This is a genomic window from Spirosoma sp. 48-14 (assembly GCF_001898575.1).
In the GTDB taxonomy this organism is placed as follows: domain Bacteria; phylum Bacteroidota; class Bacteroidia; order Cytophagales; family Spirosomataceae; genus Spirosoma.
This window is the reverse complement of record NZ_MKUD01000081.1, coordinates 93,606-151,276: the sequence shown is the minus strand read 5'-3', so window position 1 is coordinate 151,276 and position 57,671 is coordinate 93,606. Positions and strand designations below refer to the sequence as shown.

Here is a 57,671-nt window from a genome sequence, read left to right as displayed (position 1 = left end):
TACAATCCGCGCAGAGCGTAGGCTTCGGCTACAATTTCGGTTCGACGTTGGACGTCCATCTGAATCGTAGGCACTTTCTCGATGATCCAGTTGGCATTTTCGATGCCCTTATAGCTAAACCGCCAGACGCCCTGCGGTCCTTCCGTTTCATGACGCCCTGAATTACGCTGAGCGGTAAAATAGGGGTCGTAGGTAAACAGCGTAATCGTATTTCGCCCAACTACCGGACGCGGATACGCCTGGTCGGCGGCAAAATCGGAGGCTGCCACCAGCGGAAAACCGTAGAGATTGATGAGCGAGCCCGCAGCCGACGCGATACCAGCTTCGGCATCCGATGCGGTCTTATAGAAGTTTGTCGTAAAAATGGACGAATACACCGACTCATCCAGTTTGCTGCACGAAACCGTCAGGCCCGACAACGCCATCAGCAGCAGGAGTGTTTTTTTCATGGGAGACAAAAGAGTGAAAGAGTGAAAGAGTGAAAGAGTGAAAGGGTGAATGAGTGATAGAAGTAGTGTGAAAGCGTCAGCCATTCGCTCTTTCGCTCATTCACTCTTTCGCTCTTTAAAAAGTGACCTGTAGCCCGCCCAGATACGACCGGGCAATGGGATATGTACCGTTATCGATAAACTGCGTGGTGGCATTGCCGAAGTTGTTGACCTCAGGGTCGAAACCACTGTATTTAGTGATCGTGAGTGCATTATTCGCGCTGACATACACCCGTATCTGGCTGATGCCTTTGATCTTGGGAAGGGTATACCCCAGTGAGATATTCTTCAGCCGCACGAACGACGCATCCTCTACATACCGATCCGATAGGGGTAACCGCCCACCCTGAAAACCACTCGCGTATTCGTTGCTTGGATTGGAGGGCGACCAGCGATTGACGAGCCCCGCCAGTACGTTTTGCTGACCGAGTGCCGTTTCGAATGTATAGCGGAACAGGTTCATAAGCTTGTTACCCTGTACGCCCTGCACGAACAGATTCAGATCGAAACCGCGATAACGAAGCGATGATGAGAAACCAAAAATGTATTTCGGCTGAGCATTGCCAACAATGGCCTGATCGGCGGCTGTAATGGTCCCATCGCCGTTGAGATCTTTGAGCTTATGACCGCCGATGCGTCCGTCGTAACCTGATAAAATTGTCTCGCCAGTCTGGCTGATGCCATCGAATACATAGGTCCGGTAAAGCCCCATCGGATAACCGACTTTGAGCAGAGCAAAGGCCGAGCGAGGTAACTCATCGATAACGCCGTCGAGGGCCAGTACTTCGTTTTTATTGAAGGTAATGTTGGCCGATGCATCCCATTGAAGTCCCCGGCCACCTCCTGGGAGAATTCGCCCGTTGACGGCCAGTTCCAGCCCCTTATTTTGGATCGAACCGAAATTACCCGTCAATGCCGTATAACCCGACGACATAGGCAGTACTTTCTGGAACAGCAGGTTGTCGGTTCGTTTGTTGTAGTAGTCGGCTACCAGCGACAGGCGGTTGCGGAACAGGCTGATGTCTAACCCAATATCGACCTGCGTAGAGCGCTCCCACTTCAGGTCCGGGTTCGGAATGGCGCTTGGATTGATGCCCGTAACCGGAACGTGGTTGTAATTATAGTTTAGCCCTGATGCACTTACCGTTGCCAGCGATTGGTAGGGGTCAATGGCCCCTGCATTTCCGGTGATGCCCCAGCTTCCGCGCAGTTTCAGGTCAGAAACCACCGAAACCGACTTCATAAACGGCTCTTCGATAATCCGCCAGGCACCCGCTACCGCCGGGAAAAATCCATACTTATTGTTCTCACCAAACTTGCTCGATCCATCGGCGCGGGCGGTCAGATCCAGAAAATATCTGTCTTTATACCCGTAGTTGATGCGTCCCAGGTATGAGTCGAGCCGGGATTTGCTCTTGTCGCTGCTGATGCGCTGATTTACGGCCAGTCCAACCGAATTATTCTCGGTAACGTCGTTCGGGAAATTCGATGCTGTTTGCGTATAGCTCTGATTAACATTGGCCTGCGTAGCCAGTACCGCCGTGGCCGTAATGGAATGGTGCTCGGCAATCCGGGTGCGGTAGGTAAAGATGCTTTCGTGCAGTAGTGTACGGCTATAGCCGCTTACATTGCTGGCATTCCCTCCGCCCGATGCCAGCTGCGACTGACTCAGTAGCGACAGGGGGGAGTAGTATTCGGATAAGCTATTACCCAGATCGGCGTTGAAACTAGGCCGGTACGTAAACCCTTTGAACAGCGTAAAGTCGACGTATACATTGGCCAGAATCCGTTGGGTCGTTTGCCGGTTGATGGGCGTAATAAAGTTCAGCGGATTGGTTACCTCCTGATATTGCCCGTTCATCTGATCCTGAAACGGAAATACACTGCCATCGGGTCGGTAGGGCGTCAGCGTGGGAGGAGCCGCTACCGCAGCGCCCAGCACCCCAGCCCGGCTGCTGGTAACATCGGAACTGGTACCGCCTACACTTACTCCTTTATTGACCGAATAGCCGTAGTATAAACTGGTGCCTACCTTCACCCGGTCGCTTAGCCGATGGTCGATGTTGGAGCGAAACGAGTAGCGGGTAAAATTGGAGTTTTTGATGATACCGTCCTGGTTGAAATAGTTCAGCGAGAGCGCCAGTTGCGTTTTTTGATTACCGCCCGATACCGAAAGCTGATGACTTTGCATAGCCGCTTTTCGGAAGATCAGGTCCTGCCAGTTGGTGCCCTGTCCCAGCGTAGACGGGTCAGCATAAATTGCCCGCTTGTAGACTTCATTCTCGAGTTGCGCAAACTGCTGGGCGTTCAGAACATCGAGTGTTTTATTTACCTGTTGTACGCCACCGTAGCCATCATAGCTAACCCGCGTAGCCCCGTCTTTTCCTCGCTTGGTCGTAATCAGCACCACACCATTGGCGGCCCGTGCCCCATAGATGGCGGTCGATGAAGCATCTTTCAGAACTTCAATCGATTCAATGTCATTTGGATTGATTTGCGAAAGTGGACTAACATCCGTGATACCACCGCTATTGGAAATCTGAATGCCGTCGATGACGTATAGCGGTTCCGAACTGCCGTTGATCGAGTTCGTCCCCCGAATCCGGACACTGACATTACCCCCTGGTGCGCCCGAATTCTGCGTGATCTGGACGCCCGCCACGCGTGCCTGTAGTCCCTGCGCTACGTTGGCTATGGGCGTTTGCAGCAGATCGGCAGCTTTTACCGAGGCAATAGCGCCCGTGGTTTCGATCTTTCGTTGCGTACCGTAGCCTACCACAACCACTTCCTCAAGGGCTTTCGTATCGGGGGCCAGTTGGATATTGATGGTACTTCGGCCTCCAACGGCCACTTCCTGACCCAGGTAGCCAACAAAGCTGACGACCAATACCGCGCCTTTGACCGGAACTGCCAGTTGGAACGTACCTTTGCCATCCGTAACGGTTCCGCGCTGGGTTCCTTTGAGAATGACGCTAACGCCCGGTAGGGTGCTGCCTTTTTCGTCGGTAATAGTGCCCGAAACAGTTCGGTCATCTGTTGGGCTGGAAGGTGGGGTTGGCTGCGCCAGCAGGGGCGAAAACCATCCCCAAAAAACAACGCAGTAGAGTAAAAGTTTTTGTCGCATAATATTCAGATATTTATAGTTTTTATGCCAATCGTTCCGCCAAGTCGGCGAGGTGAAATGCGAGTATGCAAAGGTAATTTTGTACTTTGCTGGGAACGTTAGTGAAGCATGACCATTTCGATGATCGAAATTATGGACAATGTAACCGATTGACTGATAGTTAATTGACGCATATGATTACGGAGAATGGACAACATGGTAAGACCGAAGCCTTCTATTTGATAGAGGTTTGTTGTCAGCGGGTTAGCGAAGCGTTTGGCAAACCAGATCGGGAGAACTGGACGAATAGCGATTACATTAACCTGAGCCAGGTGCTTTTCCGAAAAACCCGTGTGCGAATAAGTCCCAATACGCTGAAACGAATCTTTGGTAAGATCAAGACTGACGCTCGCTATTATCCCCAAAAAGCGACCCGCGATGCACTGGCTATTTACCTGGGCCATCCCGACTGGGAGCATTTTGTACAGATACAGGAATGGGCCGAACGCCAGATCGAGCCCAAACCAGTTGTAAACGAGCCGAACCAACTGCCCGATCTTCCAAAACAGGCGATCATAAGCAGACGCCCGCCAGCAGCCCAAAAGTGGCTTTGGCTAGTGCTGGTAGCTATAGCTTTACTAGCTGTGGTGATTTTTCTGATCCAGCCAGTCACCGAGCCTCTTGGTACTGTCTCGTTTATCTGTCGGAATCCACTGGGCGAGAATCCTCATTCGGCTGTTTTTGAACTCCGGCGTCAGAAGTCTGATAAAGACGAATTGTTTACGATTTTATATGGCGATGGGAAACGAGAGACGACGAATGCTATTGATAGCGTGTACACACATTATTACGAACGACCAGGGCGCTATTTTGCCGTCCTGCAGCACGATGGTGTGAACGTTGATTCGGCAACGGTATATGTACAGACGAAAGGATGGACTGCCACGGCGAACATGATGCACGATACGAGTCGGGTTTATCCCATCAATCTGAACGATCTATTGGTTACGAAACGGCTTAGTGTGAGTGCTCAGGATGCGGCTCATGCCGGTATCGACACCAACCGGACATTTTTTGTGGAGTTCATCAACAGCCAGCCTACTGACATTGATGGTGATAACTTCGAGCTGACCACGCGTGTGACTACATCGCAGGATCGGGCGGGTGTACGCTGCTCACAGGTAGGTCTGATCGTTTGGGGGGAGTCGTCGCAGCACCTGTTCGATGTCATAAAGCCTGGTTGTGTTCACTGGGCTGCCCTACAAACATCCGATGTGCAAAAAAATGGACATCGCGATGACCTAAGCTTTCTGGGTGCTGATCTTCGCCTGGGTGGAACGCTGAAACTGAAAGTAGCTGATCGAAAAGCACAGATATTTATCAATGCCCGGAAAGTATATGAGACCGTTTATACAAAACCGATGCACCAAATCTATGGGATTAAAATTCGGTTTTCTGGTATTGGTATGGTTCAATCCTTTTTGTTAAAGGATCTGCGAACCAATAAACTGTTTAATGGGAATTTTGGAGGATTAATGAGCCATTTTCCGTCTGAAAAAGAAAAAACCTCCAACCGTATAGAGTAAAATAGCAGCTGTTTCCAATACCGCTTCGGCGTAGTCGTTTGTGTATACGCCCGTCCGATAATCCTGTATCCAATCTATAAGGGCAGCGCAGTATACGAATAAGCCTAGGAGGGTTAGTGTAATGATACCCAGAAGAAGTAAGGTTTGTGGCTGTCGCATAAGTTAGTCAGGGGCGATTTTTTGTACTCCCGGCTGGATGAAGTACCCAGTCAGAAAAAGTGACACCACGGGAGTGTGGCAATTTTTCTGCCAAAACCGAAATCTAGCCTTCTACTCAGTCTGTAGACTAGTATCTTTTACCAAAAAATACCTCAACAACATCTATTAGTAATATATATATGCTAATAAATTCAATTGTTTAATCCGTTGTCTGAAAATCAATTAGAATGTTGTGGGGTGCAAACTCTACACTAGTGAGGGAGAATTAATACAGATTTCCCCAGCCTGTAGAGAAAAAGACCGGGCCAATTCTATTCAATAAATAGATTATTTAAAAACAATTAGCACAAACATACAGTTAGCTCCAATTACCCGATTCAAAAACAGGAATTAAGCTAGTAGCCGTGTGTCGTTGCCTGATTCATTGATAGAAAACGCTCAATTAGCTATTTTTTTGCTCTCAATATTGACTATACTACAACCTTATTAAGGGGGATACGTTATAGATTATGTAAGTTACTGAATTTGAATTTTCATAAACTATATGTCTACCAATAATATTCATCTTTTCCGGCAGCGAGATCCGGATGAACGGCCACCTGTACGCTTGACGATTACGGCTTATGCCGTTTTGTTCACTGCCTTTTTGGGTCTGTTTGTTTTGAAGTTGAGCGGCTTTGTGGATTGGTCGTGGTGGTGGATTAGTAGTCCACTTTGGCTTGGTCCCATTGGACAATCGGCTTGGATAGTACGTGATCGATTCCGGTCTGGACGATTCAGCGGAACTGTATCCCGCCGGTAAAAGATTCGATACGTTGTTTGAAGTTAGCTTCTTCGTTTAGTTACAACCAGTAGGGTCGGCTTGTATCCTGAAAATGATAGGCCTGACAACGTGGAGAGTTTCGGGCTAAGCTAGGCAGGGGATCTTTAAAAAATATAATCAAGCGCTTTCGAGGTAAACCCCGCGGTATGGGTGGATTATAGTTATTCTCTCTGTCTTTAGGTCGAGATATATGGCTTTTTGTGTCGACTGGTAACGTTCCCGGTAACGATTGCGTAGAAAAAGTCAATTGTATACTTGGAAAAGTAAAGGATTAACGGAAATTTAATAAGCAGAAGTTGAAGCTTCGTGGTGTCTCGGGAATCGTCATTTCGCTAAAAAGTACAATTTGTTTCAGGTTCGTTTCCGGTTGCCAGAGGCTTACGAATGACAAATCCGTACGTTTCTATACTCGTTTAATCCAGGTACACTTGTGAACTACAAATCATTGCCGGACGAAATACTGCTGGTTTATCTGCGGACAGGCGATGAGCTGGCTTTTCGGGCCATTTATCAGCGTTACTGGAAAAAACTGTATAGCATTGCCCTGCGAAAAGTTGAATCCGTAGAAATTGTGGAAGAAATCGTTCAGGATATATTCCTCAAACTATGGGAGCGCCGTGACAACCTGCGAGTCGAACATTTAGAAGCCTATCTGTTCACGGCCGTTCGCTATGCGATCATCAACCACATCAAGGCGACCATTATCCATGAAAAATATGCGGATTATATCGTCGATTTGTCTTCCGAAGCTGTCAATACTACCGATGAACAACTCAAACTAAACGAGTTGATGAGTGTGGTTGAGAGACAGTTGAACGATCTGCCCGATAAGACCCAGCAAATTTTCAGGCTTAACCGTCTGGAGCATCATTCCATCAAAGAAATCTCTTCCCGGCTGAAAGTGCCCGAACGAACCGTTGAGTACCATCTTAGCCAGGCCATTAAAACGCTGCGCGTTTACTTGCGGGATTATCTTCCCGCTCTGGCCTATGTATATCTTTCCTGGTCGACAATCCATTAGCCCATCGTTGACCAGTATTTCGCTCGCTCTCCTGTGAGGATTCCTTCTGTTCTGCAGTAGTGATTCCAGAAAAAAGCCGTAGTTTGCCTGATGGGTCGTTCCATGAACGATTTTTTGGGCAATAGAGAGGTACGATTCGGCATTCTGCCAGTATTATACGGTAAGACCTTCGTGAATGGACACTGTCTCGAACGTAAATTGTCGTTGATGCTTTTCAAAGACACGTCTTTGGCGGCTACTCCTTTTATCGTTTTGGGGCATGTCGGTTAGGCCAGTTTTTGTTTTTGAGCCACAAACGGAGTGTTGCCTTATCAAGGGTTATCCAAATTAAAATTCATACGTATTTATGTCTTGCAGTCTGAATGGTAAAGAATTAGCCATGTATGACGTCATTATCATCGGCTCTGGCGCTGGCGGGGGCATGGCGGCTTACCAACTCACCAAAGCAGGTGCCAATGTCTGTTTGCTGGAAGCAGGCGGCTATTTTGACCCGGCTGATCCGAAGTACATCACGCAGCTAAAATGGCCCTACGAATCCCCACGCAGAGGAGCGAGTACAGTTCGGGCGTTCGGTGATTTCGACGCTGCCTGGGGCGGCTGGCAAATTGATGGGGAGCCTTATTCTGCCGAAACGGGTACCGAATTCCACTGGTTTCGCTCCCAGATGCTGGGCGGACGAACCAATCACTGGGGCCGTATCTCCCTGCGTTTTGGCCCCGACGATTTTCGGCGCTACAGCCTTTCCGGTATTGGCGCCGACTGGCCGATTGGCTATGATGACATGAAACCCTACTACGATCGGGTCGATAAGCTTATTGGGGTGTTTGGTACCAATGTTGGATTGCCTAATGAGCCTGATGGCTTTTTTCTGCCACCACCCAAGCCCCGTCTGCACGAAATGCTGATTACCAAGGCAGCTAGAAGTATCGGTGTGCCCGTATTTCCGTCCCGATTGGCCGTACTGACCAAGCCCATCAATCAGGAACGGGGAACCTGCTTTTATTGTGCCCAGTGTGGCCGAGCCTGTTCGGCCTATGCCGATTTTTCATCGTCGTCGGCACTGGTTATTCCGGCGTTGAAAACGGGTAAGCTTACCCTCATCAACAATGCGATGGCCCGCGAGGTATTGACCGATCCACAGAGTGGCCTGTGCACAGGGGTATCGTACGTCGATAAGAACAGTTTGCAGGAACGAACTGTAAAAGGGAAAATGGTGATACTGGCGGCCAGCACCTGCCAGTCAGCCCGGCTTCTGCTAAATTCAAAATCGTCCCGCTTTCAGCGTGGACTGGCCAATGGATCGGGTGTAGTCGGTAAGTATCTGAACGATTCAACGGGGGCTTCCATGTCTGGTTTCATACCTGCCCTAATGAACCGCAAACGGTATAATGAAGATGGAGCCCAGAGCTGCCATATTTATACACCCTGGTGGCTCGATAACAAAAAGCTGGATTTCCCACGCGGGTACCACATCGAATACGGGGGCGGTATGCGTATGCCCGATGCTGGTTTCATGGGTGGTATTGAAGCCTATAATGGGCGTATGGCCGACGCCAGTGGTAAGAAGAAAGAAGCCGGTGGGTATGGAGCTAGTTTAAAGGAGGATTATCTTCGGTACTACGGCGCATTTGTTTCGATGGCGGGCCGGGGCGAACCTGTACCGATGGAAAGTAACTATTGCGAAATTGACCCAAATCGGGTGGATCAGTACGGTATTCCTACCTTGCGGTTTAATTACAAATGGTCGGATTATGAAATAAAACAGGCCCGGCATATGCAGCAAACCTTCGATGAAATTCTTCATGCGATGGGTGGACAGCGGGTTAGTCCTGCCCCCGGTGCCGACCGAAATTATGGGCTGGAAGCTCCGGGCCGCATTATTCATGAAGCAGGTACCATTCGGATGGGGAACGACCCAAAAACGTCTGCGCTTAACGCATTTCAGCAGGCCCATGAAGTCAAAAATCTGTTTGTGGTCGATGCCGCTGCGTTCCCTTCACAGGGCGATAAGAACCTGACCTGGACCATTCTGGCCTCATCCATGCGTACTTCGGACTATATCATCGACCAAATCAAAAAGAAAGCCCTATGAACCGCCGGGACATTCTAAAATCGCTTCCACTGACTACCCTGAGTTTTTCGGCTGCCACCCCAGAGGCTTCCCCAACGGTTCCTGTACCAAAGGCAGCTATTACGGAGTTCAAAAACGGAAAATCCCCCGAAGAGCAACGCCGGGACAATGCCCTGCAAGCCGCCAAATTCCTGACGGCCCACGAACTGGCTACCGTTACCTTGCTGTGCGACATCATTCTGCCGGCCGATGCCCGGTCGCCGAGTGCATCACAGGTAGGTGTACCCCAGTTTATTGAGTTTATGCTCAAAGATCAGCCCGATATGCAGACCCCGGTTCGGGGAGGACTGAGCTGGCTGGATCACGAATGCCGCCAGCGTTTTGGGAAGGCGTTTACGGATTGTACGGTGCCCCAGCGCATTGCTGTAGTGGACGATATTGCCTATCCGGCTAAAGCTAAACCCGAACATATGCATGGCGTAGCGTTCTTTTCGCGTATGCGCAACCTGACGGCCGCTGGGTACTTCACCAGCAAGGCCGGTATTGCCTACCTCGGCTATATGGGAAATACCCCCCACCAGTGGGCAGGCCCTCCTAAGGAGGTACTAGACCAGTTTGGCCTAAGCTTCGATTCCGATGTACACTATGCGGATATGGGTTGATGCCTGAAAACTAGCGAGAAACATTGCATGCTTCACCATCTGATACTCGGCTGGCTGGCTCTTTTAGGGCTCCTGCTGTCGGGAAAACAACAACCCATGCCCATTGAAACGCAACTGACTTTCGATGCCAAAGGTCATACGCTGAATAATAACCAGGTTTTTTCGCCAGACGACCGCTGGATGGTGTACGATACGCGTAATGTCGATACGGGTTTAGGGCAAACCAGCTCGATTGAACTATTCGATGTGCGCACAGGAAAAACCAGCCTGTTGTATCGAACGACCAACCAGACTGAATACGGCCCCGGAGCGGGCGCGGTTACGTTTTCGCCTACGGAAGCAAAGGTTTTGTTCCTGCATGGGCTCCGAAACGCTGATGCCCGCTATCCATATGCGATGAGTCGGCGAACCGGGGTGCTGGTCGATGTCAACCAGCCTCAGAAGCCCCACTTTCTGGATGGTCGATGCCTTAGCCCTCCGTTTGTGCCGGGGGCTTTGCGTGGTGGCACACATGCCCATCAGTGGAGTGATGACGGACAGCGCATCAGCTTTACGTATAACGATGAAGTCATGGAGCGGCTTTCCCAAACGAACCCAGCCGTAAAAGACCTTCGGACGGTAGGGGTTTTAAGTCCCGCTCATCCCGTAAAGGTTCATGATTCGAACGATGCGGATTGCTTTGATGGGGAGTGGTTTGCTACCATTATTACGCAGGTGACCGAGCAGCCTACGTTGGGTTCTGACGAGATTGAGCGAGCGTTCGATGAAACCTGGATTGGCCATACTGGATACCGTAAAGCCGATGGTAGCTGGCAAAAGCGAGCCATTGCATTTCAGGGTAATGTTCGGAATAAGGTCAATCAACTCGTTACGGAAGTGTTTGTGGCCGATTTGCCGGAGGACCTGACCGGAGCGAAACCCGGCCTGCCACTGGAGGGTACGACAACTACCCGCCCTAATCCACCCGCAGGTGTCACCCAGCGCCGGATCACATTTACGGAACACGGTGTTGAAGGACCCCGGCATTGGTTACGGAGCTTACCAGACGGCTCACTCATTGGGTTCCTGGCTAAAGACGCTGCAGGAGTAATCCAGATCTTTGGTGTTTCGCCCAATGGCGGTCCGATTCGGCAACTGACGCACCAGCCGTTTTCGATACAGACGACGTTCAACTTCAGCCCCGATGGGAAGCAGGTTGCCTATACAGCTGATAACAGCATTTTCGTGACCGATCTGGCCAATGGCAACCACCGTCGTCTTACCCCCCGGTCAGCAGACGACCAACGCCCGATCAATGCGGTAGTCTGGTCCAACAAAGGGGATAAAATCGTTTACAACCGATACGTGCCGACCGACGCTGGACGGTACATACAATTGTTTCAGCTAACGGGATTCTGATAAAGTAGATGTCGTAGCTGGCACTAACGTTTAAGTCAACAGGAGTAGCCTAATGGATTTTCATTAGGCTATTTTTTTGTCGTTGCCAGGGATCACCCAAAATCGCTTTGTAGACTACGGTAACTAAGTTACGCCTGAGCACATAGGTCGTGGCACATACCAACCAAGATCCTACACTTACGCCAACCCTCTTATTCACTGACGATTTACGACTAGAACTATTGATTAAGACAATAGCATTATATCAATAATTATAGCCCTGAATGTCAATAATGATTGTATCTTTTGAATAAATAACTGGATCGATTGCGGTTGGCTACCTCTTTCCTTGACTCTAGAAAGGAAACCATTGCTACAGGGCCATGAGCCGAAAATCGTTCGGGCAACTTTTACAGAAGTATTTGCGGGGAGAATGCACACCCGAAGAGAAAGCCTTTGTGGAACACTGGTATGGTTCGCTGGAAACCGAAACGGGCGAGTCGGGGCAGGACCTGGACTGGGTAGAGCTGGAAAATCGGCTCTGGAGCCAGATGCAGCGTAAACTGCATGATGACGAGACCGCCGACGAGGCCCGTATCGTTGCCATGCCTGCAACCCGCTATCGGTGGGTGGGTGTTGCAGCCGCTGTGTTACTCCTGGCTGGCTGGTTCTTCAGCCGACAGACATTCCAGAAACTGGAGTCGAATACGGCGCAAACAACGTCAGTTGGTACCAATTGGCTGGAGCGGACCAACACCACATCGAAATCAATGCTGGTTCGCCTGGATGATGGGAGCAAGGTTCATTTAGCTGCCCGGAGTTCCATACGATTTCCCAAAACATTTGCAGCAGATCATCGAACGGTTTACCTGACTGGCGACGCTTTTTTCGACATTCAGAAGATGCCGTCGCGCCCGTTCTTCGTGCATACGGGCAGTATCGTCACGAAAGTACTCGGAACCAGCTTTTTTATCCGCACACAGGCCATTACCAGACAGGTTCGTGTGGAGGTAATAACGGGTCGGGTGGCGGTATACGAAGAAAAATCGCCGAAGAAGAAAGATGATAACGGCGTTGTGCTTACTCCAAATCAGGCCGCCACCTTTTTTGCCGAAGCACAACATTTCGTGACGGGGCTGGTCGAGAAACCGGTATTGATTCAGAAACCGACTGTTGAAGCCAAACAACTGTCGTTTCAGTTTGATGATACGCCTTTATCGGAGGTGCTGGGTCGGCTGCAACAGGCCTATGGGATTGCCATTGAGGTCGAAAATGAACAGCAGAACAACTGCCCACTCACTGCCGATTTAACCAACCAGCCTTTATACACTCAGTTGGATATTATCTGTGCCGCTCTAAAGTCCAGCTACAAAGTGCAGGGAACTACAATCCTGATCAGCGGCAAAGGGTGCGAATAAATGAGTAATGTATAATGTAAAATGAACAATGGATAATGGATAATGCCGAATGGGGAATACAGAATGGGTAATGGCCTGATTACCGGAAGAACACTATTCATTACCCATTGTCCATTATTCATTAAATCGAACGGGCCTATGTAACAACCCTTCTTCTGACTTAAAAAGTGACGCTGGCCATGCGGCTAACATAGGCCAGCGTCGATGTTTCTCCTGAACGGGCAGACCGCGAATCATGCCCCGTACACAGGAGGTCGTTGTCAAATTTCCATTTAACAAACCCTTTAAAGGTATGAAAAAAAGAGTACCCTTACCAACAGGCTGCTCAACCGGCCTACGTGCTCATTCATTTTTGAGGCTTATGAAACTATCGCTTACTCAGCTTTTCCTGATGGTTGCCTGCACGAGTTTTTCGCTGGCGTTCGATGGGAAAGCGCAGGAGTTGATGACTCGGCCCGTTACGCTCAATGTTGAAGGGCAACGGCTGCGGACGGTGTTAAGCCAGATCGAACGCCAGACCTCCGCCCGGTTTGTGTACAGCTCTAAAACCGTCAATCCCAACCAGCCGGTGACCATCTCGGTAAAAGACAGATCATTGACCGAAACCCTTTCCGAATTGCTCAAACCGCTCAAACTGACGTATCGGCTTGTAGGTGGGCAGATCGTGCTGGATACGGAAAATGAAGCTCAAACGCAGGTCAGCAATCCGACTGTTGCCCCGATGGAACAGGCCGTGGCCGGAACAGTTACGGACGAAAAAAATGCACCGCTACCGGGCGTTAGTGTGGTGGTGAAAGGTTCGACCCGTGGCGCTACAACGGATGCAACCGGGAAATACCGCATCACGGTGCCCGACGGCAACGGCACTACCTTAACATTTTCGTTTGTAGGTTATCAGAGCCAGGATGTTGTGGTGGGGAATCAGACAACCATCAATGTGTCGATGGTGCCTGACGTTAGCTCACTCGATGAGGTGGTGGTTATTGGCTACGGTGCCGTTCGGAAAAAAGACCTGACGGGCTCTGTGGTTCAGCTCAAAAGTGAACAGTTGAAAGAAGTGCCGACAGCCAATGTACTGGAAGCGGCTCAGGGTAAGATTGCCGGAGCCGACATTACCCGCAACAGTGGTCAGGCGGGGGCTGGCGTCAGCATCCGAATTCGGGGGAACCGGTCGATTGGTGGCAATAACGCACCCCTGATCATTGTCGATGGGATTCAGTACAGCAACCTGGAAGATATCAATGCTAATGATATTGAAACGATGGATGTGCTGAAAGATGCGTCTTCGATTGCCATCTACGGATCGCGGGGCGCTAACGGGGTCATTCTGATCACGACCAAAAAAGGAAAGCTGGGGAAACCCGATATCTCGTTCAATGCCTATTCGGGCATCTCTGAGGTGACCATGTATCCGAAAGCGATGGATATCAATGCCTTTCGCGATTTCAAGCGGGAAGCCTGGCGGGCGGCTGGTGTCTGGAAAAGCCCGGCCGATGATGCCGCCATTTTTACCAACGTAGCCGAGTACAATGCGTTACAGAATGGTATCTGGACTGATTATCAGGATGCGTTGATTCATAATGGACTACAGCAGGACTATCAGGTGGGGTTCCGGTCGGGCACCGATAAGCTGAAATCGTATGTGTCGGTGGATTATTATAATGAAAAAGGCATCCTGAAACTGGATGAGATCAAACGCTATACGGGGCGGCTGAATGTCGATTATACTATCAATAACTGGATGAAGATCGGCCTGTCGACGCAGCTCACCTATTACGACCAGAGTGTGCGTCGTGACCCACTGAACCAGGCCAACAAAATTAGCCCGCTCGGTTCGCTCTATGATGCCAACGGCAATTTTAACTACATCATGCTCGACGGTCAGACGGCTAACCCCTTATCCGACGAGCAACCCAATGTGTTCAATAACTCGATCCTGACCACTCGCATTCTGACCAACGGCTATATGGAGCTAACACCCTTAAAAGGGCTTACGGTTCGGAGTACGCTGGGCGTGAACCTGGCGTCGATTCGGAATGGGGCCTATTCGTCGCCTAAATCCATTGACCGTTCCCTGACGGGTAAATCGTTGGCGACCTACGATGCCAGCAACAGCCGCAGCATCAACTGGGAAAACGTTGTGACCTACCAGCGTACATTGGACCAGCATGCTTTTACCTTTACGGGAATCGCCAGCTACATTGGTAACTCATCGGATAATGTGTCAGCGTCGGGTGTGAATCAGTTATTACCGTCGCAGTTGTTCTACTCGCTAGGCAGTGCAACAGAAGAGATCAAGATCAACTCAGCCTATTCTAAAAATAACCTCGTCTCGTTTGCTGGTCGGTTGAATTATGCCTTTCGGGATCGGTATCTGCTCACACTAACTGCTCGTGAAGATGGTTCGTCGAAACTGGCTACGGGCAATAAATGGACGTTCTTCCCATCGGCAGCGTTTGCCTGGCGCGTGATCGAAGAAAAATTCATGCAGGGCGTAAAAGGACTTAGCGATCTGAAACTACGGGCCAGCTATGGGGTGGCCGGTAATGATCCGTCGGGGCCCTACGCCACCCAGACCACGCTCACCCGGATTGCCTTTGGTTATGATGACATAGCCGCCCCTGCTTACACCTTTTCGCGAAACGTGGGTAATGCTGAACTGGGCTGGGAGTTGTCGTACACCAAAAACCTCGGCCTGGACTTTGGCTTGTTCAATGGGCGCATCAACACCTCGATCGACTACTACGATACCCGAACCGAAGCTTTGCTGCTGGACCGTGGCCTGCCCCCAACGACCGGCGTAACGACCGTAAAGCAGAACATCGGCAAAACCCGCAACCGGGGTATTGAAGTAACGCTGGGAAGTACCAACATTCGTACCAACAACTTTAGCTGGACTAGCAACGTCACCTTTACCAAAAACAAGGAAGAAATTACGGAACTGGTGACGGGAGGCAACGATATTGGCAACGGCTGGTTCATTGGTCAGCCCATCAACGTATTTTACGATTATGAAAAACTAGGAATCTGGCAAACCTCGGAAGTCGATGCCGCTGCCAAGATCTCGCCTACGCAGTTGCCCGGTGAAATCAAGGTGAAGGATCAGAATGGCGACGGAAAAATTGATGCCGTCAACGACCGGATCATTCTGGGGACGCCCCGGCCTAAATGGAGCGGTGGCTTCGACAATACCATCAAATTCAAGGGGTTCGATCTGAATGTGTTCCTTTATGCACGCATTGGACAGATGATCAACTCCGACCGTTCGGCCCGTTTCGATCAGCAGGGAGTAGGCAACAGCACCGCCGGACTGGATTACTGGACGCCCGAAAATCCGACAAATGCATACCCTCGTCCGAATAAAAATGGGGGCCTCAAATACGTCTCGACGCTGGGTTATGTCGATGGCTCGTTTGCCCGGATTCGGAATATCACGCTGGGCTATAACGTCCCGACTAGTTTCCTGCGTTCGAAAGTAATTCGGAGTGTGCGGCTGTATGCAACGGGCAAAAACCTGTTCACCTTTACCAAGCTCAATTACGACCCTGAGCGTGGTGGCTCCGAAAACTTCCCGATGACTAAACTCTATGTTTTTGGCCTGAACGTCAGTCTATAACCCCTAACACTGCTATTGATCATGAATACCTATTTTTTTAAAAAGACGGGGTTATTGGTGTTATCCCTGCTTACACTCGTCTCGTGTAAGGATGTACTGGACGAATATAACCCCAGCGGTCTGACTGCCGAAACCGTATATACGACCCCCGAAGGGTTCGAGACCCTGGTGAATGCCGCCTACACCTATCAGCGCTGGTGGTACGGTAAAGAGGAAGGATACAACATTGCCGAAACCGGAACCGACATCTGGACCAGTGGATCGGGCGAAGTATACCGCGATCTGACGCAATACCTGAACTTACAGGGGAGTAATGGCGCGCTGGTGAGCGAATGGCGGGAGTTTTATGCAGCTGTCAATCTCTGCAACGGCGGTATCGCCCGTATCGATAAAGCCGGTCTTTCCGCAACGCTGCGGCCAATTCGCGAAGGTGAGCTGCGATTCCTGCGGGCGTTTTACTACTGGCATATTGTCGAAACCTGGGGTGGCGTTCATTTTACGACAGAAGAAACCAACGGCATTGTATCGACGGCCAATCGGACTCCGGTCGAGACATTTTATAACCAGATCTTTGAGGACCTGAAATTTGCCGTTGCCAATCTGCCCGTTACCCAGCCTCAGTATGGAAAAGTGACGAAGGGCGCTGCCCAGGCGTTTCTGGCGCGGATGTACCTGACCCGAGGAATGAACAAAGAAGCGCTGGACATGGCGCAGGCCGTTATTGCGAGTAACACCTACAAGCTGGAAGCCAACTATGCTGACCTCTGGAAGATGAGCAATCTGAAAACCAAAGAGGCTATTTACGTGGTCGATTATTCGACGAATCTGGCCCTTAACGACCTGGCCAACTCGACTTTTAATCCCTACGGCCACAGCCGGGGGAGCAACAACGGCCACCTTCTGTTTCTGATGAAGTACGACGATCGGCCCGGCATGACCCGCGACATCCCGAACGGGCGGCCTTTCAATCGATACATGCCTACGCGTTACCTGCTCGACCTCTACAGCGATAACGATGCCCGCTATGAAGGCTCATTCCAGGAGGTGTGGTTTGCCAATTCGACCTCGCGTCCGGCCGGTATGAACCTGGGTGATACGGCGGTATACTGCACCCGGAAAGAAATTCCCGATGCATTTGAAGCGACCCGCAAATACCAGACCTACGATCGTAGTAAGATTTACAACGCCAACGGAACCGTAAAAGATAACCTCCGTTACCCGACTTTGTCGAAATTTATGGACCCCACGCGGGCCAGCCTGAACGAAGCCCAGAGTGCGCGGGATGTGTTTGTGATCCGACTGGCTGAGGTGTACCTGATTGCGGCTGAAGCCCAGATGAAGCTGGGTAATCTACAGGCGGCTGCCGATTATGTAAACGTCCTGCGAACACGGGCCGCTAAATCAGGTAAGGCGGCTGCCATGCAGGTAACCTCCACGCAGATGAATCTTGATTTTATGCTGGACGAACGAGCCCGCGAACTGGCTGGTGAGCAGATTCGGTGGTTCGATTTGAAACGTACGGGTAAATTGCTGGAGCGTGTCCGGCTCGATGCCCCTGATAATGCTGTCAATCTTCAGGATTATCATGTCCTACGACCAATCCCGCAAACTCAACTGGATGCGGTAACCAATAAAACTGAATTTACCCAAAATGCTGGATACCAATAGAACGCAGATTATTATGATCCTTATGATTTATCATGATCTGTGTAAATCATAAGGATCATAACAATCTGCGTTCTATTACTAGCAAAAAACAGCCTAGAAAGCATGAAAAAAAGCCGCCGATTTCTCAACGTTATTCTCGTCGCTCTGGCGCCACTGGCGGTTTCAGCCCAGATATATAGCTGGACCAACCTGCCGAAAATAACCCAGCCAACGTTTCGTAAGGACACGATTTCGATTCTGACACAGGGAGCAAAACCCGACGGCGTTACGCTGAATACCAAGGCCATCAATGCCGCTATTCTGGCGTGTAGCCAAAAAGGGGGAGGGGTGGTGATGGTGCCTGCCGGTTTGTGGATGACTGGCCCTATTGAGCTGAAAAGTAATGTCAATCTTCATCTGAAGAAGTCGGCAACGCTGCTCTTTACAACCGACAAAAGCCAGTATGCGCTGGTTGAAGGAACGTATGAAGGCAAAAAAGCCGCCCGGAATCAGTCGCCTATATCGGGAATGAACCTCCAGAATGTAGCCATTACGGGGCAGGGAATCATAGACGGTAACGGCGATGTCTGGCGGGCGGTCCATAAGAGCCAGTTGACCGAACCGCAGTGGAAAGAAAAAGTGGAATCGGGAGGTGTGTTGAAAGAGGACGGGAAAACCTGGTATCCGAGCGAGCAGTTCAAACGGGCTAGTACCGAAAACAAAAGCATGCTTCTGACAGCCGGTAAAACCCCGCAGGACTTTGCCGATATGAAAGACTTTTTACGGCCTAACCTGCTGGTGTTGACGGGTTGTAAAAACGTATTGCTGGAGGGAGTGACGTTCCAGAACTCACCCGCCTGGTGTCTGCATCCGCTTATGTGTCAGGAACTGACCATCCGCAACGTAACGACTAAAAACCCTGAATACGCTCATAATGGCGATGGGATGGATATTGAATCCTGTAAAAATTTCCTGATCGAAGGCTGCACGCTCGATGTGGGCGATGATGCCATCTGCATCAAATCCGGAAAGGATGAAGAAGGCCGTAAACGCGGTATGCCAACCGAAAACGGCATTATCCGAAACAATACCGTATACAATGGTCATGGTGGATTTGTTATCGGTAGTGAGATGAGTGGCGGAGCGCGGAATATCTTCGTCTACAACTGCACATTTATGGGTACCGATAAAGGGCTACGTTTCAAATCGGTACGCGGTCGGGGTGGGGTGGTTGAGCATATCTATGCGAAAGACATTTATATGAAAGACATCGCGCAGGAAGCCATCTTCTTCGATATGTATTATTTCGTGAAGTTCGCAACCGATAGTGAACGCGACGAACGCCCTGTGGTCAACGAAGGAACGCCGATATTCCGGGACATGAAGTTTGAAAACATAGTTTGCAACGGGGCCAGCAAGGGCGTTTTTATTCGTGGTTTACCCGAAATGCCGATTAAGAACATTGTGATGGAAAAGCTGGTGCTACAGGCCGACAAGGGCGTGGAACTGATCGACGCGAGTGGTATTCGGCTGAAGGATGTTCAGCTCATTACCCAAAGTACCAAGCCGGTTATTCTGGTCGACAATAGCAACAACCTGACCTTCGACGCTATTCGATACGATCCGAAAGCCAGCCTGCTGTTTTCGATAAATGGCGAACGAAGCCAGGCCATCGAAGTCAGAAACACCGATACAACGAAAGCACAGACCAAAGCAGAATTTAATAAGGGTGCCCAGGAAAAGAATCTCTTACTGATGTCGAGTAAGTAAACGTCATGAGTTGGAGCTACTGTTTGTTTTAGTCACGGTCACTCAATCACTAATTCACTCAATCACTCAATATCATGATACCGATGCATAGATTTTCGCTTCTGGCTATCCTCCTGGTGCTTTCCGCTTTTACGCCACCCACTAAAATTACCGTCTACCTGATCGGCGATTCGACCATGTCGATCAAGCAGGTGAAAGCCTATCCCGAAACAGGCTGGGGGATGCCGTTCGCCTATTTTTTCGACGAAACCGTTACGGTCGATAACCGGGCGCAGAACGGGCGGAGTACCCGGACATTTATCGAGGAAAATCGTTGGCAACCCGTTGTCGATCAGCTAAAGGAGGGCGATTACGTGTTCATTCAGTTTGGGCATAACGATGAAGTGCCGACCAAGAAAAGCTATACAACCGAAGCTGATTTTCGGACCAACCTGCTACGGTTTATTACCGAAACGCGAGCCAAAAAAGCCACTCCTGTACTCATCACTCCTGTGGCGCGTCGAAAATTCGATGAAGCCGGAAAAGTTGAAGGCACGCATACCGTCTATGCTGAACTGGTACGAAAGGTTGCCGCAGAAAATAAAACGCCCTTGATTGATCTAGATACCCAAAGCCAGCAGCTTCTCCAGCAGTTTGGCGTCGAAAATTCGAAACTTTTGTTTCTTCAGTTAGCACCGGGCGAACACCCCAATTACCCGGAAGGTAAAGAAGACAATACGCATTTCAGTGAACTGGGTGCCCGTCGTATGGCCGAAATAGTTCTGGCAAACATCAAATCACTAAAACTTGACCTTGCCGACCGCATTGTGAAACCAGAAAAAGCCAAATAGACAATCGTGGCCGAGCCGCGAGTATGGAATCTGCCGAACGTCCTATTTCCTATAAATGAAACAACTGCTTCTGCTTTTTTGCCTGGTAGTCTGCGCGCAGGTTGCCATAGGTCAGTCAACGCTGTCCCCTACGACCTCCATCACTTTTACTGTTGCTCAGGATGGAAGTGGCAATTATAAGACCATTCAGGATGCCGTCAATAGCTTCCGCGATCATATGCAGTTGCGTGTTACACTGGTCGTTAAAAATGGCACCTATGCCGAAAAACTCGTTATTCCATCCTGGAAACCCAATATTCATATTATCGGCGAAAGTAAAGAAGGCGTCATTATCACGGGCGACGATTACTCGGGCAAAGCTTACCCTGGCGGCAAAGACGGGACTGGAAATAGTAAATTCAGTACCTATACGTCCTATACCGTGCTGGTCGATGCTCCCGACATTATCCTGGAAAATCTGACCATTCGCAACACGGCTGGTCGGGTGGGGCAGGCGGTTGCGTTGCATGTCGATGCGGATCGATTTGTCTGCCGAAACTGTGTACTCTTGGGGAATCAGGACACGCTCTACGCAGCCGCCGAAGGCAGTCGACAGTATTATGAAAACTGTTATATCGAAGGAACCACCGATTTTATATTCGGTAAATCGATCGCCGTTTTTCAGGCCTGTACCATCAGAAGCCTGTCCGATTCATTCATCACCGCAGCCGCTACACCCGATTATCAGGCATATGGCTTTGTTTTCTTCGACTGCAAACTCATTGCTGATCCATCTGCCCGAAAAGTATATCTGGGCCGTCCCTGGCGACCTAGTGCCAAAACCATTTTCATCCGGACCGATATGGGCGATCATATTTTGCCCACTGGCTGGGATAACTGGGGCAATGCGGCCAATGAAAAGACGGTCTTTTACGCCGAATATGGCAGTACGGGGCCCGGTGGAACTACGGCAAAACGAGTAGGGTGGTCGAAGCAGTTATCGGCCAGAGAGGCCAGACAGTATACGCTGGCGACTATCTTTTCGGCGCAATCGGTCTGGCTACCCACTACCCGCAAGCCGTAGTGTACAGCGAAATTATACGGCATCTGCCCTCCCCCTACCTGGACAAAACGCTCTAAATAGATTCGCTCAAACAACCTCTATGGCCTGATATTCAGACACTGATTATGAAAAAAGTCCTTTTTATTTACTGGTTGGCTCTGGTACCACTGGCGCTTATGGCTCAGAACCCCGTGCCTGCCAAGCCGCGTATATTAATCAGTACCGACATTGGGGGCACCGATCCGGACGATAATCAGTCCATGACCCATTTCCTGATGTACAGCGATCGGTTCGAAACGGAGGGACTTGTTTCATCGCCTTCGTACGGGAACGGCACCAAGCAGAATCTGCTGGCCATGATCGACTTGTACGAGAAAGACCTGCCCAAACTTCGTCAGCACAATCGGGGCTATCCTTCGCCCGATGCGTTGCGGGCGGTGTGCAAGCAGGGGCGGCATGGGGCAGCACCTTTCAAAGGGTATACGTCGGCTACGGAAGGGTCTGACTGGGTTATCAAATGTGCCAAAAAGCCAGGTAAACAGCCGTTGTGGGTACTTGTTTGGGGTGGATTAGAAGACGTGGCCCAGGCGCTGCATGATGATCCTTCGATTCAAAGCCGCATTCGGGTGTACTGGATCGGTGGCCCCAATAAGAAATGGAGCGCGAACAGCTACGCGTACATTGCCCGGAACTTCCCTAATCTATGGTTCATCGAAGCGAACGGCTCCTACAACGGATTCTTTTCAAATACGGGGTCGCCCGATAGCCTGAATACGCGTAACTACTACGACCATTATATCCGTGAAGCTGGTTTTCTGGGTAACGATTTTAAGAACTACTACAAGGGAAATCCCAAGATGGGTGACACGCCATCATTACTCTATGTGATGGATGGCGACCCGGCCAACCCATCGCGGGAAAGTTGGGGAGGGAGTTTTGAACCATTTACCCACAGTCCCCGAACGATCTTCAATCGCAATACGACCCTTACCGATACAGTGGGGGTGTATTCGGTGATGGAATTCCATTTCAGAGGCCCTGAAATCAATTTGGCGACCGATTCAGCTTGTTTTACGATGGTCGTTCAGGCGCAGATTGGTGAGCAGAAATGGCCGGGTTACTACCTGGGGAAAGGGCACTACGCGATCATGTACGTTCCCAAGCAGGCCGAAACGTTGACGTATAGCATCCGCTCAACTATTCCGGGCTTTGCCACTCAAACCGGAACGTTTGTTGTCAACAATATATGGCCGGGTAAACAGGACGCTGACGATTTCCGATTAGGGCCCAACTGGTTCACCGACCGGAAAGACCCGGCCCTTTTTGATGGTCGGCAGCAAGGCGCAAAAACCGTTCTCAAATGGCGACGCGACATCTTGCTGGATTGGGCCAGACGATGGAAATGGCTCCAGTAACGCCGAGTCGCACAATATCATTTAATCGCATGAACGATTTATCAATCAGTAGCTTACTGGTACTGTTTACCCTGTCGGCCGTTGCTCAGCCGGTTCGGCCCAAACCGACAATCGAAACGCCTTATGTATCGAAAGTTTGGGTATCGGATTTGGGCAATGGAACGTACAAAAACCCGGTGCTGAACGCCGACTATTCGGACCCGGATGCCTGTCGGGTGGGCGATGATTATTACATGGTGGCCTCCAGCTTCGATGCTATTCCTGGGTTACCCATTCTGCATTCGAAGGATCTGGTTAACTGGAGCTTGATAGGTCACGCCCTAAAACGTCAGCCACCGTTTGCGCATTTCGAGCAAACCCAGCATGGCAATGGCGTGTGGGCTCCGGCTATTCGGTACCACAACAAGGAATTTTACATCTACTACCCTGATCCCGATTTCGGTATCTACCTGACCAAAGCGACCAATCCGGCAGGGCCCTGGTCGGAGCCGGTGCTGGTGGAAGCTGGTAAGGGACTGATTGACCCCTGCCCACTCTGGGACGACAACGGACAGGTGTATCTGGTGCATGGCTGGGCGGGCAGCCGGGCGGGAATCAAGAGCATCATTACCATCAAGAAACTGAATGCCGAAGGTAGGCGGGTGATGGATGAGGGCGTTATCGTGTACGACGGCCACGAAACCGACCCAACCATTGAAGGGCCAAAGATTTATAAACGGAACAGCTACTACTACATCTTTGCTCCGGCCGGTGGCGTACCAACTGGCTGGCAACTGGTCTTACGGTCGAAGACTATCTACGGACCTTATGAGCGGAAGGTGGTTATGGATCAGGGGAAAAGTCCGATTAACGGTCCTCATCAGGGTGCGTGGGTCGATACCAAACCAGTCAACGGCAAACCGGGCGAGGACTGGTTTCTGCATTTTCAGGATAAAGAAGCCTATGGTCGTGTCGTTCATCTTCAACCGATGAAATGGGTTGCCGACTGGCCAGTTATTGGTGTCGATGCCGACGGCGATGGGAAAGGCGAACCCGTTCTGACCTACAAAAAACCGGCTTTAGGCAAGGTATATCCGATTGTTACGCCACCCGAGTCGGACGAGTTCAATAGTATTACGTTAGGAAGGCAATGGCAGTGGCAGGCGAATCCGAAAGGAACATGGCACACGACGAGCAATCAGGGATTTCTGCGGCTCTACTCGTATAAAGTGCCAGACGAAACGAAAAATAATTGGGATGTCCCGAACCTGTTGCTTCAGAAATTTCCGGCCGAACGGTTTATGGTAACCACAAAGCTGACCTTCAAACCCAACCCGAAGCTGGAAAACGAACGAACCGGGCTGATTATCATGGGGCAGAGTTATGCTAATCTGGTCTTGCGAAGCGCGAAAGAAGGGCTGGAACTTGTGTATGGCGTTTGTAAAAAGGCATCAGAGGGGAAACCTGAAGAGGAGACCGTTCTCTCACGTATTAATCAGCATACACCCGTTTATTTCCGGGTTGCAGTAACGGATGGCGCAACATGCCAGTTCAGTTACAGTCTTGATGGGAAGAGCTTTACGAAAGCAGGAGATCCTTTTCAGGCAGAAGTAGGCCGCTGGATTGGCGCCAAAATGGGCATTTTCTGTACTCGAACGAGCCAGATTAACGACTCGGGGTATGCCGATTTCGACTGGTTCCGGGTCGAGCCGGTGTCGGGTGGCAGTAACTTTTAGGTGATAAGCGCTTAATTAGCGTATTCGAATGCAAACCAGTGACCTTCTCATGATTAGACAGATAACGATTAACTTCTTTTTTGCCCTTTGTCTATCCGTTCTGAATGGATTTGCACAGCCTTCTTCTGGGGTTTACCCAGCCCGGCAAATGCTGTTACGGGATGAAGGGCTCTCCAAATTGAATTACATCGACCTGGCACATCCCGAACGAAATTATTACGTGTCGGTTCCGGCGGGTAGAGATCTGCAACTGATCGGGCAGGGACGGGTGATGCTGGGTACGGGTAAAGGCTACGAAGAGCGCGACGTCAAAACCGGTGATAAAGTGGCTGAGCTAACCACATACGACGGCACCATAGCCGCCCGACGTCTACGCAATGGCCATGTGATGCTGGTTGGACTCAACTGGCAGGGAAAAAAAGGAATCGTTCTGCTCGAACTGGATAAGAATCAGACGGTTCAACGAACGATCAATTACCCCGAGTTCAATTATGTTCGGCTGATCCGCGAAACGGTCGAGGGCAATTTCCTGATTACGTCCAACGACCGCGTATTTGAAGGTAAACCCGACGTCTCTATTGTGTGGCAGGCTCAACTGACCAAACAGGACAAAGCCCAGCATGCCTGGCAGGCCCAGCGGTTGGGTAACGGACAAACCTTGGTGAGTGGTGGTTATTCGGCCAATTTTCAGCGATTCGACAGGAAAGGGGCGTTTGTAGATAGTGTCAGCGGCCCGTCCATCGTAAATCCGCATTTTTTCGCTGGCTTTCAGATTCTGAAAAATGGCAACTGGGTAGTCGCGAACTGGCAGGGACACGGCCCCGATCATGGTGGCAGTGGTACGCAGATTCTGGAATATACGCCAGCCGGTAAACTGGTCTGGTCGTGGAAGCAGGACGCTAAGCAACAATCGTCCATTCAGGGGGTGCTGGTGCTGGATGGGCTCGACCTGAACCGCCCGCATGTGGAAGATGCCCAGGGGAAACTTGTTCCGAATTGATGAGTCGGCCCGTCATAATTTAACGGGCTGGCGTACAGAATGATGCTACTGTAGATAAGCCCTGATTTATACCTATAGGCTGACTGTGAAACCATTCCTTACATTATAACATATCAGACCAGGGCTTCTTACCATACTGGTATTCTCTGTAACTGCTTCTGAAACACGTTCAGAAGCAGTTGCTGTTAAAATGAACGATGCAATGACTGTAAATCAACGAGTACCAACTGAAGGTGTAATAAGGGCTCGAATAGCGACTCAGTTGATATTTTTAGTCTGCGGCCTGGGCATGGCTAGTTGGGCACCCATGGTTCCCTTTGCCAAAGATCGGTTAGGTTTAAATGATGCCAACCTGGGGTTGTTTCTGTTGCTATTGGGGGCTGGTTCTATGCTAATGATGCCGACGTCCGGCTGGCTGGTGAGCCGTTTTGGGAGTCGGCTTGTTATGGCTTGCGCTGCATTGGTAATGGCCCTTTCTCTCCCATTGCTGTTGGTTCTTTCCTCCATACCGACTATGGCTATAACGCTGTTCATATTCGGGGCTTCCATCGGCACAATCGACGTAGCCATGAATGCCCATGGCGTACAGGTGCAGAACCTATATGGAAAACCGATCATGTCATCTTTACACGGTCTGTTCAGTGTGGGTGGCCTTTTCGGTTCCCTGGGCTTGGGCTTATTGATCAAGTTGGGACTCAACCCGATGTATGCGATCATCTGTATTGCCTTGTTAATGATATTGATTACGCTAACCCAGTACAAGAATTTATTCCCTGCCGATACTGAACGACAGAGTATGAGTGAGTTTTCTACGACGACTGAGGAGCCTGAGCCTGCGGGGGGGAAACAATCTGCCAGTTGGTTGCATGGCAGCGTACTATTTCTGGGGTTTATGTGCTTCGCTGTCTTTTTGGCCGAAGGGGCAATTCTTGACTGGAGCGCCATTTTCCTACGGGATGTGAAAGGAATAAATATAGAGCTTGCTGGTCTGGGTTACGCATCCTTTTCCATTGCTATGGCCCTCATGCGGTTAGTGGGCGACAAACTGGTGGTTCGTTTGAATAGTAAAACGGTAGTTGTAGGAGGCAGCTTGGTAGGGGCTATTGGTTTGCTACTTGCTATTGTTACTCCCTGGGTCTGGGGAGGATTGGTGGGTTTTGTGCTATTGGGTTTGGGAGTTGCCAATATTGTACCGATATTCTTCAGCGCAGCTGGCCGATTACCCGGTATTTCACCAACGGTAAGTTTACCTGCTATTACCACCATCGGCTACATGGGCTTGTTGGCGGGCCCGGCTTTACTGGGTTTTATTGCCTATCATTTTTCCCTATCTATAGCGCTGGGGTTCACCGCTCTACTTCTGGTTATAGTTGCGCTGGTTTATAAACTAAAAGGGAGCCCCAGTTAGAGTTTTTTCAGCTGATAGTTATCCCTTCCTCTATCGTTGTTGAGCAGTAGATAGGCGTAGCCAGTACCAGCACAGATGAATGAGCGCAGAAAACCTTCTGTTCGATATAATTAATTGACTGTTAATCTGATGGGTTGAGTTGGTTTCGATATTTACTTACTATGCATTAGTAAAGTGTCAGGATATCTATGAAATCAATACAGGTCATATTGCTGGTAGGTAGCTGGTTGATTAGTCAGCCTATTCATGCGCAGTGGCGGTTGCTGTTTCAAAGTCAGGACATTTATCAACCATCGAATAGAGCAACGCCGTCGGATACAATTACAGCCATCGAATCGCGTGGGGTTTTGAGCAAATACCTTATTATTCGTTACCGCCATTCCAGAAGAAGGTTAATGGCAAAAGACTCTGTTTGGGGGTTTGTTGATGGATATGGGACTATCTGGCGATCGTATGAAAAAGAGCTTTTTGTACTCGTTGATTTTAATGGGGGATGGGTCAACTATGCCATCAATCGCCCGGTTAGAACGCGTCTTTCTGCCATGTATTGGGCGCCGATGTATAGCCGCACGCTGGATAGTAAGATTAAGTCTAGCTGGTCAGAGGCTATGGCTGACATTCCGGCCGGTCATATTTTGCGGTAAAAAATAAATGATGATTCCTTTGTGTATGTAGCAGAAACGCTAGTGTAGTATACACTCAAGCAGGTTCTCTAACAAATACTACATCAACCACATGAAAACACTGACTTTTTTACTGTTCATGGTGGGCGTAGCGCCTGCTTTTGCCCAAGGCAAATGGGCCTTGTCGGTCCATCTGGCACCTACATATACGCATAATGACTCGAAAATAACGGCCGGAGGAGGTCTTAATCCGCCACTACCAGTATCAGAGTTCGTTATTAAGTCCAATGGACTAAGCTACTCATTGGGTGTTTCGGCCCGGTATGCCTTCTCGCCCAAATGGTCTGTAACGACAGGTATTTGGGCCTCCCATATCGCTACTAGTAAAACAGACCTTGTGCAGGATGGTATCCCCTATACGATCCGGTATACATACAATCATCCGTTTTCGAATTTCTATAGTGCCCCTTTGCTGATTAATTATCAGGTATCGACCAAACGACTCTCTCCTTATATTTCACTCGGAACTACATTCGGCTTTAGAAGAAAGAGTTACGTTGATTTAACGGGTAATGGAGACTATGTAGCCGTTAAAATTGGCAAACCTGTCGTAGTTACGCCGTTGGTAGGGGTAGGCGTTCTGTATAATCTTACGGAGCACATGACCTTGATCGCGCAGCCTACTATTCAATATGATGTGGAATCGCATTCAAATTATGACTACTATCATGCGTACTCATTGAGTTTACAGACGCAGTTGATGTACCGATTCTGAGTACTATCGGGCGATTGTAGTCCATGGATATACACCTTTATAGGGGCTATCTGTCGACGTTCCTGGCTCGTTTATCGATTTGTTGCGTTTTAGTGGTAATAGGCACTCTCTCTTATGTCGGGTAGCCTGAAAGGTAGCACGTCAATAAAAATCAGAGCTGCCTGCTACACTAAAAAACGTATCGATGTGCTTATGAGAAGGCAACTGGCCGTACTTGGATTCATTGCTTCACAGGAACAGGCTAGATGATGCGGTGTTAGCCCTGATCCAACTCTATTAAAACAAACTGACTTGTAGGGCGGCCGATAACTCGTTCGGCTCAGCACTGTCGTCAACCATTTCCCAGTAGATACTCCTTAACGTGTAATCTGATTGGGGGCCTGGGCGTGTTTATACTTACCCCGTATCGTATTCAGATGGATAAAAAATCCTTACTTTATAGCCCTATAGTTCAGGTCTCTACATGCTCGAAAACCAAAAGTGTCTTCGGGTTGCCAGGTCTTGACGTCCGGTTTCAAAAAAGCGATATGTATCTGATGAAAGTACAGCAACTTGTTTTGTTCGTATTTGCCTGTTTAATCAGTCTTCAGGCCAACGCACAAATGTACATGATTACGGATTTCGGAGCCCGGGCAGATAGTACAGTGTTGAACACAAAAGCGATACAGTCGGCAATTGATGAGTGCTTTAACAAAGGTGGGGGCGAAGTGGGGATTCCGGCAGGTACGTTTCGGAGCGGTACTATTTTACTGAAATCGAATGTATACCTGCGTTTATTGCCGGGAGCTGTATTACAGGGTAGCTACAATCCTGCCGATTACCCCGAACATCCTATTGCATGGGCCCAAAAATATGGGACAATTACGCACGATGGATTGTATGTAGAAACGATGAAGGCCCTTGTTATTGCCGACCGTGCACACCATACGGGTATAGTTGGTCAGGGAACAGTGAGAGGAGCAGGCGATGGTAAGGCGTTTCAGCTTGGCCTTAACAAAGATGGTAAGCCCAAAAATTTGTTTTTTGTCGGGTGTAGTGACATTTTACTCCGTGATGTTCAGGTGCAGAACTCGGCGCAGATCACGATTTCCATCTCAGGCTGCGACAAGGTAAACATAGACGGCATTACTGTTCAGAGTCTGGCGAACTGGAATTGTGACGGTATGGACGTGGACGCGCGCGATGTCCGGATTGCAAATTGTATGATTGATTCAGAAGATGATGCGCTCTGTTTTAAAAGTGAATACCTAAGCCGGTTTTGTGAGAATATAACAGTTACCAACTGTGTGCTATCATCGCTTTGTAATGGTATTAAGATGGGGACGGGGTCTCGGACTGGCTTCCGGAATATCTCCATCAGTAACTGTATTGTTAAACGATCGTCGTTCAACGGCTATCGTCACTGGTCTATGCCTTCAGATATTGTTTATCAGCCTGAATTGCAGAGTGTTAATACGGGTATTGTTATCCTGGGTGTGGATGGAGGATTAGTCGAAAATATCAATGTGTCTGACATTGTCATGACAGATGTGATTAGCCCGATTTTTATTCGTGTGGGCCGTCGTTTTCTGACACCTGATCAGAAAACGTCAGCGATGCGTCACATAACCATCCAGAACATCCGGGCCGAGAGCCGCAGTACGATCCCATCCATTATTGCTGGATTGGCCGAAAGTCCGGTTGAAGATGTACGAATTGCCAATGTTCGGGTATCGGTTCCTATCGCCGTTCCTGCTGGCTCGCTTTCCAGGATTCCGGTTCTTATTCCTGAAAGCCAGAAAGGTTATCCCGAAAATCGGTTGACATTTGGTACATGGCTTCCAGCTAGCGCCTTCTACATACGCCATGCGAGAGGTATCACAATGACCGACATTGCGGTCTGGCAGCCCGCTATTGAAGCACGATCTGCTTTCTATACTGATGACGCCCGTAACGTGCGACTGACGAACGTAACCATTAATGGAAATCAGCTTAAGGAAATAAAGAATGGGCTGGTAAAGAAAGACAGCGAATCTGTGACCATTCGTGAATAAGTTGAAACTAGCATAGTTCGGGCGATTCCCCTTGTCAAAAAGTTTCTGAAGAATACTCCATAGTGACGATTAACGGGCAACCAGCGAGCCTATTCTATGGCTCACCCAGAACGAGGCCTTAGACAATGAGCTATTGTACGGAAAATGGGGTAGCTTCTGGAACTGACATTGCTTCAGGGTGATCTTAACTAAAGAGCCGAACCCCTATCTTATATAGCCGAAATCCCTTAGTTGTTGTATGGGGTGCTCAAGCGGAATGGTGCGGCCGTGCATGTTTAAAAGGTATAGTCGGTCACTAATGGCTAGTACGTCCAGATAAGAATGGTCGGTCATCAGGATTCCCTTGCGGGCTTTTAGGGCCACAAGCCAGGTTTTCAGCGTTTCGACATGGAGAGGCATCACGTTTGAAAAGGGTTCGTCGAGGATGATGAAAGGTGCTGGGCTGGAAAGTACCATGCTGATTTCTGCCAGACGTTTTTGACCACCCGAAAGGTCATCAAATCGGTAGGATAACAACCCGGCCAATTCAGGAAAGTAGGCACTCGCTTCTGTTGGGTCCGATTGATAAAGATGGAAGGCTTGCCGGACGGTCAAATGACCGGGAACAAATTGCTTTTGCGGTAAATAAGCGAGTATGCCTCGGTGCCGGTACAGTTTACCCATATAGGTACCATCGATACGAACAGAATTGTTTTGCGAAGTTCTGATGCCATATATGATTTCCAGCAGAGACGTTTTTCCACAACCATTACGACCCAGCAATCCCACCAACTGCCCTTTGTCGACACGCAGATAGACGTTTTGTAGGATACGGTGATTAGCGTACTCTAGCCAGACACTATCGACTTCTAATGTGGTTACTGAAGAATGAGACTTGCCAGGCAAATACATAGGCTAACTAGTAAAATGTCAATGATATAGACGCCACCCGCCAGCTGAATTTCCGATAGACCAAAGTGATGATAAAAGACAAACTCTTTCCGATTCGTCAGCCGAAACAGGTACCAGATCAGGAGTTGGGATGCAGTTCGTAACCAGAAAAATTTAGTGACGAAGGAGAGGAATTGGTCCGACTTGAGGGTAGGGTATCCGGCCACAAGCCACATCAGTACCGAGACTGCTAGTGTTAGCGGGCATAATTGCCTGTACAGGATCAGTAGAACACGAAGGCGTAGCATGCAGGAAAGATATTTCGTTTTGCTACACCAATGGAGAAATTAAGAAGCTTTAACGCTGAGAATGAATAACCAGAAAGCGCCCGTCTATACCTGCATCTGGCAGGGCATAGGCGGGCGCTTTCTCTTTTGGAATGAATGCTTATTGTTTATTGCTGTCTACGACGAGTCGCTGGTCACGGTTGGCGATGTCCCAGGCGGTGTAAAAAACCAGCCGGGCCGATTTTTCGGCTAGCTTGAAATCAATCTTCTCGATGTCGTCGGTCGGTTTGTGATAGTCGGGGTGCAGACCGTTGAAATAGAAAATAATGGGAATCTGGTGTTTGGCGAAGTTGTAGTGGTCAGAGCGATAATAAATGCGCTGAGGGTCCTGCGGATCGTTGTATTTATAGTCGAGTTCCATGCCAATGTACTTCTTGTTGGTCTCTTCGCTGATCTTGTGCAGGTCTGACGAAAGCTTATCGGACCCAATCACGTAGATGTAGTTCGATGATTTTCCCTCGTGCAGATCATCGACCCGGCCTACCATGTCAATGTTCAGATCAGCAACGGTCTTCTCAAGAGGTAATACCGGACTCATATCGGCATAGTATTGCGAACCTAACAAGCCTTTCTCTTCGCCCGAAACTGTCAGGAATAGAATCGACCGACGAGGACCTTTCCCGGCGGCTTTGGCTTTGGCAAATGCCTGCGCAATCTCCAGTACCGATACTGTGCCCGATCCATCGTCGTTGGCACCGTTGTTGATCTGCCCATCGGGGCTGATGCCAATGTGATCGTAGTGCGACGAAACCACCAGTACCTCATCTTTTTTGTCGGTCCCTTCCAGAAAGCCCAGCACATTCGACGACTGCGTTTTTTCTTCCACGCGGTCGGCTTTCATGCTGATCGTTCCGGCCAGCGAGGACGCAACAGGTTTATCCGACTTAGCCAGTTGTTCAGCCGCTTGATTGAGTGTAGCCGTAGTTGTGTTGAGTAACGCCGACCCCATATCGGTCGTAATCAGAAATACACCAACGGAGCTTACGTTTTCGGCCCCCGGCTTCAGCATCAGCCGATTCATGCGTCCCTGCATGGCACCCCGTTGCGCCATGAGTTGTTTGAACGCTTCGGGCGAATCGGTCGAAACGATAAACACCTGAGCGGCTCCTTTGTCTTTGGCTAGCAAACTTTTAGCCCGCCAACCGTTTGGTCCACCCCATTTAGACGATTCGGACGAGCCACTAATCAGTTTCTTGCCGTCGGCCGATTTAGGCTCATCATCCAGCATCACAACGGCTTTGCCCGAAACGTTGCGTCCGGCATAATCGTCGTAACTAGACTCGCCAATGCCGTATCCTACAAAAACGGTTTCGTAAGTAGTTTCGCTGGGCAGGTAAAGCAGCCCATTGGGGATAAAATCTTTCTGGTTTTCAAAGCGTTTGCCACCCGCGTTCACATAAAAGTCGCCCCACGTTTTTCGGTACAGCGTAAAGGGTTGCTGATAGCCCATTTTGCCATCTTCGGTTTTTACAATTGGCTTAAGGCCTTCAGCGGCAAACTGGCTGGCAATGTATTCGGCGGCTTTCCGCTGCCCACGCGTGCCTGTTTCGCGCCCTTCCATATCGTCGGCCGCTAGCACGCGAAGATTTTTTTCGAGATCAGCAGCAGTAATCGTATTGGCGAATTTTTCCTGCGCCAAACAAAGGCCAGGCAGCAAAATCAGACCAGCTGCCAGCGTAAGTTGATGAGAGGTCATGTAATCCGGTTAATTTGATCGGGTGTTTTTTAGCTACGAATGTACGATGCAATCATTGAAAGATTATAGGATATCCTGCGTATCACTACTTGACCAGACTTTCCGCTTCTTTCGGAGGGCGATGAGTAAGCAGAACAGGAATAATCAGAAAACTCAGACTGCTTAATACTAACGAAAAACCCATCTGAACCGCATGTAGGAACGTGGCAACAACAACTCCTTTCGTCAGCGTCATACCATACAAAACCAGCACCCGGCTGACCAAAAAATGGTAGGTTCCCAAGCCACCCTGTGTTGGTACGGCCAGACCACCCAATGAGCTGACCGTTAGTATGGTAAGGGCCGATGCTGGGGGGAGGTCAACGGTTTCGGCTGAAGCAAGGAGCAGAAAGTAGGTACTTAGAAACGCGAGTACATAATTGGCAATGGTCAGGCCGATAAATAAACCAGGGGTTTTTAGGTTTTTAATGGCAATGATTCCCTGGCCTATATTGAGCACAATGGTAGCTATTTGTTTTACGAATGGGTTTTGCCGGAAGGTTGGCTGTTTCGCCAGCCAATAGCCAAGAGCTGCTCCCAGAAGGCAGATACCGACAAAGCCAATGAGGACGATTTCGGATTGACCTCCTGGGGTAATGCGGGTCAGTATCGGACTGAACAAGTCCGTAAGGAATTGTCCAACCCGCTTCAGTTCGATAAAAAATGTCAGGCCGACCAGTACGCCCAGCATGAGTAAGTCAATAACCCGCTCGCCTACCACAGAGCCTAGCCCCTTCGTTAGTGGAACCCCGTCTGTTCGCTGTAGCGTGCCGCAGCGCGTAAGTTCACCGGCTCCGGGAATGATCATGCTGGCCATTGTGCCAGCCAGTAGCGCGACGGTGGTGCGGAACAGAGAAGGCCGGTAACCCATTGCCTGTAAGGTAAGCTGCCATCGGGCAGCCCTGGTCAGGTGATAAAGACCAATACACAAGCTCACCACGGCTAACCATCTATAATCGGCCTGTTTGAATTGAGAGGCTAGTTCGGCCAAAGGCACATCTTTTAGCACATACCACAGTAAGCCAATAGCCAGGGCAATGGGAAGCACTTGCCTGATAAGCGATGTATTCATGCAGGCAAATTAGTTATTTTCAGAAAGACAATCTGAGGAACTGTAAAATTTGGCACGGTATTAGTAAGTTTGGTAAGGCGTTAGCAAATACCAATCCAAGCCCATAAACTATTTCCGTAACCAAGCTCATGTCGAAGAAAAGGAAAGGACCCAATCCTGCCTCTACAACCAGCCCGGCTACCAAATCGCAGCCAGTACCTCCAATCCATACCCCCCCCGTTACTACACCTAAACCCATTGTTGTTGCGGAAGAAGATCGACCGTTCGAACTTATCCGATTCGATAAGCGGGTAAAATGGTTTCTGGGTATCTGTATAGGGCTTTTCATCCTGTTGACGCTGGCAAAAATTAATTACTCATCCATCGGGATGTGGAATACCGTGATACCTGACGGATCTGACGCCAAACGCGGTATTGTTTCAGGGAAGCCTAAGCCTATACGGATGGACGAATGGGCTATTTTAGCCCCGTTTATGCTATCGCAGGCACACCAGGGCTTTCCATTGGAAAACCCGGCAATTGGCGGTGAAAAAGTAGCCTTGGTCGGCTATTTTCCTATCAATCATTTCATTTCTTTTTTTCGCCCCGACTATTGGGGGTTTTATCTGTTCGACGTTGACCATGGGTTTGCCTGGCGCTGGAATTTTATTCTTTGCTTTGGCCTGATTTCGACGATGCTGGCTTTTATGCTGCTGACCCGAAACCAGTTCTGGCTTTCGGTATTAGGTGCTTTTTGGCTGGTTTTTTCTCCTGGATTAGCCTGGTGGTCATTTTTCCTGCTTACCAGTATTTATTCTGGGTTTGGTATGCTGGTTGCGTCGGCTTATATGTTCTTTTCCACCCGAACCCGAACCATACTGATTGCGGGCGTTCTGTTCTTTTGGTGTTTTTCCATGTTTGCCTTAACCCTGTATCCGCCCTATCAGGTGCCGTTGGGGTATTTACTTTTGTTTTTATTGATTGGCTATACCTGGCGATATTACAACAAGGAGCTGATTTTTAATAAAGTATGGCTCAAGCTGGGCGTATTTGCCGTTGCTTTTGCCCTGATGGGATGGATTTTTTATGCCTATTACCTGGATGCCAAATCGACCATTGACGTTATGTCGAATACGGTTTATCCGGGTAAACGTAGTGAAACAGGCGGTACAGGGTTCATTGCTAACTGGTTCTCCGAGTATTTTGCTGGTTGGTTGCTGAATGATCAGGTATTCCCGAAAAGCTGGCTGAACATCTGCGAATTATCGCACTTCATCACCTTTACGCCTGTTATCGCGGTTAGTCTGGTTATTTATTTTGCACATACCAAAAAAGTTGACCCCCTGCTCGCTATTATTTTAGGCTTTGTATTGGTCTTACTGGTATGGATTGAAATTGGTTTTCCTGCCTTTCTGGCTAAGGCCACTTTGCTTGATGTGAGCCCTACTCGCCGAACCCAAATTCCGTTTGGTATCGCAAACGTTGTACTGGCGATACTGTATATGAGTTATATACATACCAACAAATTTAAGGTTAATGGATCGGTGGGGGCATTACTTACGGTGGGCGTCGTACTGTTTATGATTTATGCGGCATGGTTGAATCTGGAAGATGCTCAGGGTATTTATAAGGCCCATCAGTTGTTCCTGCCAACTCTATATTTCATGGCGTTGAATTTCCTTTTGCTGCCGGTTGTCAATTTTCAGTATAAAGAAATAGCGGTTGTGGGGGCTGTGGCCTTATTTACATTGCCAAATCTGAAGATCAATCCAGTAGGTAAAGGAATGGCGCCGATTACCGAAAATGCGCTTTATCAGAAAGTTCGTGAACTTCATTTGCAGGAGCCAAAGGCACGTTGGGTTGTATTGGGCAGCCAGTACATTACTTACCTGGTCACGGCGACAGGGGCCAATCAGTTGAGTGGTGTAAAGAACCAGCCTGATTTTAAAACCATGCATGTATTAGATCCTACGGCAAAGCGGGATTCGGCCTACAACCGCTATGCTCACGCCGTTTATAATACCTACATTGATCCGGTTCATCCCGATACAGTTATTATTCAAAGCCAGTTTGAGGACGGCTATCAGGTTGCGCTTGACCCCTGCTCGCCCAAGCTCCGAAAGCTCAATGTTCGCTATATCATTTTCGACCGGGTACCACAACCCGTTGAAATTCGTTGTATGAAGCAAGTAGCAAAAATGGGAAATCTTGAAATCTATCGTACCAATGACTGACCAGGTTTTTGTGATTATACCCTCCTTCAATGAAGGCAAAGTTATTCGGCAGACAATCCGGTCCCTGGGTAACCAATATACTGTTGTTCTGGTCGATGATGCCTCTACAGATGATACGGCTAATGCCGTTCGTGACTTACCCATATACTACCTCCGCCACGATATCAACTTAGGCCAGGGCGCTGCTTTGCAGACGGGTATGGACTTTGCGCTGCAGCAGGGCGCCGATATAGTGGTCCATTTTGATGCAGATGGGCAGCATAATCCGGCTGATATTGACCGATTTATCAGTGTGCTGAAAGATCAAAAAGTGGATATTGTGCTCGGGTCAAGATTTATGAGGCAGGACGACTTTTTAGCAATACCGCGCTTGAGACGTTTATTGTTACGCGTTGCCCGCATTGTTAATGGCTTGCTCACAGGGTTATGGCTTTCTGATGCACACAATGGCTTTCGGGTTATGAATCGACAGGCCTTGCGCTCGATTCAACTGAAAGAAAACCGGATGGCTCATGCCACCGAAATCCTCATGCAGATACGGCGTAAGCATTTGCACTTTATTGAATGCCCAACGCATATCATTTACACGGACTATTCGCAGGTGAAAGGCCAACGTTGGCAGGGTGCTATCGATATTTTGATTGATGTATTTATCAATAAATATTTTCGCTAATGAACGCTGATATTCAGTTTACATTTACTCCTATTCAGCTACTGCTGTCTATACTTTTGTTGGTTATAGCTGTAGCCTCGCTAAGACTTTTTCGTAATCGTTTACTATATCGATTGTTTTTTGTTGCTATTGTTCTGACCGGGATTGTATTCGTTTCGATACCAGAATTACCTTATTATATCGCAAACCGTCTTGGTGTCGGACGGGGCGTTGATTTGGTCTTTTATCTGCTTTTTACTGGTTTTCTGCTGCTCATTGCCGTCTTATACCGTCGGTTGTTACAGCATGACGTTATTATTACGCAGATTATCAGGCAGAACGCTATTAAAAATTATACCAGCCCCAATCTCCATAATCAGGCCAGACAGCAGAATAAGTAGCTCGGTTGAAAGGAAGCTATATACTGTGCCAGTGGCTGGGAATAATCTGCTTTGATTGGTTGACAAACCACTGCCTGGGGGCTACAACGAATCTATCCGTGGCCGGATTGAGCCAGGCCCCCCACCAGCTAAACGAACTGTTGGCTACAATAGCATGCCGACATAACTGCATAAGGTACATATCCTGCCAGCTATCGATACCACTGTTGTGTTCAACATAGGTAGCAGATGGGAACAAGTCGCCCAATTCCCGTTTTACCCAACTTTGATCGTCCGAAAAAACAAAGAAGCCAGCGTTGGGTACCCGCTCACGTATATAATTTACGGCCTGTTGATAATATAATTTGCCACAAAGACCATGATGTTGACTCGCGTTGGTGTTTGTGACATAATCTCCTCGACGAATATGTACAAACGTTGCAGCAGGGTGGTCTACAATAGCATCTGCAACCAGCCGCGTCTGATCGGATAGGGGTTTTTGAAAGGTGAGTTGTTGCCTGAGGGCGTTCGCTACTGTCTTAAAATAATCTTCCGATTGCCAGTACCCCAGGCATAGTACATCCTGTATGGGTGCTCCGAAGGTGAGTAAAGGCATCGAATTGGTTTCCCGCAGGATAACCGCTCTACGGCCCGGTAATAAACTTCCTCCAATGGTTCGTGCTACATCGTACAGAGAGGCTGATTGCTGAGCGATGGCAAAGGCATCCAGCTCATAGGTCCGGGGTGTATAGTTTCGGAGTTTAGCCAGCCACTGACTTTCCAGCAGATGCCGGTCCAGACGCAGTTCGGTATTAAGTTGGCGGGCCAGGCTGAAACCAAATGCATACTGGAACAACTGATTGCCCAAGCCTCCGGCAAGAATAGAAATTACCATACCTTTCTTCTGGCTATCGATAGCTGCTCATTTTCGTTCGGCCAGAAAATTCACAGTAACGAATATTTCCAGAAACTCCGAGTATTCATCGATCCTGCGCAACCCATTGCCTACAATACGATATAACGTATAGTTTGGAGAGAGCAGGCGCCAGAAATCCCGGAAGTACGTTCGAGAGTCAATACTGGTGCCTCCAAATTCGAACTGAATAAATCGAATACGCTGCTCATCAATCAGTTTATGGGCTCCCTTCAGAACAGCCAGTTCATGACCTTCGACATCAATTTTCAACAAATCGATCTGACCGATTGTCTGGCTAGCTGAAAATTCATCCAGTGTGCTAAATGTGGCTACTTCATGCTTCGAAAATGACACCTGGATGTGTTGTAGATCACGCTCATACACCGATGTCATACCCGACTGCTCAGCATCGGAATACAGAACGAGTTCACCCGCCTGATCGCTTAAGCCTATATTGTGTTTACAGACGTTGGCTTCAGGAACGTTTTTTTTCAGGGTTTGGAAGGTGGCCCACGATGGCTCGAAACAGTGAATAGTCACCGGCTTGTCAAATCCGTTCAATACCATTCGTGCGTAACTACCAATGTTAGCGCCTACATCGAAAATGGTAATGGGCTCAGACTGCCCAGCCGTTTTTCGGGCCACATAGCGGACAACGTACTCTTCACCACTATCGTCTGTAAACGATCCCCCTCCATAATTCATCGCATACAGTGTGAAAAGATGGAGCTTTTCATAAATAGGCTGTAGTAATACGATCCGGGTAGGGGCTAACAGCCATTGTAAGAATCTCTTCATGGGTTTAATCAGCTCGTCTGGTCATTTCAAAAATACCGCAGCCATACGTACAGCCAAAATTCGTTAGAGCAGCTTCGGAACGTAAATTAGCGTTTTCGACAAGTTGTTCATTATCATCGATATACGAAAAGCGCTCTACGGTGTAATAGGGTTCAAATAAGTTGAGTAAGTAGGCAACCGAAAAGACCCTATGCGCATTATAAACAATGCCCTGGGGGCCAATTGGCGACGAAAAATAAAACCGACCGCCAGGTTTGATAATCTGCCTGATGTTGTCCAGCGCTTTGAGGTGGCCATTGACGTCGATCGGGTCGCCGTAGCGTCCTAATCCAAAGTGTTCGATAGCATGTAAAGCCGAAATAGAATCAGTCGATTGAATCATATCGGCCGGTAAGTTCATTAAATCGGCCTGCCGGAAACGGACATTGGGAATAGACCGATTCAAGGGGCGAATATCAATAATTTCGATAGGTCGGTATGAAGCTACGTGCGCCACAAATCCGTCGATACGAGAGCCGATATCTACGTGTTTGACTGGATTATTTTTGAATATGCGTTGCGCTACATAGAGGTCCTGAAGGAAGTAGTGCTTTACAAAAATCCCACTCTCATCATACCGATCAAAAATGGCTGGGTAGTAACTGCGAATAGGAAAATCGGGATTCCCGTTGAGTTGTTTCTTCAGCGTAAAGTAGTCTTTTACGTAAGCAGGCGTAGCTTTAACTCCGCCCCAGACGATTTGTGTACCTAGTTTAAGAATACGTCCGATCATGATGGATTAGGCTTTTATGAGCTGGCGGGCTGTGTTCATCGACTTAATAAGAATCCATTCAGGAAATAGATTAATTACAGCCGTAATTACGGCTATTTTGACTCTGTCTAGGACAGGTGCGGTATACCCAAATTCCTTAATAAACTGATTCTTGATGGCCACATTTGTTTGCCATTTGGCTCGTAAGTTGGTAAAGACCGTATTGGTCGTATGAATTCGGTAGGCGGTTAATGCTTCCGGTAAATTACACATTCGATAGCCTGCCTGTAGTAATCGAAATAGGCTGTAATAATCATTGAAATGCGCAAACTGAATCTGATATAAATCTTCTTTCAGTGTATTTCGATACATGACTGCTGGATTGGCAATCGGGAATCGTAGATAAAATTCTTTATAAATTTCTTCATGCGTAATAGGATATGCCCGTTTACCCGTAACCCGACCTGTTTCATCAATAAGCGTCAATTGACTACCAACCAGAAATACATCTGGATGTTGCTGTAAATAACGTACCTGTTGGGTTAGTCGATCAGGCATGGCCACGTCATCAGCATCCAGTTTGGCAATAAATTCTCCTTTTGCCTGGCGAGCGGCAATATTACTGGCTACTTCACCACCATAACCCAGCGGTTTGGGCTCATGCAGTATACGGATACGGCCATCTCTTTGCGCAAAATCCGTCAGCAATTTAGGGGTATTATCAGTTGATCCATTGTCCAGAATGAGCAGCTCGAAATTTGTATAACGCTGTTTTAGAATACTTTCCACAGCATCAGAAACATGCCGTTCACCATTGTAAACGGGCATTATAACTGATACAAGTGGCTCGTCTGCTGTAACCATGAAAAAGCCCTTATCAATTATCGGACCAAAATGTTTGCGAATTCGTTGGGGTACCTAATGTGAACGGATATGCCAGTTCTATTCACAAACTAAACATCGAGTGTCAGATGAATGGGTTCATACGTACTGGACGTGCCACTCGTCAGGCAAAGCCAGAGGTCGTAATGCCCTGGCTTAAGATCTTTTTTGTTCAGCACGCACGAAAACCCGGGCTGCGTATAATGGCCACCTAACGTATGATCGACCACGTCATCCCAGGTATGCTTGTAGGTAGCAAAGGCAAAGCAGCTCGTTGCTGACCGGGCGATAAGCTGAACCGACAGATCGCGTGGGGTATCCTTATTGAGCTGTGCCCACGCCCGGTAAAAGACCAGAAAATCGCCCGATACATACGGTTTTACTTCATAGGTAATCGTGTGAGACGCAATCAGTTTTGTGGCATCGCAGGGGAGCAACGGGCTTTTTAAATCGCTGAAGGTGAGGTCTGGGACCTGATAAATTCCTTTTTGGGTAACATCCCTGAAAATAACGTTGGCTGTTTCCGGGTTACCCCAGTGCAGCGATACCATGTCTGGCTTTTCGTTATAAATAGCACTGTTGTATTTCATCTGGAGGGTGCGGTCAGCAAGACGACGGCGATTGCCCTGGTTATTGCCCGACACATAAAAAAATACGCTGACCAGCAGAAATAAGCCCAGCACAGCCAACCGGGCGTAGCGATGCGTTACCGCTTCGATTGCCAGTACGGCCTGGGTCGCAAACAGCATAACGGCGATGATGCCATATCGGGGGGTAAAGGCCTGCTCGACGCCCATGCCCGAACGGGACGCCATCAGCGACAGGCAGGTCAGGTAGAGAAAGGCGATCCAGCCGACTAACGGTAAATGGATGATCAGTTTTTTTCGGAACCACAAATAACCCAGCAGCCCCAGCGTAATCAGGACCGAAGCTCCTCCGAACAGTAACGCTATTTTGGCTCGGCCCGGCCCCAGCATCGACCCAATGAGTGTAAAGAAATAACTGATGGCGCGCCCTGTATGGTTGAATAGCGAATCGACTATATCCGGGTGGTAGGGAGGGCGGATGTACCCAATAAAATAACATCCAATGGTAATGGCCGTAATGAGCAGCCATACCCCCAGCTTTCGATAGGCCTGTAGCAGCAGGAGTATACCCACACCGGCAATGAACGTGAACATCCCATTGCCACTGGTGAAGGTGGCCAGGACGGCCGCTCCGGCTGCCAGCATAAAGGCGTTACGGCCGGGTTTGCATAGGCTGTACAGGCTAAACAGCGCAAACGGAATCACATACAGATTCTGTAGAGCGGCCATGCTCCAGGTCGATAATTCCCAGTATTGAAACGAGAAAAGCGAATAGGCTACGGGCAGCAAAAAAAGAAGTTTCTGATTCAGTGGTACCCCCCGGAATACCACTTTCATAAACAGGTAGCCGATAAGCAAAGGGGCAAGGTTGCCAATAAAGATCAGGTGGGTAAACGTCAGTTGGCCAACCAGGGCATAGTCGAGCAGAAAAACAAGTCGGTCGAAAACGATCCGGTGTTCATTATACTGCGAAAAAATAAGCTTCAGTTTTTCCCAGAAACTTAACCCGCCAAAGTGGTAATCGGCAATGAACGAAAGGGCACTGTTTAAATCGTCCTCGTACGGGAAGTTGTAGGCATTCTGGTAGATGGTGATGTAATAGAGAACGACCGGAATAGCCAGTAAGAGGAGGAGAAAACTATACTGAACAAGATGAGCAGCGGTCATGGTCGTTGCGCCAGCAACGCCGTTCGTTGACGGAGACGCAGCGGAACGAGAAACTGACTGCGCGTTATATACAGATGGTTGAGGGAATAATCGGGATAGAAACAGAGAGAAAAGGTTGGCCGTAAACGTTGCCATCGAGCATATTCATCGGAAGTTGAGCTGTAAGTATAACGCATTACCGTCGATTAGACAAACGACCGGGTCGCACAGTCCTTAACACAATTGACTCAACCATACGGCTTTTCTGCCCTTATTGATGTAAATTTGCGATAGACATAACAGAAGCCATCCTTCAATGAGGTTAACTCTTCAGCAGACAGACATTTTTGAAGACCGTCACCACGGTCAGACCGAAGCGGCTCAGGCCGACATGCTCAAAGCAGTAGGCGTAGACTCCATCGACCAGCTCATTGACCAGACCGTACCGGAGGCCATTCGGCTCGAAAAACCACTCAATCTGCCACAGCCAAAGTCAGAAATGCAGTTTCTGACCGATTTCAAAAAGCTGGCTGGTCAGAATAAGGTATTCAAATCGTATATCGGTACGGGCTATTACGACACCATTACCCCGAACGTTATTCTTCGCAATATTCTGGAAAACCCAGCCTGGTACACGGCCTATACGCCCTATCAGGCTGAGATTGCGCAGGGGCGGCTCGAAGCTCTGCTGAATTTCCAGACGGTAATCTCGGATCTGACCGGGATGGATCTGGCCAATGCATCGCTGCTCGACGAAGGAACGGCTGCGGCCGAAGCCATGCATATGCTGTATGCACTCCGCCCGGCGGCTCGTAAAAATGCATCGACCATTTTTGTGTCGGAGCGTTGCCACCCTCAAACGATCGATGTGGTGCTAACCCGCGCCACACCTCTGGAAATCAATGTACTTGTTGGCGATCACCGGACCGTCGATCTGACCAACGGTGATATTTTCGGTCTGCTGCTGCAATACCCGGCTACGGATGGTGAAGTGTTCGACTATACCGATCTGATTGCGGCTGCTCATGAGTTAGGCATAACAACAGCTGTTGCGGCTGATTTACTGGCGCTTACTTTGCTGAAATCGCCCGGCGAAATGGGGGCCGATGTTGTAGTCGGTTCCTCGCAGCGGTTTGGCGTACCCATGGGGTATGGTGGTCCACATGCTGCCTTCTTTGCCACCCGCGACGCCTACAAGCGGCAGATTCCCGGCCGGATCATTGGCGTTTCGCAGGATGCCGAGGGGAAACCGGCGCTGCGGATGGCCCTGCAAACGCGTGAGCAGCATATCCGTCGGGAGAAGGCCACGTCCAATATCTGTACCGCACAGGTGTTGCTGGCCGTTATGGCGAGTAGCTATGCCGTTTACCACGGCCCCAGCCGCCTTCGGGCCATTGCTGAACAGGTGCATGCGCTCACAAAAGCATTTGCTACAGCCCTTCGCTGGAGTGCCCACGAAGTTAGTACCGAAAACTACTTCGACACCGTTACGGTGCGGGTCGATGATGTCGAATCCCTGAAAAAGTCGGCAAAAGCGGCTCAGATCAACCTTCGCTACTTACCCGATGAAGAGCATGTCAGCGTATCGTTCGATGAGGCTAAAACCCTGCATGATCTGACAGAACTGCTGACGGTGTTCGGGGTAAAGGCCGATATGGAGGTTGTGCTGGAAAGTCTGGCAATTACCTGGCCCGAAGCGCTTATACGTACGTCCGATTACCTGACTCATCCCGTCTTCAATACGCACCATACCGAGCATGAGATGCTGCGTTATCTGAAATCGCTGGAAGAGAAAGACCTCTCGCTGGTCCATTCGATGATTTCGCTGGGTAGCTGCACCATGAAGCTCAATGCCACGGCGGAGATGATTCCGGTTACCTGGCCGGAGTTTGGTAAAATACACCCCTTCGCGCCCAAAGATCAGACGGTAGGGTATCAGCAATTGTTTACGGATCTGAACGCCTGGCTTTGCGAAATTACGGGCTTTGCGGCTATGTCGCTGCAACCGAACTCGGGTGCCCAGGGCGAATACGCGGGACTGATGGTGATTCGGGCTTATCACGAAAACCGGGGCGATCTACATCGGAACATTGCCCTCATTCCGCAGTCGGCACACGGCACCAACCCGGCCAGTGCGGTGATGGCGGGGATGAAAGTGATCATTGTGAAATGTGATGATCGCGGCAACATCGACGTGGCTGATCTGAAAGCAAAGGCCGAACAATATAGTAATGACCTGTCCTGCCTGATGGTTACCTATCCATCAACGCATGGGGTGTTTGAGGAAAGCATCAAAGAGATCTGTGCCATCATTCACCAGCATGGCGGGCAGGTGTATATGGATGGGGCTAACATGAACGCCCAGGTTGGGCTGACTTCTCCGGCTACCATCGGCGCCGACGTTTGCCACCTGAATCTGCACAAAACGTTCTGTATTCCGCACGGTGGCGGTGGCCCTGGTATGGGCCCCATTGGTGTCGCTTCGCAGCTAGTGCCTTTTCTGCCAGGCCATGTTGCCGATAGCCGGGGTATGAAATCAAATGGAGCGGGTGCTGTTTCGGCGGCTCCCTATGGCTCGGCCAGTATTCTGACCATTTCGTATGCCTACATTGCCATGATGGGCGGTGAAGGTTTAACCAACGCTACGAAACAGGCCATTCTGAATGCCAACTACCTCAAAGCGCGTTTGCAGGGCCATTATGATACGCTATACACCGGAACGAACGGGCGTTGTGCGCACGAAATGATCATTGATTGCCGCCCCTTCAAAGCCGCAACGGGTGTTGAGGTAGAAGATATTGCCAAGCGATTGATGGACTATGGTTTTCACGCACCGACGGTGTCGTTCCCGGTGGCAGGTACACTGATGATTGAGCCGACCGAATCCGAATCGAAGGCCGAGCTTGACCGATTCGCTGAAGCCATGATTGCCATTCGCAACGAGATTCGCGAGATTGAAAGTGGGGATGCCGATAAAGCCAGTAACGTACTGAAACATGCTCCGCACACGGCTACAGTGGCCTTAAGCGATGAATGGACGCGTCCGTACAGTCGCGAGAAAGCCGTGTATCCGTTGCCTCAGGTGCGTGCCCGGAAATTCTGGCCGAGTGTCAGCCGGATCGATTCGGCTTATGGCGACCGGAATCTGGTCTGTGCCTGTGTACCTGTAGAAGCTTATGCTGATGAAGTGGCCGAAGAATCGGCTATAGCGCAGCAGGCTTAATCAGTCCTACTATCTATAACTAGCCCAAAGCCACCAGCTTCATCGTAAGTTGGTGGCTTTTTCTATGCCGTGAGCTATCGGCCAGCGTGTCAATTTTTAGTTTAATTGTCGCAAGTCGATTCATTTGGAACGGGTAAATTTTCGACTTGCGCCCACTGTGAAAAATTGGGAAACTTAATTTACTGCCTTTGGCCAATAACACCGTTTACATAATGCGAATAGTACAGAGCGATACTTTGTATCACAAACTCAGCTAAAACATGAGATTTTTGACGGTCCGCCGTTGCGGTTTGATTCACGAGATGACTTTATGAGACTTCACCGGATAGAAAAAGAATTTCCCAGCACTGGAACTGTCTCCATCTCAAAAATAGGGCGTTTTCTGAAACGAGTTTATAAAGGTTGCCCTAATTTGGTAAGGTATGTAACTTGATGAGGAAGCTTGCCCCTTCTCCTTCACGGCTTTCAACGCCTATCTCGCCGTTATGACCCTTAGTAACAATATCGTAACTTAAGCTCAGCCCTAACCCAGTACCTTCGCCCGTGGGCTTTGTGGTGAAAAAGGGTTGGAAGATCTTATCCCGGATCGCTTCCGGTATACCAGGACCGTTATCTTTCAAACTGATTACGACTTTGCCCGGCTCTTGGCGGGTACTCACCCACACGGTTGGCTGATAGCCGGGGGCCGCTTGTTTCGCTCGTTGTTGAACGGCGTAGAAGGCATTGTTATACAGATTCAAGAGTACTCGCCCAATGTCCTGAGCAGCGACCGATATGATAGGTAAAGTGCTCTCAAAGTCAGTTTGGAGCTGGCAACTGAAACTCTTATTCTTAGCCCGCTGACCCTGGTAAGCCATACGCAGGTATTCGTCTGCTAATTGGTTGAGATTTGTGGGCTGCCGTTCGCCACTACTGGCTCGCGAGTGTTCGAGCATCCCTTTGACGATGGTTTCTGCCCGACGGCCGTGGTGAGCAATTTTTTGTAGATTCTGGGTGAGGTCATCAGCCAGCAGGCCAACTTCGTCCAGGTCGCCTTTCGCTAAAGCGTCCTTCTGCTCTTGAATCAGTTCGGTGGAGACCTCTGAGAAGTTATTAACGAAGTTGAGGGGATTCTGTATTTCGTGGGCGATACCGGCCGTGAGTTCGCCTAAGCTGGCCAGTTTTTCTTTTTGAATGAGTTGGGCCTGAGTGGCGCGGAGTTCGGTCAACGACTCTTGAAGTTCAGTGGTGCGCTGTTGTACTTTTTCTTCCAGCACCCGGTTTTGGGTTTCGATAAGCTGACGATTCTCTTCGGACAAGCGCAGTTGTTGCTGAGTAGCCTCTTCCTGCTTCTTTTTAAGTAGGTTGACTTTATAGGCCAATCCGGTCATAAAAAAAAGAAATTCGCCGATCAAACCGATAAGCAAACTATTTAATGTCCAGAAGGTCACCGAGGAACTGGTGAAGAAATCGACCATCCAAACAGCCAATGTAATCCAGATTGTCAGTACACCCAGAAAATAGAATAAAGCGGGTCTAAAGCCCCGCCGATAAGCCAAAAAGCTCGCTATTAAACCGAAAATATTGTCTGCAAAAGCGAAGAATGTGCCAAACCAAGAAGTGCTTATCTCCTTATACACCTGCTTGTCAGGCGTGACGAATGAAAATAGTAATAAGCCTGCCATACAGAGTGCATTAAACACCAGTATCCCCTTTCCCAAACGGTACAAGCCAGGCGTACTAAGCCGTAGCTGTAGAAAAGAAAATGCGAATAATATACGGATGCAACATTGTAGGCCCACAAGCACACCTACATTGTCGATTAACAGATAACTCAAGCCACTCGCCCATTCGATCATCAAACCAGCCATCGTTGTTGCTGTCACTATGCCGCTAACTAATAACCACAGGGCATAGAGCAGATTGTCGCGGTCGCGTAGCCAGAGACCTAACAGCAGGCTGTAAACGCTAATCAACAGTACTAAGCCAAAATACAGGCCATAAAACAAGCTTTGATGATTTGTTTCCTTGGTCAACTGAGAGGCCGCCAGAATGCTCGCCAACAAGTATGGGTTTTCCATACGCTCCACATAAATGTAGAGTGTATGCGTTTGGGCATCCCTTAGTTTCAAAGGCAGAATTGCTCGGCTACGCCCAAAGGCATTACTCGAGGATGCACCATAGCTCGACACCTCTCCATGATTGACGACCTGTTGGCGAGCCACCTCATATACCCAATAGTGGGCATTCGTAAAGTAGTAGAAATGCAGGAAGTAATTCTGGGGCGTTGGGTTGGTGAGGTCCACCTTAAACCAGTAGGCGCGTTGGGGGTTGGGCCGATCTGGCTTTGCCTTCACGGGAGCGAATCGATACCATGAAGGGTGTTGCAGCAATGAGTCGATGGTGACGCTACCGGGGGGTACTTCCAGTATAGTGCAGTGAGCAAAAAAGAAATAAGTCTTATCTGTATCGTTCAGCACAATCGGCTGAGAGAAGCCCACGCTAAAGAAACAGCAAAGCAAGAGTGCAGTTAGAACGGATTTCATGTACGGTAGGTTGGTAAAAGCAAATATAAGTACTAATGCCTATCTACCATAGGGTCATCTTTAGCTGTAAAATTATGATTTCTAATCAATGATGAGCTAGTTATAGTTTCAATAAACGCTCTATTGGTGCGATGCCTAAGTGACGAATCAGAGCAAGTGACGAATTTGGTCCCTTTCCTGCAATTCGCCGGTATTGTATGCGGCCTCCTTAGCCAAAGTCGTGTTTGCCTATCAGGTTATGTAGTTAGTGTAGGAAGGCGTATTGGCTTTAGACACGCCCCTGTCAACTATCTCCAGCAGGTTTTAGCCGAGTGCAAAATCAAAGGCTGGCGACGAGGCTACGCAGATTTGCAGGGTAATGAGCGCTATACAAAAATTACCGCTCGGATATGCTTGACTTATGCCGCGGGTTTCCCCAACTGGCGCTGGTTTGAGCCCGATAAAAAACGTAGACTAAAATTTGACCCAGCTACACGCTATAGCTAATCCGGGGAAGGCCCATAAGCTGGCAGAGTCATTGATGTAAGCTTGCGGGATGACCCACAGATCAGTTTAGGTAAAGCATTTCCGGCGAGGAAAGTCAGAAACGACGTTATGGCTTAGGATGGGTTTATGGTCGGCCATAATGGTATAAGTTTAGTTGAAGCACGTACTTAACAGCTACTCAATAATCTCTGGGAATCATAAAGCTAAACTCTAAAAGTTGACCCACAAGTGAAAATTCTCTTCTTTACTAGAGTATGTTTACTTTAGTAGAGCTACGGCACTGGCCCCGCCGAGTCGCGTTACCATCGGAAGATGCAGGCCTTTCGGCATGGTCAGCTACTAAATCAGCCCAAAGCGTTCGAGGAGCCGCTCCTTCTGCGGGCGGGCGACCGGAACGGTCATTTCGTTGCTCAGCACCAGATACATCCCTTCGCCCCGCACCAACCGCCGAATATGATCCAGATTGACGATGTACTGGCGGTGTACCCGCAGAAAATTTCGGCTTTCAAGCATCTCCTGCATGGCTGAGAGCGTTTTGGATACCAGATAACGTTCCCCCGTTTTCATCACAAACAGAGCATAGTTACCCTCGGCTTCCACGTAGAGTATGTTGCTGATTTCGACAAACGTTAGCCCATTAGCCTGCGGCAGTGCCAGCCGACTAGGCAGTGCTGACGGAGTTCCCGAACTACGGTCTGGACCATAAAACTGTCGTAACAGATCTAACTGGCCCGGCATCACCTGCTGCGACAATTCGGCCCGGCGGACGGCGTTCAACAAATCAATAGTATCAACGGGCTTGAGCAGGTAGTCAAGCGCACTGAATCGAAATGCCTGGAGGGCATACTGGTCGTAAGCGGTTACGAATACGATCTGAAAGGTAATAGCCCCAACCCGTTCGAGGAGTTGAAAGCCGTTCATGATTGGCATTTCGATATCGAGGAATACCAGTTGGGGCTGTCGCTGCTGAATGGCGGCTAATCCTTCTGAGCTGTCGGTAAACTGTCCCACCACGGTCACCGTTGGGCAATGACGTTTCAATTGGCCCGTCAGCAACCGTACATTATCCTGCTCGTCGTCAATGATGATGGTTCGCATAAATAGAAAAACGTTTGCGCATTTACATGGGTAAAGTCAATAATACTTCTGTGCCGCACACCCGCCCGGTTGCATCGGTACGATCGTGAATACTGACCTTCATTTGCGACTGAGTATGCTCGTTAAGGAGGGCAATGCGGTCAGCGTTAATTTTCAGACCAAAGGACCGGTGCTTATTGGCCGATTTACTGTTGAGTTCGGCGGCCCGCAACCGACCTACGCCGTTATCAGTCACACAGATAATAAGTTGTTTGTGCTGATGATGGCCAATCCGAATGTCTACCCGCCCCCCTTCGGGCTTGTGCATAAGTCCGTGCCAGATGGCGTTTTCAACGTAAGGCTGAACCAGCATCGGGGGGATTTCGATAAAATGCGTATCGAGTTCGGCACTAACCTGAATGGAGTAAGCCAGTTTTTCTTTAAAACGCATGGCTTCCATGTCTAAATACAGTCGCAATGTGTCGAGTTCGGTATGTAGGGTTATGTGTTCGGAACGGGCATTTTCGAGTACCTGCCGAATCAGCCGGGCAAACCGGGTAAGGTAGTCGTCGGCTTTATCCACATCATTGTCGAAGATGAAGGCTTTGATGGAGTTGAGACAGTTAAAAATAAAATGAGGGTTCATTTGTGCCCGTAACGCGGCCACTCTCGTTGCGATTAATTCCTGCCTGAACTCCTGCTCACGCTGTTGCCGTCGCTGTGCTTCCAAGAGGTCGCGCTGCTGCTCGATTTCTGCCGTGCGCTGGGCCAGTAGACGGGTCAGGTCGGCGGCATGGTCTTCCTGCATCCGGCGGTTGTCGGCTTCCAGCAACCGGCTTCGCTGCCCCAGTGCCAGCGAAAAACAGAGTACTTCCAACAGCGTACAGGCCCCGTAATACACACTTGGAATTTGCCCGAGCGAAGGCGTATCGGGCAGTACCGCATAGCGATTTAATACAACAGCGCAGGCGGCTCCGGCAGTCAGGAGCAATACCCCGGCAAATGCATAGCCGCGCAGCGGATGCGCCCCGCGCAGCGATATTGCCGTTAGCAACAGGCCAACGGCCAACAATAGAAAGATGAGCGTACTGTAGGCGGGATGAAAAAAAATAGACTCCTCCTGTACCCATCCCGATAACCACGCCAGCGAAACCAACCCAACGAAACCTACGCCCCCCAGGATAAACCGATACCACCGCCACAGCATGGGCTGCAACCGGGGAACATCCAGCAGAGCACTCAGAAATAAGAGATAGAAAAACAATATCCAAAAGACAGATAGCGGCACGAGCATTTTGCGAAGCAAAGGCTGATTCGGCATCCACCAGTCGAGCGGGGCCCGCGTTTCCAGCACCTGGCCAAAGTACACTAACAGTCCCACCAGATAAAGCGCGTACCAGCCGTAAATCAAATCGCGGTGTGTGAGGCTTTGAATGGCCCAAAACAGGCTCATAAACAGCAGACAGGCCATTAACCCCACAAAAAAAATAACAATTGGCCGCTGTGCCTGATGCCGCCGGGCTACGGCCAGCCAGTAGGCATCCGTCACATATAGCCGGGGTGGTTGCCACCAGGTAGGCATAATATCGGTCTGCTGCAACAGGTAGGTTTGCTCAACGCCGGGCTCAATGACTACGGGAAGCGCTTCGGAATCGGGGACGCCAGGGGGGCGTTGGGCGGGAGTAAACAGGTTGCCGGTCTGGGCCAGCAGCTTTGGCGGAGCCGATGCCTGGACGGCGTAGAGCCGCACCCAGTCGTGCGGACCTACCCACTGCCAAAGGTGAAGCGGCAGGTGGCCTGTTTGGCGAAGCGAAAACCGCAGCCATCGCGACACCAGCAGTTTTCCCGGCTGGCTCTTCAGTAGGTTGCTGCCCGGACGATAGGGCCGGAAGGGTTGTTTCAATACGTTCTGGGTGGAAAGTGTATCGAAGCCCTGTTGCTGCCAGTAGGTCAGAAATGGAGTCAGGGGTTGTTCATTAGGCAGGTTGTCGGCGTAAAGGGTCAAAACAGGCGTACTGGCCGACCACGGGTTTGGTTGCGCGGTGGCTGGCTGGTTAGCAACAGCCAGAGCGAGGGTCAGGATCAGCAGAGTATGCCTGTAATGCATAGTCATTTCTATTAATGGGGTAATCTACTGATTTGAAACGGTTCAGGCTGCGTATGTCTGTGTGAAGAGTTGGTTTGGCTGGGTGAACCGTTCATTTTTTGAGTAAGGTGCTCGGCTTACCGTTTACTCAATAGCTAAAAAAATAAGGGGTTTCACATAGAAAAAATGACTGCTCGCCGGATGGTTTTTGCCGGAAGAAAGACTAGTGAGCAAGTTTACTAAAAAGTAAGTAGATCACGCACATAGCCCTTTCTTATCATGCAAAACGAACTGCCCGTTAACCGTTTGGATGCCCGGAAAGCACGGGAAATTCTGGAAGCACTTCATGGTCCTGCCCTATCGGAAAAGGAGTCAGCCTTGGCTACCGAAGCGATGGATGCCAAATTTCGGGCTGAGGTAGCCCGGCAACTGACGTTGCGCCGTGAAGAGCAGAAACTGACGCGGCCGTTGCTGGAGCACATGGCTCGACTGGCTCCGTACGAGCTGACCGAAAAAGTAAAGGCCGAGCGGGAAGCGTTTCTACACCGATTACCCCATCGCGAACTATCTGCATTACAACCCTCAGAGTCGGCCATTCTGATTGGGTCGCTGATTGCCCTCTTCGCCCCGCCATACGACGCTGGTGCCACCGCGAGTAATCAGGAAGCCTGGGCCAAGCCCAATATTGGCGAAATCCACGTGCGGGCCCAGGAGATCGGGTCGGGCTCATCTGCCCATACGGCACAGATCGGTAAGTGGTTTCGGCCAATTGCCGACGGACTGGTGCGGTTCCGTACCAACGTGCAGTACTGGTACGACTGGTGGTCGTCGGCCAGCTTTTATACCGCTCATAATCATGGCTTTATCGGGGTGTTTATTTTCGAGAATACCAACGGACGAAATATCCTGATTCGCGACGAACGGCGACTGCTCTGGAACGACGGCGTTGGCTGGCTGGATAGCCATCACGATTCGGCCGATAGTTGGCAACTTTTCGATATTCCGTTTGGCGCAAAACGCGGATCGGCTTACTTCCTGGGTGTGTGGTGTGGCTGCTGGATGGATGCCGACGATGGGTTCGGTGGGTTCAGTGCTGCCTCGGCCGATCTGACCTGCCGCGTCCCACTGATCGCCGTGAAAACACAATAACGTCCTCTGTAAGAAGAATCTCTACTGCTAACCCAAAGCTATGCTGACTACTATGTATCGCACTTCTGCTTACCTGATAGCCGTCCTGATTGGTTCAACCACTGACTTATTTGGTCAATTTACCGGCCCCTTTGACAACTGTGTTACCTGTAAAGCGGGAATCCACCTTAACTCAACAGCACGCAACAATACAATAAGTGGAACTTTTGCCGCATCAAGCTCCAATGACCCTACCTCAGGTGGCCTGGTTTCGGGGGGCTACAATACAATTTTTGGTTCCAATTCGGGGGGCTATATGGGCAACAACGTTAGTGGAAGCACGTTTATGGGGGCATATGCTGGTCTTTACACCAGGAGTGACTTCAATACATTTATGGGCTATTATGCTGGTCAGGCTAACACTACAGGTGGGGGTACATTTGTGGGTAGCCAAGCTGGCTACTCCAATACTACAGGTACAGGCACGTTCATAGGCACTAACTCGGGCTATGCCAATACCACAGGTATCTTAAACACGTTTGTAGGCGGATCGGCTGGCACCAATAACACCACGGGTAGCAATAATTCATTTCTAGGTAATGGGGCTGGCTATGCCAATATCAATGGGAATAATAATGTTTTTGTCGGTTCGCCCAGTGGCCAGGCCAACACGAGTGGAAGCTTCAATACGTTTGTGGGGAGTTGGGCTGGGTATGGAAACACGAGTGGCAATTTGAATATCTTCTTAGGATATAGTGCAGGCCAAGCCAACACCACTGGCACGAATAATACCTTTACCGGAACGTATGCTGGGAATAAAAATATTACTGGCAATCAAAACACCTTCAATGGTTATGCGGCTGGCTATTTTAACACCGGCAATAACAACACCTTCACTGGCTATGCTGCTGGTTATACGAACACAACCGGAGAAGGCAATACCTTCAGCGGCTTTCAGGTGGGTTACAATAATACGTCTGGTAAGAACAACACGTTTACCGGTAATAATGCGGGCTATGCCAACACCACTGGCATTAGCAACACCTTTACCGGTTCTTTGGCAGGATATTCCAACATGACCGGTACGTACAACACCTTCACTGGCGATAAAGCGGGCTACAACAACACCACTGGTAATCAAAACACCTTCACTGGCAATTTTGCTGGCTACTCAAACGCCGGAGATGGCAATACCTTCACTGGGTATTCTGCGGGCTATAAAAACTCCACTGGGTCTTATAATACCTATACTGGATTTTCTGCGGGCAATTTAAACACCACTGGTACGAACAATACCTTCACGGGCTATTCAGCGGGCAGTTTTAACACCACTGGCACGAATAACACCTTTACCGGCATGTATGCTGGAAGTAAAAATATGATCGGGAATCAAAATACCTTTAATGGCTATGGGGCTGGCTATTATAATACCGGCAATAACAACACCTTCAATGGCTATGCGGCAGGCTATGCTAACACAACCGGAGAAGGCAACAGCTTCAGCGGTTTCCAGGTGGGTTATAATAACACATCTGGTGCTAATAATACCTTCACTGGCTTCAATGCAGGCTACTTCAACGCCGATGGGTATGCCAACGTAGTTATTGGCGCGGCCGCCAGCTACTCCAACGTTTCGGGGGACTTCAATGTCATGGTCGGTGATTCGGCGGGGCTAAACAACCAGGCCAATGGCAATACCTTCATCGGCTCCAAAGCAGGGGTCGTCTCTACCACCGCCGTCCAGAATACCTACGTTGGCTTTCAGGTGGGCTTCAAGACTACCAGTTCCCAGAACACCTTCGTGGGCCACAAAGCGGGCTTCAACACTACCACCGGGGGCAACAACACCTTCATCGGTACCCGGGCGGGTTATAACAACACCTCCGGGATCGATAATGTGCAGATCGGCACCGATGCCGGTTCGAGTAACGCCACGGGCTACCGCAACCTGTTTCTGGGTACCCAGGCCGATGCCCTCTATGCCGATCTGCACAACGCCACGGCCATCGGGGCGGGGGCCAGAGTGGCCCTCAGCAACGCGCTGGTGCTGGGTCATCAGGCCAATGTCGGCATCGGCACCAGTGCCCCCACCGCCCGGCTTGAAGTGGTCAGCGAAACCGATGATGTCAGCGGCCTTCGGCTCACCAACCTCACGGCAAGGAGTCAACCCACCCACTCAACTGATCAGTTCTTGACGGTCAATGAACGGGGCGATGTGATCAAAGCTCGGTATCAACTTCGCATCAACGGTCCCGGCGAGTGGAGCGATAAAGTCTTTAGCTCAACTTACCAGCTACGTCCCTTGTCTTGGGTTGCCGCTTATATTGACCAGAATCGGCATTTACCCGGTGTCCCCTCGGCTCAACAGGTAGCCGAAGAAGGCGTTGACCTGGTAAAAATGAATGCTACTCTATTAGAAAAGGTAGAAGAACTGACCCTGTATAGTATTGAGCAGGATCAAAAAGCGAAGAAACAGGAGGAGCGAATCACTCAATTAGAGCAACTCGTTCGGCAACTTCTTGAGAAAAAATAGCCAAACTGCATTTAAATACAAATCACTCGGACTGTTGTTAGAGCGTTTTGTATTTAAATGCAGTTTGTCACGAATTTGAAGCCAGTAAACTCCATTCTCAAAATACCCTCATTATCTTCGACGGCTTTTTGACTGTCTGGTCGAGAATTAATAGTACATTGAATACCATAACTTCGACCATGAAATGAATCGACTTGCGACAATAAGCGCGCATCTGTAGCGACAAGTAAAAATGAAAATCGACAGTCAGCGAATCAAAATTGCCAGACCTTGTGTAGGAAATCGGTTATGTAGGTTAGCGTAGGCGTAAACCAAGGATTGAAAAACATGAACGTATGGGGCGCTCCGTCGAACGTATGTACTTCCGAATAGGTGCCGAATGGCTTTAGTTTGGCAATCAGATCGTCGCGGCCGCCGTGCATGCGATCGACAGAACTATTCAGAAAAAGAATCGGGGGCGTATGCTTGTCGATGTGAGTAAGCGCTGAGGCTTCGTGCCATAACGCCGGCTTCTGGGCTTTCCCGTAGCCAAACCAGTAGGTGGCTGCCGACGTCGATCTGGAATCGTCGCCTTCTCCCGATTCTGGGTGAATGAAGGCCAGTACGCCATCAATATCGACAATGGCCTGTACGTCGCTTGTGTACGTCGCATACCCTCCCGATCCTTCAAAGGCTGCGTTCCCGTTTGTACTGCCTACCAGTGCCGCCAGTTGCCCACCCGCCGAAAAGCCCAGTATGGCAATTCGTTTTGGATCGATGTGGTACGCACGAGCGTTGGCCCGCATCCAGCGAATAGCGGCTTTTACATCATGAACCGCGGCTGGATACAACGCTTCGGTCGACAGGCGGTACTCTACCGGAATGGCAACGAACCCTTTTGCCGCCAGATGCCCGGCCAGCGTGTTATTATGGGATCGGTCGCCCGACCGCCAGCCACCACCATGGACCATCAGAATGGCAGGTAGCGCTTTCGCGGCAGAGGTTTGGGGGGCGTATACATCCAGTACTAATTTCCGATCTGCTACGGGTGTGCTGTAAGCAATGTTTCGCTGTACACGCACGCCAGTGGGTAGGGTCGAATCAGCCAGTGTAATGTCGGGGTGGTGCTTCTTTTCCTGAAGGTAGGATTTGCGCACGGTGAACGAGGTATCCCGACCACCTGTTGGGCCAATCTGCGCCCAAACTGTAGAAGTCAGCAGACTGATCGCACTCACGAACCAAAGAAGTCGTTGCCAGACGTTAGAGGTCATTCTTTCCGCTTGTTTAGACGTAGATCGAAAAAGGTTATTTATTGGCTGGAATGATACCCATCTCCAGCAACCAGCTTTCACACAGGGAAACCCAGGCTTGCGTAGAACCTGGATTGTTTCGTAGCGCAATGGCATGAGCGCCCTGTGGAAATATATGCAGGCTGGATGGGATTTTCCTATCGACCAGCGCCTGGTAGAAAAGCAGACTGTTCCGTTGGTCGACCCCGGTGTCGTTAAAGGCGTGTACCAGAAAGCAGGGCGGTGTGTTGGGCGTGACGGTGTTTTCCAGTGAATAGGTTTTTAATAGTTCGGCAGAAGGGTTAGGCCCCAGTAGATTTTTACGACTACCGGCATGAGCATACTGCCCCATCGTAATGACAGGCGAAATCAGAATGGTGAAATCAGGCCGAAAAGCTTGCCTATTGATCGAGT

General features: G+C 49.5%; 41 protein-coding genes (1 of these 41 only partly in view). 25 read left to right on the top strand and 16 right to left on the bottom strand.

From position 1 onward, the window contains the following. Window positions 1-449, bottom strand: the 5' portion of a protein-coding gene (locus BGO59_RS32780) for a RagB/SusD family nutrient uptake outer membrane protein (RefSeq protein WP_293691384.1). It extends 1,036 nt beyond the left edge of the window; 449 of the gene's 1,485 nt are visible here — the first part of the coding sequence; its start codon is at window positions 447-449; its stop codon lies off the left edge, out of view. A 115-nt stretch (window positions 450-564) separates the two neighbouring features. Beyond that, window positions 565-3,612: a TonB-dependent receptor gene (locus tag BGO59_RS32775; protein WP_293691382.1), complete on the bottom strand. Its 3,048-nt coding sequence runs from the start codon at window positions 3,610-3,612 to the stop codon at window positions 565-567. Between the two features lie 173 nt (window positions 3,613-3,785). Between BGO59_RS32775 and BGO59_RS32770 the strand changes: the two genes are divergently transcribed. The 19 genes from BGO59_RS32770 (at window position 3,786) to BGO59_RS32680 (ending at window position 30,582) form a co-directional block, all read left to right on the top strand. Further along, entirely contained in the window at window positions 3,786-5,177 is a 1,392-nt protein-coding gene (locus BGO59_RS32770) for a hypothetical protein (RefSeq protein WP_293691380.1), read from the top strand. Between the two features lie 703 nt (window positions 5,178-5,880). Beyond that, window positions 5,881-6,138 carry a hypothetical protein gene (locus BGO59_RS32765; RefSeq protein ID WP_293691378.1) on the top strand — a complete coding sequence of 86 codons (258 nt, stop codon included), beginning with the start codon at window positions 5,881-5,883 and terminating at the stop codon, window positions 6,136-6,138. 451 nt (window positions 6,139-6,589) lie between these two features. Then, window positions 6,590-7,180: an RNA polymerase sigma-70 factor gene (locus BGO59_RS32760; protein ID WP_293691376.1), complete on the top strand. Its 591-nt coding sequence runs from the start codon at window positions 6,590-6,592 to the stop codon at window positions 7,178-7,180. A gap of 346 nt (window positions 7,181-7,526) precedes the next feature. Then, the gene (locus BGO59_RS32755; RefSeq protein WP_293691375.1) at window positions 7,527-9,272 is read left to right on the top strand and encodes a GMC family oxidoreductase; all 1,746 of its coding nucleotides are present in this window, start codon (window positions 7,527-7,529) and stop codon (window positions 9,270-9,272) included. Further along, a complete protein-coding gene (locus BGO59_RS32750; RefSeq protein ID WP_293691374.1) occupies window positions 9,269-9,913 on the top strand; it encodes a gluconate 2-dehydrogenase subunit 3 family protein in 645 nt (214 codons plus the stop codon). The genes BGO59_RS32755 and BGO59_RS32750 overlap by 4 nt, the downstream gene beginning before the upstream one ends. A gap of 27 nt (window positions 9,914-9,940) precedes the next feature. After that, window positions 9,941-11,311 (top strand): DUF3748 domain-containing protein, encoded by a 1,371-nt coding sequence (locus BGO59_RS32745; RefSeq protein WP_293691372.1) that lies wholly within the window; start codon window positions 9,941-9,943, stop codon window positions 11,309-11,311. A gap of 362 nt (window positions 11,312-11,673) precedes the next feature. Continuing rightward, window positions 11,674-12,708, top strand: a complete 1,035-nt coding sequence (locus BGO59_RS32740) for a FecR family protein (protein WP_293691370.1) — start codon at window positions 11,674-11,676, stop codon at window positions 12,706-12,708. A 292-nt stretch (window positions 12,709-13,000) separates the two neighbouring features. Further along, on the top strand, window positions 13,001-16,324 hold the full coding sequence (locus tag BGO59_RS32735; protein WP_293691369.1) for a TonB-dependent receptor: 3,324 nt from the start codon (window positions 13,001-13,003) through the stop codon (window positions 16,322-16,324). A gap of 21 nt (window positions 16,325-16,345) precedes the next feature. After that, window positions 16,346-17,992 carry a RagB/SusD family nutrient uptake outer membrane protein gene (locus BGO59_RS32730; RefSeq protein WP_293691367.1) on the top strand — a complete coding sequence of 549 codons (1,647 nt, stop codon included), beginning with the start codon at window positions 16,346-16,348 and terminating at the stop codon, window positions 17,990-17,992. Window positions 17,993-18,094: 102 nt separating this feature from the next. Then, window positions 18,095-19,741, top strand: coding sequence for a glycoside hydrolase family 28 protein (locus BGO59_RS32725; RefSeq protein ID WP_293691365.1), 1,647 nt, complete (start codon window positions 18,095-18,097; stop codon window positions 19,739-19,741). An 83-nt stretch (window positions 19,742-19,824) separates the two neighbouring features. Continuing rightward, complete coding sequence (locus BGO59_RS32720) at window positions 19,825-20,571, top strand: rhamnogalacturonan acetylesterase (RefSeq protein ID WP_293691363.1); 747 nt, start codon at window positions 19,825-19,827, stop codon at window positions 20,569-20,571. Window positions 20,572-20,626: 55 nt separating this feature from the next. Beyond that, window positions 20,627-21,634: a pectinesterase family protein gene (locus tag BGO59_RS32715; RefSeq protein WP_293691361.1), complete on the top strand. Its 1,008-nt coding sequence runs from the start codon at window positions 20,627-20,629 to the stop codon at window positions 21,632-21,634. 104 nt (window positions 21,635-21,738) lie between these two features. Beyond that, window positions 21,739-23,028: a nucleoside hydrolase-like domain-containing protein gene (locus BGO59_RS32710; RefSeq protein ID WP_293691359.1), complete on the top strand. Its 1,290-nt coding sequence runs from the start codon at window positions 21,739-21,741 to the stop codon at window positions 23,026-23,028. A gap of 29 nt (window positions 23,029-23,057) precedes the next feature. Beyond that, window positions 23,058-24,743 carry a glycoside hydrolase 43 family protein gene (locus tag BGO59_RS32705; protein ID WP_293691358.1) on the top strand — a complete coding sequence of 562 codons (1,686 nt, stop codon included), beginning with the start codon at window positions 23,058-23,060 and terminating at the stop codon, window positions 24,741-24,743. Between the two features lie 49 nt (window positions 24,744-24,792). Beyond that, window positions 24,793-25,743 carry a hypothetical protein gene (locus BGO59_RS32700; protein WP_293691356.1) on the top strand — a complete coding sequence of 317 codons (951 nt, stop codon included), beginning with the start codon at window positions 24,793-24,795 and terminating at the stop codon, window positions 25,741-25,743. 190 nt (window positions 25,744-25,933) lie between these two features. Then, window positions 25,934-27,151, top strand: a complete 1,218-nt coding sequence (locus tag BGO59_RS32695) for an MFS transporter (RefSeq protein ID WP_365981624.1) — start codon at window positions 25,934-25,936, stop codon at window positions 27,149-27,151. A 188-nt stretch (window positions 27,152-27,339) separates the two neighbouring features. Next, window positions 27,340-27,795: a hypothetical protein gene (locus BGO59_RS32690; protein ID WP_293691352.1), complete on the top strand. Its 456-nt coding sequence runs from the start codon at window positions 27,340-27,342 to the stop codon at window positions 27,793-27,795. 91 nt (window positions 27,796-27,886) lie between these two features. Beyond that, on the top strand, window positions 27,887-28,549 hold the full coding sequence (locus tag BGO59_RS32685) for an outer membrane beta-barrel protein (protein WP_293691350.1): 663 nt from the start codon (window positions 27,887-27,889) through the stop codon (window positions 28,547-28,549). A gap of 536 nt (window positions 28,550-29,085) precedes the next feature. Then, window positions 29,086-30,582, top strand: a complete 1,497-nt coding sequence (locus tag BGO59_RS32680) for a glycosyl hydrolase family 28 protein (RefSeq protein WP_293691348.1) — start codon at window positions 29,086-29,088, stop codon at window positions 30,580-30,582. A 204-nt stretch (window positions 30,583-30,786) separates the two neighbouring features. On the opposite strand, the gene BGO59_RS32675 is transcribed toward BGO59_RS32680, so the two are convergent. The 4 genes from BGO59_RS32675 to BGO59_RS32660 all read right to left on the bottom strand — a co-directional run bounded on the left by BGO59_RS32675 (window position 30,787) and on the right by BGO59_RS32660 (window position 34,606). Continuing rightward, on the bottom strand, window positions 30,787-31,473 hold the full coding sequence (locus BGO59_RS32675) for an ATP-binding cassette domain-containing protein (RefSeq protein ID WP_293691346.1): 687 nt from the start codon (window positions 31,471-31,473) through the stop codon (window positions 30,787-30,789). Continuing rightward, window positions 31,440-31,760: a hypothetical protein gene (locus tag BGO59_RS32670; RefSeq protein WP_293691344.1), complete on the bottom strand. Its 321-nt coding sequence runs from the start codon at window positions 31,758-31,760 to the stop codon at window positions 31,440-31,442. The genes BGO59_RS32675 and BGO59_RS32670 overlap by 34 nt, the downstream gene beginning before the upstream one ends. 139 nt (window positions 31,761-31,899) lie before the next feature. Continuing rightward, window positions 31,900-33,495, bottom strand: coding sequence for a M28 family peptidase (locus tag BGO59_RS32665; RefSeq protein ID WP_293691342.1), 1,596 nt, complete (start codon window positions 33,493-33,495; stop codon window positions 31,900-31,902). Between the two features lie 85 nt (window positions 33,496-33,580). Further along, window positions 33,581-34,606: a lysylphosphatidylglycerol synthase transmembrane domain-containing protein gene (locus tag BGO59_RS32660; RefSeq protein WP_293691340.1), complete on the bottom strand. Its 1,026-nt coding sequence runs from the start codon at window positions 34,604-34,606 to the stop codon at window positions 33,581-33,583. Window positions 34,607-34,734: 128 nt separating this feature from the next. On the opposite strand from BGO59_RS32660, the gene BGO59_RS32655 reads away from it, so the two are divergent. The 3 genes from BGO59_RS32655 to BGO59_RS32645 are packed head-to-tail and all read left to right on the top strand — an operon-like array spanning window position 34,735 to window position 37,872. Continuing rightward, complete coding sequence (locus BGO59_RS32655; protein ID WP_293691338.1) at window positions 34,735-36,819, top strand: hypothetical protein; 2,085 nt, start codon at window positions 34,735-34,737, stop codon at window positions 36,817-36,819. Further along, a complete protein-coding gene (locus BGO59_RS32650) occupies window positions 36,812-37,492 on the top strand; it encodes a glycosyltransferase family 2 protein (protein WP_293691336.1) in 681 nt (226 codons plus the stop codon). The genes BGO59_RS32655 and BGO59_RS32650 overlap by 8 nt, the downstream gene beginning before the upstream one ends. Next, the gene (locus BGO59_RS32645) at window positions 37,492-37,872 is read left to right on the top strand and encodes a DUF2304 domain-containing protein (RefSeq protein ID WP_293691334.1); all 381 of its coding nucleotides are present in this window, start codon (window positions 37,492-37,494) and stop codon (window positions 37,870-37,872) included. The genes BGO59_RS32650 and BGO59_RS32645 overlap by 1 nt, the downstream gene beginning before the upstream one ends. A gap of 16 nt (window positions 37,873-37,888) precedes the next feature. On the opposite strand, the gene BGO59_RS32640 is transcribed toward BGO59_RS32645, so the two are convergent. From BGO59_RS32640 to BGO59_RS32620, 5 genes are all read right to left on the bottom strand, one after another. Continuing rightward, window positions 37,889-38,746 carry an alpha-1,2-fucosyltransferase gene (locus tag BGO59_RS32640; protein ID WP_293691332.1) on the bottom strand — a complete coding sequence of 286 codons (858 nt, stop codon included), beginning with the start codon at window positions 38,744-38,746 and terminating at the stop codon, window positions 37,889-37,891. A 27-nt stretch (window positions 38,747-38,773) separates the two neighbouring features. Then, the gene (locus BGO59_RS32635) at window positions 38,774-39,565 is read right to left on the bottom strand and encodes an FkbM family methyltransferase (RefSeq protein ID WP_293691330.1); all 792 of its coding nucleotides are present in this window, start codon (window positions 39,563-39,565) and stop codon (window positions 38,774-38,776) included. 4 nt (window positions 39,566-39,569) lie between these two features. Continuing rightward, on the bottom strand, window positions 39,570-40,337 hold the full coding sequence (locus BGO59_RS32630) for a DUF268 domain-containing protein (RefSeq protein WP_293691328.1): 768 nt from the start codon (window positions 40,335-40,337) through the stop codon (window positions 39,570-39,572). 6 nt (window positions 40,338-40,343) lie between these two features. Next, a complete protein-coding gene (locus BGO59_RS32625) occupies window positions 40,344-41,180 on the bottom strand; it encodes a glycosyltransferase family 2 protein (protein ID WP_293691326.1) in 837 nt (278 codons plus the stop codon). Window positions 41,181-41,269: 89 nt separating this feature from the next. After that, entirely contained in the window at window positions 41,270-43,087 is a 1,818-nt protein-coding gene (locus tag BGO59_RS32620; RefSeq protein WP_293691325.1) for a hypothetical protein, read from the bottom strand. A gap of 160 nt (window positions 43,088-43,247) precedes the next feature. Here BGO59_RS32620 and gcvP point away from each other — a divergent pair, with 160 nt between their 5' ends. Further along, complete coding sequence (gene gcvP, locus BGO59_RS32615; RefSeq protein ID WP_293691324.1) at window positions 43,248-46,154, top strand: aminomethyl-transferring glycine dehydrogenase; 2,907 nt, start codon at window positions 43,248-43,250, stop codon at window positions 46,152-46,154. A 407-nt stretch (window positions 46,155-46,561) separates the two neighbouring features. On the opposite strand, the gene BGO59_RS32610 is transcribed toward gcvP, so the two are convergent. The 3 genes from BGO59_RS32610 to BGO59_RS32600 all read right to left on the bottom strand — a co-directional run bounded on the left by BGO59_RS32610 (window position 46,562) and on the right by BGO59_RS32600 (window position 52,349). Beyond that, window positions 46,562-48,679, bottom strand: coding sequence for an ATP-binding protein (locus BGO59_RS32610; RefSeq protein ID WP_293691323.1), 2,118 nt, complete (start codon window positions 48,677-48,679; stop codon window positions 46,562-46,564). An 825-nt stretch (window positions 48,680-49,504) separates the two neighbouring features. Beyond that, complete coding sequence (locus BGO59_RS32605; protein ID WP_293691321.1) at window positions 49,505-50,263, bottom strand: LytTR family DNA-binding domain-containing protein; 759 nt, start codon at window positions 50,261-50,263, stop codon at window positions 49,505-49,507. Between the two features lie 22 nt (window positions 50,264-50,285). After that, on the bottom strand, window positions 50,286-52,349 hold the full coding sequence (locus tag BGO59_RS32600) for a histidine kinase (protein WP_293691319.1): 2,064 nt from the start codon (window positions 52,347-52,349) through the stop codon (window positions 50,286-50,288). Between the two features lie 258 nt (window positions 52,350-52,607). On the opposite strand from BGO59_RS32600, the gene BGO59_RS32595 reads away from it, so the two are divergent. Both BGO59_RS32595 and BGO59_RS32590 read left to right on the top strand, forming a co-directional pair. Beyond that, entirely contained in the window at window positions 52,608-53,477 is an 870-nt protein-coding gene (locus BGO59_RS32595; RefSeq protein ID WP_293691317.1) for a hypothetical protein, read from the top strand. A 40-nt stretch (window positions 53,478-53,517) separates the two neighbouring features. Then, window positions 53,518-55,989, top strand: a complete 2,472-nt coding sequence (locus BGO59_RS32590; RefSeq protein ID WP_293691315.1) for a hypothetical protein — start codon at window positions 53,518-53,520, stop codon at window positions 55,987-55,989. Window positions 55,990-56,243: 254 nt separating this feature from the next. Here the strand turns inward: BGO59_RS32590 and BGO59_RS32585 are convergent, their stop codons facing one another. Further along, complete coding sequence (locus tag BGO59_RS32585) at window positions 56,244-57,239, bottom strand: alpha/beta hydrolase (RefSeq protein ID WP_293691313.1); 996 nt, start codon at window positions 57,237-57,239, stop codon at window positions 56,244-56,246. 34 nt (window positions 57,240-57,273) lie between these two features. Next, the coding region (locus BGO59_RS32580; RefSeq protein WP_293691311.1) for a prolyl oligopeptidase family serine peptidase at window positions 57,274-57,671 on the bottom strand (398 nt) is incomplete at its 5' end.

Excerpts from the sequence above, each read along its gene's own strand:
- BGO59_RS32775 (WP_293691382.1), bottom strand. The coding sequence starts at position 3,612 with ATGCGACAAAAACTTTTACTCTACTGCGTTGTTTTTTGGGGATGGTTT.
- BGO59_RS32770 (WP_293691380.1), top strand. The coding sequence starts at position 3,786 with ATGATTACGGAGAATGGACAACATGGTAAGACCGAAGCCTTCTATTTG.
- BGO59_RS32765 (WP_293691378.1), top strand. The coding sequence starts at position 5,881 with ATGTCTACCAATAATATTCATCTTTTCCGGCAGCGAGATCCGGATGAA.
- BGO59_RS32755 (WP_293691375.1), top strand. The coding sequence starts at position 7,527 with ATGTCTTGCAGTCTGAATGGTAAAGAATTAGCCATGTATGACGTCATT.
- BGO59_RS32750 (WP_293691374.1), top strand. The coding sequence starts at position 9,269 with ATGAACCGCCGGGACATTCTAAAATCGCTTCCACTGACTACCCTGAGT.
- BGO59_RS32745 (WP_293691372.1), top strand. The coding sequence starts at position 9,941 with ATGCTTCACCATCTGATACTCGGCTGGCTGGCTCTTTTAGGGCTCCTG.
- BGO59_RS32740 (WP_293691370.1), top strand. The coding sequence starts at position 11,674 with ATGAGCCGAAAATCGTTCGGGCAACTTTTACAGAAGTATTTGCGGGGA.
- BGO59_RS32735 (WP_293691369.1), top strand. The coding sequence starts at position 13,001 with ATGAAAAAAAGAGTACCCTTACCAACAGGCTGCTCAACCGGCCTACGT.
- BGO59_RS32730 (WP_293691367.1), top strand. The coding sequence starts at position 16,346 with ATGAATACCTATTTTTTTAAAAAGACGGGGTTATTGGTGTTATCCCTG.
- BGO59_RS32725 (WP_293691365.1), top strand. The coding sequence starts at position 18,095 with ATGAAAAAAAGCCGCCGATTTCTCAACGTTATTCTCGTCGCTCTGGCG.
- BGO59_RS32720 (WP_293691363.1), top strand. The coding sequence starts at position 19,825 with ATGCATAGATTTTCGCTTCTGGCTATCCTCCTGGTGCTTTCCGCTTTT.
- BGO59_RS32715 (WP_293691361.1), top strand. The coding sequence starts at position 20,627 with ATGAAACAACTGCTTCTGCTTTTTTGCCTGGTAGTCTGCGCGCAGGTT.
- BGO59_RS32710 (WP_293691359.1), top strand. The coding sequence starts at position 21,739 with ATGAAAAAAGTCCTTTTTATTTACTGGTTGGCTCTGGTACCACTGGCG.
- BGO59_RS32705 (WP_293691358.1), top strand. The coding sequence starts at position 23,058 with ATGAACGATTTATCAATCAGTAGCTTACTGGTACTGTTTACCCTGTCG.
- BGO59_RS32700 (WP_293691356.1), top strand. The coding sequence starts at position 24,793 with ATGATTAGACAGATAACGATTAACTTCTTTTTTGCCCTTTGTCTATCC.
- BGO59_RS32695 (WP_365981624.1), top strand. The coding sequence starts at position 25,934 with ATGAACGATGCAATGACTGTAAATCAACGAGTACCAACTGAAGGTGTA.
- BGO59_RS32690 (WP_293691352.1), top strand. The coding sequence starts at position 27,340 with ATGAAATCAATACAGGTCATATTGCTGGTAGGTAGCTGGTTGATTAGT.
- BGO59_RS32685 (WP_293691350.1), top strand. The coding sequence starts at position 27,887 with ATGAAAACACTGACTTTTTTACTGTTCATGGTGGGCGTAGCGCCTGCT.
- BGO59_RS32680 (WP_293691348.1), top strand. The coding sequence starts at position 29,086 with ATGAAAGTACAGCAACTTGTTTTGTTCGTATTTGCCTGTTTAATCAGT.
- BGO59_RS32675 (WP_293691346.1), bottom strand. The coding sequence starts at position 31,473 with ATGTATTTGCCTGGCAAGTCTCATTCTTCAGTAACCACATTAGAAGTC.
- BGO59_RS32670 (WP_293691344.1), bottom strand. The coding sequence starts at position 31,760 with ATGCTACGCCTTCGTGTTCTACTGATCCTGTACAGGCAATTATGCCCG.
- BGO59_RS32665 (WP_293691342.1), bottom strand. The coding sequence starts at position 33,495 with ATGACCTCTCATCAACTTACGCTGGCAGCTGGTCTGATTTTGCTGCCT.
- BGO59_RS32660 (WP_293691340.1), bottom strand. The coding sequence starts at position 34,606 with ATGAATACATCGCTTATCAGGCAAGTGCTTCCCATTGCCCTGGCTATT.
- BGO59_RS32655 (WP_293691338.1), top strand. The coding sequence starts at position 34,735 with ATGTCGAAGAAAAGGAAAGGACCCAATCCTGCCTCTACAACCAGCCCG.
- BGO59_RS32650 (WP_293691336.1), top strand. The coding sequence starts at position 36,812 with ATGACTGACCAGGTTTTTGTGATTATACCCTCCTTCAATGAAGGCAAA.
- BGO59_RS32645 (WP_293691334.1), top strand. The coding sequence starts at position 37,492 with ATGAACGCTGATATTCAGTTTACATTTACTCCTATTCAGCTACTGCTG.
- BGO59_RS32640 (WP_293691332.1), bottom strand. The coding sequence starts at position 38,746 with ATGGTAATTTCTATTCTTGCCGGAGGCTTGGGCAATCAGTTGTTCCAG.
- BGO59_RS32635 (WP_293691330.1), bottom strand. The coding sequence starts at position 39,565 with ATGAAGAGATTCTTACAATGGCTGTTAGCCCCTACCCGGATCGTATTA.
- BGO59_RS32630 (WP_293691328.1), bottom strand. The coding sequence starts at position 40,337 with ATGATCGGACGTATTCTTAAACTAGGTACACAAATCGTCTGGGGCGGA.
- BGO59_RS32625 (WP_293691326.1), bottom strand. The coding sequence starts at position 41,180 with ATGGTTACAGCAGACGAGCCACTTGTATCAGTTATAATGCCCGTTTAC.
- BGO59_RS32620 (WP_293691325.1), bottom strand. The coding sequence starts at position 43,087 with ATGGCAACGTTTACGGCCAACCTTTTCTCTCTGTTTCTATCCCGATTA.
- gcvP (WP_293691324.1), top strand. The coding sequence starts at position 43,248 with ATGAGGTTAACTCTTCAGCAGACAGACATTTTTGAAGACCGTCACCAC.
- BGO59_RS32610 (WP_293691323.1), bottom strand. The coding sequence starts at position 48,679 with ATGAAATCCGTTCTAACTGCACTCTTGCTTTGCTGTTTCTTTAGCGTG.
- BGO59_RS32605 (WP_293691321.1), bottom strand. The coding sequence starts at position 50,263 with ATGCGAACCATCATCATTGACGACGAGCAGGATAATGTACGGTTGCTG.
- BGO59_RS32600 (WP_293691319.1), bottom strand. The coding sequence starts at position 52,349 with ATGCATTACAGGCATACTCTGCTGATCCTGACCCTCGCTCTGGCTGTT.
- BGO59_RS32595 (WP_293691317.1), top strand. The coding sequence starts at position 52,608 with ATGCAAAACGAACTGCCCGTTAACCGTTTGGATGCCCGGAAAGCACGG.
- BGO59_RS32590 (WP_293691315.1), top strand. The coding sequence starts at position 53,518 with ATGCTGACTACTATGTATCGCACTTCTGCTTACCTGATAGCCGTCCTG.
- BGO59_RS32585 (WP_293691313.1), bottom strand. The coding sequence starts at position 57,239 with ATGACCTCTAACGTCTGGCAACGACTTCTTTGGTTCGTGAGTGCGATC.